General features: G+C 71.3%; 56 protein-coding genes, 1 tRNA gene and 1 riboswitch (1 of these 58 running past the window's edge). Of the genes, 36 read left to right on the forward strand and 21 right to left on the reverse strand.

Annotated features, from left to right (window positions below):
- Positions 1–530: 530 nt before the first annotated feature.
- Together ABEB03_RS03250 and dapE are read left to right on the forward strand one after the other, a co-directional pair.
- Positions 531–1991, forward strand: coding sequence for an amino acid permease (locus ABEB03_RS03250; RefSeq protein WP_345640874.1), 1461 nt, complete (start codon positions 531–533; stop codon positions 1989–1991).
- Positions 1988–3058 (forward strand): succinyl-diaminopimelate desuccinylase, encoded by a 1071-nt coding sequence (gene dapE / locus ABEB03_RS03255; protein WP_345640876.1) that lies wholly within the window; start codon positions 1988–1990, stop codon positions 3056–3058. The genes ABEB03_RS03250 and dapE overlap by 4 nt, the downstream gene beginning before the upstream one ends.
- Here the strand turns inward: dapE and ABEB03_RS03260 are convergent.
- On the reverse strand, positions 3030–4631 hold the full coding sequence (locus ABEB03_RS03260) for a PucR family transcriptional regulator (protein WP_345640879.1): 1602 nt from the start codon (positions 4629–4631) through the stop codon (positions 3030–3032). The two genes, dapE and ABEB03_RS03260, sit on opposite strands and share 29 nt — an antisense overlap.
- A gap of 105 nt (positions 4632–4736) precedes the next feature.
- Here ABEB03_RS03260 and ABEB03_RS03265 point away from each other — a divergent pair, with 105 nt between their 5' ends.
- Genes ABEB03_RS03265 through ABEB03_RS03275 form a run of 3 tightly spaced genes read left to right on the forward strand, consistent with a single transcriptional unit; the run spans position 4737 to position 7576 of the window.
- The gene (locus ABEB03_RS03265) at positions 4737–5654 is read left to right on the forward strand and encodes a chorismate synthase (protein ID WP_345640882.1); all 918 of its coding nucleotides are present in this window, start codon (positions 4737–4739) and stop codon (positions 5652–5654) included.
- Positions 5651–6772, forward strand: coding sequence for an o-succinylbenzoate synthase (gene menC, locus ABEB03_RS03270; RefSeq protein ID WP_345640885.1), 1122 nt, complete (start codon positions 5651–5653; stop codon positions 6770–6772). Before ABEB03_RS03265 ends, menC begins: the two co-directional genes overlap by 4 nt.
- 15 nt (positions 6773–6787) lie before the next feature.
- Positions 6788–7576, forward strand: a complete 789-nt coding sequence (locus tag ABEB03_RS03275; protein ID WP_345640887.1) for a S16 family serine protease — start codon at positions 6788–6790, stop codon at positions 7574–7576.
- Between the two features lie 95 nt (positions 7577–7671).
- Here ABEB03_RS03275 and ABEB03_RS03280 read toward each other — a convergent pair whose 3' ends face one another.
- The 7 genes from ABEB03_RS03280 to ABEB03_RS03310 form a co-directional block, all read right to left on the reverse strand.
- Positions 7672–7857, reverse strand: coding sequence for a hypothetical protein (locus tag ABEB03_RS03280; RefSeq protein WP_345640889.1), 186 nt, complete (start codon positions 7855–7857; stop codon positions 7672–7674).
- Positions 7858–7890: 33 nt separating this feature from the next.
- Positions 7891–8529, reverse strand: a complete 639-nt coding sequence (locus ABEB03_RS03285; RefSeq protein ID WP_425589171.1) for a helix-turn-helix domain-containing protein — start codon at positions 8527–8529, stop codon at positions 7891–7893.
- 87 nt (positions 8530–8616) lie between these two features.
- Entirely contained in the window at positions 8617–9579 is a 963-nt protein-coding gene (locus tag ABEB03_RS03290) for a glycine betaine ABC transporter substrate-binding protein (RefSeq protein ID WP_345640893.1), read from the reverse strand.
- Positions 9576–10445, reverse strand: coding sequence for an ABC transporter permease (locus ABEB03_RS03295; RefSeq protein WP_345640895.1), 870 nt, complete (start codon positions 10443–10445; stop codon positions 9576–9578). The genes ABEB03_RS03290 and ABEB03_RS03295 overlap by 4 nt, the downstream gene beginning before the upstream one ends.
- Entirely contained in the window at positions 10442–11755 is a 1314-nt protein-coding gene (locus tag ABEB03_RS03300) for a betaine/proline/choline family ABC transporter ATP-binding protein (protein ID WP_425589172.1), read from the reverse strand. The genes ABEB03_RS03295 and ABEB03_RS03300 overlap by 4 nt, the downstream gene beginning before the upstream one ends.
- On the reverse strand, positions 11748–12395 hold the full coding sequence (locus tag ABEB03_RS03305) for an ABC transporter permease (RefSeq protein ID WP_345640896.1): 648 nt from the start codon (positions 12393–12395) through the stop codon (positions 11748–11750). Before ABEB03_RS03305 ends, ABEB03_RS03300 begins: the two co-directional genes overlap by 8 nt.
- Positions 12396–12436: 41 nt before the next feature.
- The gene (locus ABEB03_RS03310; RefSeq protein ID WP_028804733.1) at positions 12437–12907 is read right to left on the reverse strand and encodes an Lrp/AsnC family transcriptional regulator; all 471 of its coding nucleotides are present in this window, start codon (positions 12905–12907) and stop codon (positions 12437–12439) included.
- A gap of 122 nt (positions 12908–13029) precedes the next feature.
- Here ABEB03_RS03310 and hppD point away from each other — a divergent pair, with 122 nt between their 5' ends.
- From hppD to nthA, 5 genes are all read left to right on the forward strand, one after another.
- A complete protein-coding gene (hppD, locus tag ABEB03_RS03315) occupies positions 13030–14175 on the forward strand; it encodes a 4-hydroxyphenylpyruvate dioxygenase (RefSeq protein WP_345640898.1) in 1146 nt (381 codons plus the stop codon).
- 88 nt (positions 14176–14263) lie between these two features.
- Positions 14264–15163: a phage baseplate protein gene (locus tag ABEB03_RS03320; RefSeq protein ID WP_345640900.1), complete on the forward strand. Its 900-nt coding sequence runs from the start codon at positions 14264–14266 to the stop codon at positions 15161–15163.
- A 21-nt stretch (positions 15164–15184) separates the two neighbouring features.
- Positions 15185–15547, forward strand: coding sequence for a hypothetical protein (locus ABEB03_RS03325; RefSeq protein WP_345640902.1), 363 nt, complete (start codon positions 15185–15187; stop codon positions 15545–15547).
- A complete protein-coding gene (locus ABEB03_RS03330) occupies positions 15540–15827 on the forward strand; it encodes an SH3-like domain-containing protein (RefSeq protein ID WP_095934640.1) in 288 nt (95 codons plus the stop codon). Before ABEB03_RS03325 ends, ABEB03_RS03330 begins: the two co-directional genes overlap by 8 nt.
- Positions 15817–16401 carry a nitrile hydratase subunit alpha gene (nthA, locus tag ABEB03_RS03335; protein WP_028804737.1) on the forward strand — a complete coding sequence of 195 codons (585 nt, stop codon included), beginning with the start codon at positions 15817–15819 and terminating at the stop codon, positions 16399–16401. Before ABEB03_RS03330 ends, nthA begins: the two co-directional genes overlap by 11 nt.
- A 29-nt stretch (positions 16402–16430) precedes the next feature.
- On the opposite strand, the gene ABEB03_RS03340 is transcribed toward nthA, so the two are convergent.
- A complete protein-coding gene (locus ABEB03_RS03340) occupies positions 16431–18104 on the reverse strand; it encodes a tetratricopeptide repeat protein (RefSeq protein ID WP_345640906.1) in 1674 nt (557 codons plus the stop codon).
- 92 nt (positions 18105–18196) lie between these two features.
- Here ABEB03_RS03340 and ABEB03_RS03345 point away from each other — a divergent pair, with 92 nt between their 5' ends.
- Entirely contained in the window at positions 18197–19612 is a 1416-nt protein-coding gene (locus tag ABEB03_RS03345; protein WP_345640908.1) for an FAD-binding oxidoreductase, read from the forward strand.
- Between the two features lie 19 nt (positions 19613–19631).
- On the opposite strand, the gene ABEB03_RS03350 is transcribed toward ABEB03_RS03345, so the two are convergent.
- Positions 19632–20105, reverse strand: coding sequence for an SsgA family sporulation/cell division regulator (locus tag ABEB03_RS03350; RefSeq protein WP_345640910.1), 474 nt, complete (start codon positions 20103–20105; stop codon positions 19632–19634).
- A gap of 244 nt (positions 20106–20349) precedes the next feature.
- Between ABEB03_RS03350 and ABEB03_RS03355 the strand changes: the two genes are divergently transcribed.
- Together ABEB03_RS03355 and ABEB03_RS03360 are read left to right on the forward strand one after the other, a co-directional pair.
- On the forward strand, positions 20350–21954 hold the full coding sequence (locus ABEB03_RS03355) for an RDD family protein (protein ID WP_345640912.1): 1605 nt from the start codon (positions 20350–20352) through the stop codon (positions 21952–21954).
- Positions 21955–22047: 93 nt separating this feature from the next.
- On the forward strand, positions 22048–22830 hold the full coding sequence (locus ABEB03_RS03360) for an RDD family protein (RefSeq protein WP_028804741.1): 783 nt from the start codon (positions 22048–22050) through the stop codon (positions 22828–22830).
- 58 nt (positions 22831–22888) lie between these two features.
- Here the strand turns inward: ABEB03_RS03360 and ABEB03_RS03365 are convergent, their stop codons facing one another.
- On the reverse strand, positions 22889–23173 hold the full coding sequence (locus ABEB03_RS03365) for a hypothetical protein (protein WP_179332442.1): 285 nt from the start codon (positions 23171–23173) through the stop codon (positions 22889–22891).
- A 441-nt stretch (positions 23174–23614) separates the two neighbouring features.
- On the opposite strand from ABEB03_RS03365, the gene ABEB03_RS03370 reads away from it, so the two are divergent.
- A complete protein-coding gene (locus tag ABEB03_RS03370) occupies positions 23615–25966 on the forward strand; it encodes an immune inhibitor A domain-containing protein (RefSeq protein ID WP_345640917.1) in 2352 nt (783 codons plus the stop codon).
- A gap of 121 nt (positions 25967–26087) precedes the next feature.
- Entirely contained in the window at positions 26088–26420 is a 333-nt protein-coding gene (locus ABEB03_RS03375; protein WP_345640918.1) for a hypothetical protein, read from the forward strand.
- Between the two features lie 108 nt (positions 26421–26528).
- Here ABEB03_RS03375 and ABEB03_RS03380 read toward each other — a convergent pair whose 3' ends face one another.
- On the reverse strand, positions 26529–27113 hold the full coding sequence (locus ABEB03_RS03380; RefSeq protein ID WP_095934632.1) for an isochorismatase family protein: 585 nt from the start codon (positions 27111–27113) through the stop codon (positions 26529–26531).
- Between the two features lie 197 nt (positions 27114–27310).
- Positions 27311–28639 (reverse strand): nicotinate phosphoribosyltransferase, encoded by a 1329-nt coding sequence (locus ABEB03_RS03385; protein WP_345640919.1) that lies wholly within the window; start codon positions 28637–28639, stop codon positions 27311–27313.
- Positions 28640–28732: 93 nt separating this feature from the next.
- On the opposite strand from ABEB03_RS03385, the gene clpS reads away from it, so the two are divergent.
- From clpS to ABEB03_RS03420, 7 genes are all read left to right on the forward strand, one after another.
- Positions 28733–29050, forward strand: a complete 318-nt coding sequence (gene clpS / locus ABEB03_RS03390; RefSeq protein WP_028804747.1) for an ATP-dependent Clp protease adapter ClpS — start codon at positions 28733–28735, stop codon at positions 29048–29050.
- Between the two features lie 12 nt (positions 29051–29062).
- A complete protein-coding gene (locus ABEB03_RS03395; RefSeq protein WP_345640921.1) occupies positions 29063–29668 on the forward strand; it encodes a DUF2017 domain-containing protein in 606 nt (201 codons plus the stop codon).
- A 330-nt stretch (positions 29669–29998) separates the two neighbouring features.
- Positions 29999–31450, forward strand: a complete 1452-nt coding sequence (locus ABEB03_RS03400; RefSeq protein ID WP_345640923.1) for an amino acid permease — start codon at positions 29999–30001, stop codon at positions 31448–31450.
- Between the two features lie 143 nt (positions 31451–31593).
- A complete protein-coding gene (locus ABEB03_RS03405) occupies positions 31594–32016 on the forward strand; it encodes a M67 family metallopeptidase (protein WP_095934628.1) in 423 nt (140 codons plus the stop codon).
- A 79-nt stretch (positions 32017–32095) separates the two neighbouring features.
- Complete coding sequence (locus tag ABEB03_RS03410) at positions 32096–32197, forward strand: putative leader peptide (RefSeq protein WP_323186695.1); 102 nt, start codon at positions 32096–32098, stop codon at positions 32195–32197.
- 145 nt (positions 32198–32342) lie between these two features.
- Entirely contained in the window at positions 32343–32621 is a 279-nt protein-coding gene (locus ABEB03_RS03415; protein WP_028804751.1) for a MoaD/ThiS family protein, read from the forward strand.
- Positions 32622–32638: 17 nt separating this feature from the next.
- Positions 32639–33589 carry a PLP-dependent cysteine synthase family protein gene (locus ABEB03_RS03420; protein WP_345640929.1) on the forward strand — a complete coding sequence of 317 codons (951 nt, stop codon included), beginning with the start codon at positions 32639–32641 and terminating at the stop codon, positions 33587–33589.
- A 473-nt stretch (positions 33590–34062) separates the two neighbouring features.
- Here ABEB03_RS03420 and ABEB03_RS03425 read toward each other — a convergent pair whose 3' ends face one another.
- On the reverse strand, positions 34063–34521 hold the full coding sequence (locus ABEB03_RS03425; protein WP_345640931.1) for a type II toxin-antitoxin system PemK/MazF family toxin: 459 nt from the start codon (positions 34519–34521) through the stop codon (positions 34063–34065).
- Positions 34522–34778: 257 nt separating this feature from the next.
- Here ABEB03_RS03425 and ABEB03_RS03430 point away from each other — a divergent pair, with 257 nt between their 5' ends.
- Complete coding sequence (locus ABEB03_RS03430; protein ID WP_345640934.1) at positions 34779–35531, forward strand: MBL fold metallo-hydrolase; 753 nt, start codon at positions 34779–34781, stop codon at positions 35529–35531.
- A 91-nt stretch (positions 35532–35622) separates the two neighbouring features.
- On the opposite strand, the gene ABEB03_RS03435 is transcribed toward ABEB03_RS03430, so the two are convergent.
- Both ABEB03_RS03435 and ABEB03_RS03440 read right to left on the reverse strand, forming a co-directional pair.
- Positions 35623–36888 (reverse strand): PTS transporter subunit EIIC, encoded by a 1266-nt coding sequence (locus ABEB03_RS03435; protein ID WP_345640936.1) that lies wholly within the window; start codon positions 36886–36888, stop codon positions 35623–35625.
- A 235-nt stretch (positions 36889–37123) separates the two neighbouring features.
- Entirely contained in the window at positions 37124–38413 is a 1290-nt protein-coding gene (locus ABEB03_RS03440; RefSeq protein WP_345640939.1) for a PTS transporter subunit EIIC, read from the reverse strand.
- 175 nt (positions 38414–38588) lie between these two features.
- On the opposite strand from ABEB03_RS03440, the gene ABEB03_RS03445 reads away from it, so the two are divergent.
- The 4 genes from ABEB03_RS03445 to rdgB all read left to right on the forward strand — a co-directional run bounded on the left by ABEB03_RS03445 (position 38589) and on the right by rdgB (position 40948).
- Positions 38589–38822 carry a glucose PTS transporter subunit EIIB gene (locus ABEB03_RS03445; protein ID WP_095934620.1) on the forward strand — a complete coding sequence of 78 codons (234 nt, stop codon included), beginning with the start codon at positions 38589–38591 and terminating at the stop codon, positions 38820–38822.
- A 78-nt stretch (positions 38823–38900) separates the two neighbouring features.
- Complete coding sequence (gene rph, locus ABEB03_RS03450; RefSeq protein WP_345640943.1) at positions 38901–39647, forward strand: ribonuclease PH; 747 nt, start codon at positions 38901–38903, stop codon at positions 39645–39647.
- Positions 39648–39788: 141 nt separating this feature from the next.
- Complete coding sequence (locus ABEB03_RS03455; protein WP_345640945.1) at positions 39789–40181, forward strand: hypothetical protein; 393 nt, start codon at positions 39789–39791, stop codon at positions 40179–40181.
- Between the two features lie 164 nt (positions 40182–40345).
- Positions 40346–40948 carry an RdgB/HAM1 family non-canonical purine NTP pyrophosphatase gene (gene rdgB / locus ABEB03_RS03460; protein ID WP_345640947.1) on the forward strand — a complete coding sequence of 201 codons (603 nt, stop codon included), beginning with the start codon at positions 40346–40348 and terminating at the stop codon, positions 40946–40948.
- 41 nt (positions 40949–40989) lie between these two features.
- On the opposite strand, the gene ABEB03_RS03465 is transcribed toward rdgB, so the two are convergent.
- The 3 genes from ABEB03_RS03465 to bcp form a co-directional block, all read right to left on the reverse strand.
- Positions 40990–41072, reverse strand: a tRNA-Leu gene (locus ABEB03_RS03465).
- Positions 41073–41125: 53 nt separating this feature from the next.
- A complete protein-coding gene (locus tag ABEB03_RS03470) occupies positions 41126–42151 on the reverse strand; it encodes an HNH endonuclease signature motif containing protein (protein WP_345640950.1) in 1026 nt (341 codons plus the stop codon).
- A gap of 203 nt (positions 42152–42354) precedes the next feature.
- Positions 42355–42822 (reverse strand): thioredoxin-dependent thiol peroxidase, encoded by a 468-nt coding sequence (gene bcp / locus ABEB03_RS03475; protein ID WP_345640953.1) that lies wholly within the window; start codon positions 42820–42822, stop codon positions 42355–42357.
- 138 nt (positions 42823–42960) lie between these two features.
- Here bcp and ABEB03_RS03480 point away from each other — a divergent pair, with 138 nt between their 5' ends.
- The 3 genes from ABEB03_RS03480 (at position 42961) to ABEB03_RS03490 (ending at position 44244) form a co-directional block, all read left to right on the forward strand.
- Complete coding sequence (locus tag ABEB03_RS03480) at positions 42961–43299, forward strand: DUF3618 domain-containing protein (RefSeq protein WP_345640956.1); 339 nt, start codon at positions 42961–42963, stop codon at positions 43297–43299.
- Positions 43300–43473: 174 nt separating this feature from the next.
- Positions 43474–43776: a GroES family chaperonin gene (locus tag ABEB03_RS03485; RefSeq protein WP_187285621.1), complete on the forward strand. Its 303-nt coding sequence runs from the start codon at positions 43474–43476 to the stop codon at positions 43774–43776.
- A 51-nt stretch (positions 43777–43827) separates the two neighbouring features.
- Positions 43828–43893: riboswitch (guanidine-III (ykkC-III) riboswitch) on the forward strand.
- Positions 43894–43923: 30 nt separating this feature from the next.
- Entirely contained in the window at positions 43924–44244 is a 321-nt protein-coding gene (locus tag ABEB03_RS03490; protein ID WP_095934614.1) for a DMT family transporter, read from the forward strand.
- An 85-nt stretch (positions 44245–44329) separates the two neighbouring features.
- Here ABEB03_RS03490 and ABEB03_RS03495 read toward each other — a convergent pair whose 3' ends face one another.
- Entirely contained in the window at positions 44330–46738 is a 2409-nt protein-coding gene (locus tag ABEB03_RS03495) for a transglycosylase domain-containing protein (RefSeq protein WP_345640961.1), read from the reverse strand.
- 224 nt (positions 46739–46962) lie between these two features.
- Here ABEB03_RS03495 and ABEB03_RS03500 point away from each other — a divergent pair, with 224 nt between their 5' ends.
- From ABEB03_RS03500 to ABEB03_RS03515, 4 genes are read left to right on the forward strand one after another with little or no spacing between them, the layout of a single operon-like run.
- Entirely contained in the window at positions 46963–47763 is an 801-nt protein-coding gene (locus ABEB03_RS03500) for an ABC transporter permease (RefSeq protein WP_345640964.1), read from the forward strand.
- 49 nt (positions 47764–47812) lie between these two features.
- Positions 47813–48646, forward strand: coding sequence for an ABC transporter permease (locus ABEB03_RS03505; protein ID WP_345644009.1), 834 nt, complete (start codon positions 47813–47815; stop codon positions 48644–48646).
- A 3-nt stretch (positions 48647–48649) separates the two neighbouring features.
- A complete protein-coding gene (locus tag ABEB03_RS03510; protein WP_345640967.1) occupies positions 48650–49624 on the forward strand; it encodes an ABC transporter ATP-binding protein in 975 nt (324 codons plus the stop codon).
- Between the two features lie 10 nt (positions 49625–49634).
- A complete protein-coding gene (locus ABEB03_RS03515) occupies positions 49635–50519 on the forward strand; it encodes a DUF1707 SHOCT-like domain-containing protein (RefSeq protein ID WP_345640970.1) in 885 nt (294 codons plus the stop codon).
- Between the two features lie 381 nt (positions 50520–50900).
- On the opposite strand, the gene ABEB03_RS03520 is transcribed toward ABEB03_RS03515, so the two are convergent.
- Positions 50901–52286 carry an SGNH/GDSL hydrolase family protein gene (locus ABEB03_RS03520; RefSeq protein WP_345640973.1) on the reverse strand — a complete coding sequence of 462 codons (1386 nt, stop codon included), beginning with the start codon at positions 52284–52286 and terminating at the stop codon, positions 50901–50903.
- A gap of 211 nt (positions 52287–52497) precedes the next feature.
- Between ABEB03_RS03520 and ABEB03_RS03525 the strand changes: the two genes are divergently transcribed.
- Complete coding sequence (locus ABEB03_RS03525; protein ID WP_425589173.1) at positions 52498–53877, forward strand: DUF445 domain-containing protein; 1380 nt, start codon at positions 52498–52500, stop codon at positions 53875–53877.
- A 391-nt stretch (positions 53878–54268) separates the two neighbouring features.
- Positions 54269–55035, forward strand: partial view of an MFS transporter gene (locus tag ABEB03_RS03530; RefSeq protein WP_345640974.1) — the 5' portion only. It continues 739 nt past the right edge of the window; the window shows 767 of its 1506 coding nt (coding positions 1–767); its start codon is at positions 54269–54271; its stop codon lies beyond the right edge, outside the window.

Here is a 55035-nt window from a genome sequence, read left to right on the forward strand (position 1 = left end):
CACGCCGAGCCCGGACGGCCCGGGGCAACCCCGTCCCCGGGCAACTCCGTTCCCGAGCCGAGCTCGGCCGACGCCGGGTGCGTACGTCGCCACGCCGAGCCCGGACGCCCCGGGGCAACCCCGTCCCCAAGCCGAGCCCGGCCGACGCCGGGTGCGTACGTCGCCACGCCGAGCCCGGACGGCCCGGGGCAACCCCGTCCCCGGGCAACCCCGTCCCCGGGCAACCCCGTCCCCGGGCAACCCCGTACCCGGGCAACCCCGTTCCCGCGCCGAGCCCGGACCGCACCGCGCACCCCCGCGCCCCGCGCGGAAACCGCACCCCCGCGCCCCGCGCGGAAACCGCACCCCGCGCCCCGCGCGGAAACCGGAGTCCCCGCCCGCCGGCCGCGCAGGCCCGCCGCGCTCCCTCCGCTTTGGCCGGGACGACAAACCCTTTCGCCTATCTCTGGCCGATGCTCCCACCGGCCGGAGCTGTGGCGTCCGCATCATCAGGGCACTGAAGCGGACGGTGCGGTGGAGGGAGCAGCACGGTGGAGACAGTGCGTACACGGCCGAAGGCCGGTCCGGGGAGCGGGTGGGCCGGCCGGCTGACGCGGCGGCAGGACGTCGGGGCGCTGGTCGCCGACGCCGCCGGGAGCCCGCTGAAGCGGACCATGGGGGTCGGGCAGCTCACGCTGCTCAGCGTGGGTGCGACCCTCGGGACGGGCATCTTCGTGGTCCTGGGGGAGGCCGTCCCCGAGGCGGGCCCCGCCATCGTCGTGTCGTTCGTGCTGGCCGGGGTGACCGCGCTGTTCTCGGCGCTGTCGTACGCCGAGCTGGCCGGCATGATCCCCGGCTCCGGCTCCTCCTACAGCTACGCCTACGCCACCCTCGGTGAACTCGTCGCCTGGGTCTGCGGCTGGTGCCTGATCCTGGAGTACGGGGTGTCGGTGGCCGCCGTGGCCGTGGGCTGGGGCCAGTACGTCAACGAACTGCTGGACCTGACCGTCGGGGTCACCCTGCCCGAGTGGCTCAGCGCACCGCCGGGCGACGGCGGCGTCCTGAACGTCCCGGCCGCCGCGATCGTCGTCCTGTCCATGGTCGTACTGCTGCGCGGGGCCCGGGAGAGCGCCGTCGCGAACACCGTGATGGTCGGTGTGAAGATCGCCGCCCTGGTCATGTTCTGCGCGGTGGCCTTCACGGCCTTCCACGCCGGGAACTTCAGCCCGCTGTTCCCGCTCGGCACGGCCGGGATGAGCGCGGGCGCCGCGTCGCTGTTCTTCTCCTACATCGGCTTCGACGCCGCCTCCACGGCGGGCGAGGAGGCGCGGAACCCGCAGCGCGACCTGCCCCGTGCGATCATCCTCTCCCTCGTCCTGGTCACCGCGCTGTACGTGCTCGTCGCGGTCGCCGCGCTCGGGGCGATGCCGTGGCAGCGGTTCGAGGGCACGGAGGCCACGCTCAGCCAGGTGCTCGTGCAGTCGGTGGGCGGCGGGAACCTGTGGCCGGTGCTGCTGTCGGTGGGCGCGGTCGTCGCGACCACCAGCGTCGTGCTGACCGTGCAGTACGGGCAGATCCGCATCCTGTTCGCGATGTCGCGGGACGGCCTGGTGCCGCCGCTGTTCTCCAAGGTGCACCCGAGGACCGGGGTGCCGCGGGCCAACACCGTCATCGTGTCGCTGTTCATCGCCGTGCTCGCCGCGCTCGTCCCGCTGGGCGCCCTCGCCGACGCCACCAGCATCGGCACGCTGTTCGCCTTCATGCTGGTGAACCTGGCGGTGGTGCTGCTGCGGCGGCGCAGCCCCGAGGCGCCGCGTTCGTTCCGGGTGCCCTTCTCGCCGGTCACGCCGATCCTGGGCGTGGGCTTCTGCGCGTACATGCTGTTCAGCCTGGGCACCGACACCTGGGTCGCGTTCGGCGCGTGGATGGCGGCCGGACTGGTGATCTACCGGCTGTACGGGATCAGGCACTCCAAGCTCGACCAGGCTCCGGAACGTGAGGAAGCGGCATGACCCGGCTCGATCTCTTCGCCGACGTCGTCGCCCTCACCCGCGCGCTCGTCGACATCCCCTCCGAGAGCGGCCACGAGGCCCGGCTCGCGGACGCCGTCGAGGCGGCGCTCGCCGCGCTGCCGCATCTCACCGTCGAGCGGATCGGCCACTCGGTGGTCGCCCGCACCGACCTCGGTCACCCCGAACGGGTCCTGATCGCGGGCCACTTGGACACCGTGCCCGCCGCGGGCAACCTCCCCTCCCGCCTCGACGGCGGCCTCCTGCACGGCCTGGGTGCCTGCGACATGAAGGGCGGTGTCGCCGTCGCCCTGCGCCTCGCGGCCACCGTCCCCGCGCCGGCCGCCCGTGACGTCACGTACGTCTTCTACGAGTGCGAGGAGGTGGAGGGCGACCGCAACGGGCTCGGGGTGATCGCAGCCGCGCGCCCGGAGTTGCTCGCCGCGGACCTCGCGATCCTCATGGAGCCGTCCGACGCCGGGGTCGAGGCCGGCTGCCAGGGCGTGCTGAGCGCCGACATCACGGTGCGCGGCGAGCGGGCGCACACCGCGCGGTCCTGGATGGGCGTGAACGCCGCCCACCGGGCCGCCGCCGTCCTCCAGCGGCTCGCCGACCACACGCCGCAGCGGGTCGTGATCGACGGGCTGGAGTACCGGGAGGGACTGAACGCCGTCGCCGTACGCGCCGGGGTCGCCGGGAACGTCGTCCCCGACGAGTGCGTGATCACCGTCAACTCCCGTTTCGCGCCCAGCCGTTCGGCCCAGGAGGCCGAGGCGTACGTACGGGACCTGTTCCCCGGTCACGACGTCGAGGTCACCGAGGTCGTGACCGGAGCGCTGCCCGGACTCGGCCAGGAGGCGGTGGCCTCGCTGGTCGCCGTCCTCGGCGTGGCGCCGCGCCCGAAGCTGGGCTGGACCGACGTCGCCCGGTTCGCCGCGCTCGGCGTCCCCGCGCTCAACTACGGCCCCGGCGACCCGGTGCTGGCGCACACGGCGGGGGAGTACGTTCCGGTGGCGCAGCTGCACGCGTGCGAGGAGCGGCTCAGGAGCTGGCTGTCGGCGTCCCCCTGAGCCCCGCGAGTGCCCTCAACTGGAGCCACAGCACCAGCCGTTCGTCGGGATCGTCGAGGTCGATGCCGAGCTGCTGCCGGGCCTGCCGCAGGCGGTAGCGGCAGGTGTTGGGGTGCACGGCGAGCAGCCGCGCCGCGCCCGCCATGTCGCAGCCCGCGTCCAGCCAGCAGACGAGGGTGTGGGCGTAGTCGGTGCCGTGCTCGGCGTCGTACGCGAGGACCGTGCGCCATGCCCCGGCGCTCAACTCCCGGCTTTCGCCGAGCACTTCGGTGAGCCGGAGCAGGGTGACCCGGGCCCGTACCTCCTCGACGGACGCCACGGGCAGCTCCGGTCCGAGGACGCGCAGCACCAGGTCCGCGTCGTCGCGGGAGGCCGTCACCTCGGCGAGCCCCGGCACGACCTCGCCGAGACCCGCCCGCACGGGCACCCGCAGCGCCTGCCCGGCCCGCCGCACGACGTCCTCCACGAGCTGCTTGTGCCGCGCCCCGCCGCGCTCGCCGATCGCGGGCAGCAGCGCGTAGACGACCCCGTCGGCGAGGACGCAGGCGTGCCGCCCGTAGCGCGCCTCGCACTGGAGGCGTACGAGGTCCAGCAGGCGCAGCGCGGTCTGTTCGACGTCGGCCGCCGCGGCGGCCGGACCGAGCACGAAGGCGGCCACCCGGACGGGGGCCGGGCCGCCGTCGGGACCGATGCCCAGGCCGAGCCGGTGGGCCGCGGCGGCCGGGTCGGCGGTGCCGTCGAGGAGCCGGCGCAGCAGGTCGCCGTTCTGGTGCCGGGCCAGTTCCTGCGCGGCCCGGGCCCGCAGCAGCAGCATCGCCGCGGTGGACGCGCCCTGCGCGAGGGCCGCTTCGGCGTCCGGCGCGAGATTCCCGTCGTCGACCACCCACAGCGAGCCGAGGGTCTCGCCGCCGGCGCGCACCGCGACGGCGAGACGGGGCAGCAGGTCGGCTCCGGTGCCGGTGCCGAGCGCGGGCAGCCGTACCGGCCCGCCGGCCGCGAACAGCACCCGGTACTGATCGGAGTTCTCCGGGCTCGTCGGCACCTGGAGGCCGAGGATGCCCTGCCTGCGGTCCTCGTCGACGGACTGCCCCGGCACGGTCGAGTACGCGAGGATCCGCTGGCGCGGGTCCTCGATGGCGGTGGCGCCGCCGACGGCCGCCGCGACGGCGTCGGCGAGCGCGAACAGGTCGCCGAGGGCCGCGCCGCTGCCGAGGGCCGAGGGGGCGGCCCCGATCGCCGAGGCGAGCAGCAGGTGCACGTGGTGCCAGGCGGCGTCCTCGTCGACGGACAGCAGGGCCACACCCGCCGCCTCGGCCTCCGCGAGCGGTCCGTCCGGGCCGCGTACGACGAGCCCGCTCATCCCGGCCCGTGCCGCCGCCCGCGCGAACGGCGCCGCCGCGGACGCGCGGACGCCGACGGCGAGCAGCAGCGCCCCGGGGGCGTTCGGCAGTGGTGTGTGGGCGTCGTGGAGCAGGGCCTCCGTCACGGGCACGGTGAGCCCGTGGGGCGCGGTGTGCAGCCGGACCGGGCCGCCGACGACGTCCAGCAGGTCGCCGAGGGTGCAGGCGTCCACGGGACCTCCCTCCAGGCAGTGGCTTGGCCGATCTCATCAGGAACGTACGTGCTCGTTGTCCTGATGCACAACGCGAGGGCGGCGGTGAGCTCGGAGACTCGACCCATGACAGGAGATTCCACGGCAGTCGCCCCCAGGGCGGCGGGTGCCACGGCAGGGGTTCCCGGGGTGGCGGAGAGCGCGGCGGCCGGGGTGCCGGCGGAGGCGCGGGAGGTCGCGCGGGCCGCGGCCCGTGCCGCCGGCGTCGAGGTCCGCACGGTGCACGACGTCGCCGGCATCGCCGCCGTGACCGACTTCTTCAGCGACGTCTGGCAGACCCCGCGCAGCACTCCGCCGTACCCGGCCGAGGTGCTGCACAGCCTCGTCCACGCGGGCGGCGCGGTGCACGCCGCCTTCGACGGCGGGCGGCCCGCCGGCGCCTCGGTCGCCGTCTTCGGCCCGCCCTGCGGGGCGGACGTGTACTCCTTCGTGGCCGCGGCCCGTGCCTCCGACCGGGGTGTCGGGTACGCCGTGAAGCAGGCCCAGCGCCTCTGGGCCCTGGAGCGCGGCGCCAGGTCGATGCGCTGGACCTTCGACCCGCTGGTCGGCCGCAACGCCCGCTTCAACCTGGTCAAGCTCGGCGCCGTCGGCACGGAGTACCTCGTCGACTTCTACGGGCCCATGGCGGACGGGGTCAACGACGGGGACGAGAGCGACCGGCTCACGGTGACCTGGGACCTGGTCCGTCCCACCCCGTCGCGCCCGGTGCCCGACGCCGCGGCCCGCGACGCCGCGCCCGCCACACGTCGCGCCCCCGACGGCGGTCCGCTCGCCCGCCGGGACCCCGGTGGCCGCCACGTGTGGTGCCGTGTGCCGCACGACGCCGTCGCGCTGCGGGCCGCGGACCCGGTCCTGGCGCTGCGCTGGCGGCACGCCGTCCGGGAGGTCTTCACGGAGGCCTTCGCCGAGGGGTTCACCGCGACGGGGATGTCCCGCGACGGCTGGTACACGCTCACCCGCAGCCCCGAGGAGGGCACCGCATGAAGCTCGAACGCGTCGAGGTCGTCCACATCGCCCTCCCGCTGGTCACGCCCTTCCGGACGTCCTTCGGCACCATGACGACGAAGGACACCTTCCTGCTGCACGTCGTCACGGACGCGGCCGAGGGCTGGTCGGAGTTCGCCGCCGACCCCGAGCCGCTGTACTGCTCGGAGTTCGTGACGGGCGCGGAGATCGTGCTGCGGGACTTCCTGCTGCCGCGCGTGGCGGCCCTCCCCGACCTCACGGCCGCCGCCGTCGCACCCGCCCTGGCGAAGGTCAAGGGACACGAGCTGGCCAAGGCGGCGCTGGAGACCGCCGTGCTCGACGCCGAACTGCGTGCGCACGGCATGTCGCTCGCCACCTACCTCGGCGCGGTGCGCGACCGGGTGCCCGCGGGCGTCTCGGTCGGCATCAAGGACTCCGTCCCGGCCCTCCTCGACGACGTCGAGCGCTACCTCTCCGAGGGGTACGTCCGCATCAAGCTGAAGATCGAACCCGGCTGGGACCTGCATCCCGTGCGCGCCGTGCGCGAACGCTTCGGGGACGCGCTGCCGCTCCAGGTGGACGCCAACACGGCGTACACCCTCGCCGACGCCGAGCTTCTGCGCGGCCTCGACGCGTACGGGCTGCTGCTGATCGAGGAGCCCCTGGAGGAGAACAACCTCCACCAGCACGCGCTGCTGCAGAGCCGTATCGCCACCCCCGTCTGCCTGGACGAGTCGCTGCACAGCGCCCGCGACACCGCGTCCGCGATCGCCATGGACGCGTGCCGGGTCGTCAACGTGAAGCCCGCCCGCGTCGGCGGTTATCTGGAGGCCCGCCGCATCCACGACGTCGCGCACGCGCACGGCGTCCCCGCCTGGTGCGGCGGCATGCTGGAGACCGGCATCGGCCGCGCCCCCAACCTGGCGCTCGCCGCCCTGCCCGGATTCACCCTCCCCGGCGACACGTCGGCGTCGAGCCGCTACTTCGCCGAGGACATCACCGAACCCTTCGTCCTGCAGGACGGGCATCTGCCGGTGCCGCGCACCCCGGGGATCGGGACCGAACCGCTTCCTGAGGCGCTGCGCCGCTTCACGACCGCGCGGCGGGACCTGTACGGGGGGCACGCCGGGCGGTGACGTTAGATTGATCCCGTGCTCTCACGCCTCACACGTCCCAAGGCCGTCGCCGTCTGCGCCGTTCCCGTCGTGGCACTGCTCGCCACGGCGGTGTTCGCGCCGCTGCCGTTCTCCGTGGCGCAGCCCGGCCTGACGGCGAACGTCCTCGGCGAGAACAAGGGCGTCCCCGTGATCACGATCAGCGGCGCGCCCGTCCGTGACACCAGCGGTCAGCTGCGGATGACCACGATCGAGGCGACGGGCCCCGACGCGAACGTCTCGCTCGGCGACGTGCTCGGCGGCTGGTTCGCCACGGACCGCGCCGTGATGCCGCGCGACTCGGTCTACCCGAGCGGGAACAGCGTCGAGGAGATCGAGCGGCACAACGCGGACGAGATGAAGAAGTCCCAGGACACGGCCACCGAGGCGGCGCTGTCGTACCTCCACGAGAAGGACGACGTGAAGGTGACGCTGAAGCTCGCCGACGTCGGCGGGCCCAGTGCCGGACTGCTCTTCTCGCTCGGCATCGTCGACAAGCTGGACGGCGACGGCAGCGGCGGCGACCTCACGGGCGGCCGGAACATCGCCGGTACGGGGACGATCGACGCCGACGGGAAGGTCGGCGCGGTCGGGGGTGTGTCGCTGAAGACCCAGGCGGCCCGGCGGGACGGCGCGACGGTCTTCCTGGTGCCGAAGGCGGAGTGTTCGGAGGCGAAGGCGGAACTCCCGGAGGGACTCCGCCTGATCCCGGTGACCAGCCTGGCGGGTGCGGTGGACGCCCTGGTGGCCCTGGACGCGGGCAAGGGCGGGGTCCCCGGCTGCTAGGCCCCGTCCGACCGTTCCCGCCTGCCCGGCGACGCCATGCACGCACGCTCGCCGCACCGGACACCTGGAGGGCGTCCCCCGAAGAGACGGCCGGATCAGTGCGCCACGGCCGCCCCGGGCGTGGCGGCCAGCCGCAGGCCCACCTCCACGAGGGTCCAGCCGAGGCGGGTGCGCAGCTCGCGCGGGGGCCGGGCCGAGGCCGCGAGCCGGTGGGCGTCCGCCCGGGCGCGCAGGTCGGCGGCGCGGGCGTGGTGCAGTCCAAGAGCGTTGTCCGGGTGCATCGGGGCGACCTTTCTGCGGCCTGATCGGGCCGGTCAGTCGGAGACGTGCGGGAACGCGTGCGTGTGGATGCGGACCTGTTCCGCCGTGGGGTCGTCCGCGGGGGCCTCGCGGGCGCTGTAGCTCTCGATCAGTTCGTGCATCTTCTCGACGAGTTCACGGGCACTTCCCGGTGTCAGGCGCAGGGTGAAGTCGCTCATGTCGCCGGCGTGGGACCATTCCTCGGACCAGTCGCCGCGCGTGGCCAGCCACGTCGACAGTTCACGGCCGTGGCTCGTCGCCACCTCGTGCAGGAACAGGTCGGCGGCCCCGCGCACCGCCGGGTCGGGGTGGTCGAGCAGCTCCTCGTCGAAGCCCACGCCCCGGTCGACGGCCCGCCACCAGCGCTCCCGTCCCTTGTTCTGCTCCGGGGCGTCCTCGACGAAGCCGTGCGCGGCGAGCTGGCGGAGGTGGTAGCTGGTCGCTCCGCTGGACTCGCCCAGTCGCTCGGCGAGCATCGACGCGGTGGCCGGACCGCGTTGCCGCAGCATGCTCAGCAGTTCCATGCGGAGCGGATGGGCGATTCCGCGCAGTGAACGTGCATCGAGGCGTCGGGGCGGTGGGGGAGGCGGCGGTGGAGCGGGGGGCGCGGGTGGTGGCGGGGGCGAGGGTGGCCGAGGGGGCTGCTCCGTCATGGGTACAAAGATAGTCTTGCAAAGAAACCCTTGCAACGGTTTCTTTGCAACTCGCCGGCGCGGCGGGCGAGGCGCCTCGCCCGCCCCTCACTTCACCAGCCCCTCCGACTTCATCCAGTCCAGGGCCACCTGGTGCGGATCCTCGCCGTCGACGTCGACCCTCGCGTTCAGGTCCTGGGCCACCGTGTTGTTCAGCTTCTTCGTCACCGGCTCGATGACCTGGGCGATCGCCGGATACTTCTTCAGTGCCTCGGTGTTGATCACAGGTGCGGCGTTGTAGTTGGGGAAGAACTTCTTGTCGTCCTGCATCACCACCAGGTTCATCGACTTGATGCGCCCGTCGGTGGTGAACACCTCCCCGTAGGTGCAACTGCCCTTCGCGACCTGGGTGTAGATGATCCCGGTGTCCATCTGCGTGATGTTCTTCGCGGGCACGCTCATCCCGTAGGCCTTCTCCATGCCCGGCAGCCCGTCGGCCCGGTTGGCGAACTCGCTCTCCACGCACAGGGTCACCGCGCCCGGGTCCGACTTGGAGAGCGCGGCCACCTCGGAGAGCGTCCTGGTCCGGTACTTCTTGAAGCCGGCCTGGTTCATGGCGAGCGCGTACGTGTTGTTGAGGGCGGACGGCGGCAGCCAGGTCACCCCGTTCTTCAGGTCCGCGTCGCGCACCGCCCGCCACTGCTCCTGCGGGTCGGGGATCGGCTTGCTGTTGCCGAGATAGGTGATCCAGGCGGTGCCCGTGTACTCGTACATCGCGTCCGCGTCGCCGTTCTTGAGGGCCTCGCGGGCGCCGATCGACCCCTGGATGCCCGTGCGGTCGAGGACGTCCGCGCCGGCCGCCTGGAAGGCGATGCCCATGATCGCTCCCAGGATCAGCTGCTCGGTGAACTCCTTGGACGTCACCGTCAGATGCGCGCCCTTGAGCGGTTCGCCCTGCCCGATGGAGCCGGGTCCGACGTCGTCGGTCATGGGGGAGCCGCTGGTCAGCCCACACCCGGCGGCCAGGACGAGGACGCCGGCCAGTGCTGGGCAGGCACGCGGACGCCTCATGTCCCCACCTCCAGCCCGCGGGGCCGCAGGAACAGTTCGGCCAGTGAGGCGAGCCAGTCGACGAGCAGGGCGAGCGCCACGGTGAGGACCGAGCCGAGCACCAGGACCGGCATGCGCTGGTTGGTGATCCCGGTGGTGATGAGGACGCCGAGGCCGCCTCCGCCGCCGAAGGTGGCGAGGGTCGCCGTGCCCACGTTCAGGACGAGCGCCGTCCGCACGCCGGCGAGGATCAGCGGCACGGCCAGCGGGAGTTCGATGCGGGTCAGGACGCCCAGCGGCGACATGCCGATGCCGCGCGCCGCCTCCAGGACCGTCGGGTCGTTGGCCTTCAGGCCGGCGATCGTGTTGGACAGCACCGGCAGGACGGCGTAGACGATGATGCCGATCAGGGCCGCCTTCGTGCCCGTTCCGAGCCAGATGACCAGGAGCGCCAGCAGACCGATCGCCGGGGTGGCCTGCCCCATGTTGGCGATGGTCATCGCGAGCGGCGTCGCCTTCCGGAACGCCTTGCGGGTGAGCAGGATGCCCAGCGGGATGGCGATGACGAGCACGAAGAAGGTCGAGATCACGCTCAGTTCGATGTGCTGCCACAGCGCCTTCGACACCTGGCCGTTCGACAGGGCGTTGCGGGAGATCTCGTCGAGGTCCGCCTGCTGGAACCAGAGCCAGGTGGCGAGCAGCAGCGCCACCAGCGTGGCCGGCAGGAAGGTGAGCTTCTGCCAGGTGATCCGCCGCTTCGGCGCGGTGGGGGGCGGCGGCGGGGCCTCCCGCTCGCCCTCGCCCGAGCCGTCGCTGTCGTCGCGGAAGGCGAGCCCCTCGACCTCGTGCTCGCCCTCGGGCCGCCGATCCGTGGGCGGTGTGCTCACGCCTTCGCCTCCCCGGTGTCGACACCTTCCTGTTCGAAGTGGGTCTGCTGCGCGCGGGTCTCCTCCAGCTCGTGCTGGTGCTCCATCGCGTCCAGCCGGTCGGCCTCCAGGAGCTCGTGCACGGAGTTCATCAGCGTCTCCATGTCGACGACGCCGATGTACTCCCCGCGCCGCCCGGTGACCGCGACCCGGCCCGCGTTGTCCGTGAGGACCGCCTCCAGCGCGTCCCGCAGCGTCGCGTCCAGGGTCACCGTGTCGTGCACCAGCGTGCCCGCCCGCGCCAGCGAGCCCCTGGCCCGCATCAGGTCGCCGCGCCGCAGCCACTTGTAGGGGCGGCCCCGCTTGTCGAGCAGCAGGATCTCGTTCGTCCCGCTGGAGCGGAGCCTGTTGAAGATCTCCTGGAGCGGGTCGTCGACGGTGACCGTCGGATACTCGGTGACCTCCACGTCCCGTACGCGGGTGAGGTTGAGCCGCTTCAGCGCCGCGCCCGCGCCCACGAACCCGGACACGAAGTCGTCGGCCGGGTTGGTGAGGATCGCCTCCGGGGTGTCGAACTGCGCGATGTGCGAGCGTTCCCGCAGTACCGCGATCCGGTCGCCGAGCTTGATCGCCTCGTCGAAGTCGTGGGTGACGAAGACGATCGTCTTGTGCAGCTCGTGCTGGAGCCGGATCAGCTCGTCCTGGAGGTGGTCCCGGGTGATCGGGTCCACGGCCCCGAACGGCTCGTCCATCAGCAGCACCGGCGGATCGGCCGCCAACGCCCGCGCCACCCCGACACGCTGCTGCTGGCCGCCGGAGAGCTGGCGCGGATAGCGGCCGTGGAACTCGCCGGGGTCGAGCCCGACGAGGTCGAGCATCTCCTCGACCCGCGTCTTGATCCGGCCCTTCGGCCAGCCGGTCATCCTCGGTACCAGCGCGATGTTCTGGGCGACCGTCATGTGCGGGAAGAGCCCGGACGACTGGATCGCGTAGCCGATCTTGCGGCGCAGCTTCACCGGGTCCATGTGGGTGACGTCCTCGCCCCCGATGCGGATGCGGCCACCGGTCGGCTCGATCAGCCGGTTGATCATCTTCAGGGTGGTGGACTTCCCGCATCCGGACGGGCCCACGAACACGACGATCTCGCCCGCCCTGATCTCCATGTTGACGTTGTCCACGGCGGCGTCACGGCTGCCCGGGTACCGCTTGGTGAGGTGCTCCAGCTCGATGGTGGCGCCGGTCGTGGACGCGTGCCCGCTCCCGGCCGCCCGCTCCTCGGGGGTGTTCCCTGCGGGCGACGCGGCCGTCGTGTCGGACGCGGGTTCAGGCACGGATCCCCCTCGGAATGGTCAACCGTCCGATGAGCACGTACGCGGCGTCGAACAGCAGCGACAGGATGATGATCCCGAGCGTCCCCGCGAGCACCTGGTTGAGCGCGTTCTTGCTGCCCAGGGAGCCGATGCCGCGGAAGATCTCATTGCCGAGGCCGGGTCCGGAGGCGTACGCGGCGATGGCCGCGATGCCCATCATCATCTGGGTGGCGACACGGATGCCGACGAGGATCGGCGGCCAGGCCAGCGGCAGTTCGACCCTGACGAGCCGGGCCGGCCGCGACATGCCGATGCCCTTCGCCGCGTCCACCAGCGACGCGTCGACGCCGCGCAGGCCGACGATCGAGTTGCGCACGACCGGCAGCAGCCCGTACAGCGTCAGCGCGATCACCGTGGGCGGCACGCCGAGCCCCACGACGGGGATCAGCAGACCGATCATGGCGAGCGACGGAATGGTCAGGAACGTGGCCGTGGTGGTCGTCGCGACGTTGCCCGCCCACTGGCTGCGGTAGGTGGCGATGCCGATCAGCACGCCGATGGCCGTCGCCACGACCATGCACTGGAAGACGGCGCTCGCGTGCTGGTAGGCGTCCGTGAACAGTTGCTGGTGGCGGCTGCCCAGGTACTCCCAGAAGTTCACGGCACCGGCCCTCACCTCGACGGCGCCCGGGGCCACGGGCGTCAGGTGTCTCCCGACGCCTGTTCCACGAGCGGGATGATCCGCAGCGGAACGGGGTTCTCCATGACGATCGCCGTGGAGGCCCGGACGATGCCATCAAAACCGACAACCCGGTCGATCACACGTTGGAGATCCGCGTTCGAGCGGGCCACGAGACGGCACAGCATGTCCCCGCTGCCGGTCGTGGTGTGCAGTTCCAGCATCTCCGGCACGGTCGCCAAGTGCGCTCGCACGTCGGGGCCTTGCCCCTGCCGGATCTGGAGCGTCGCGAACGCGGTCACGGGGTAGCCGAGGGCGGCCGGATCGACCTGCGGGCCGAAGCCCCGGATGACGCCATTCGACTGAAGCCGGTCGAGCCGCGCCTGCACGGTGCCGCGCGCGACCCCGAGCCGCCGGGACATCTCCAGCACCCCGATGCGCGGTTCCTCGGCCAGCAGCACGATGAGCCGGCCGTCCAGATGATCGATCGCCATGCGGACCTCCGAGATGGTCATCATGTACAGAAAGCCCGACGAGGCAGCCCTCTGGTTGAGCATATTGTCCAGTGAATACGCGAACTATTGCGCACCTTGTGGAACAGAGGGAGTCTGCGCGCATGACGCAGACCACACACCACACTCCCGACACCGCCCGGCAGGCCGACCCCTTCCCGGTCAAGGGAATGGACGCGGTCGTCTTCGCCGTCGGCAACGCCAAGCAGGCCGCGCACTACTACTCCACCGCCTTCGGCATGCGGCTCGTGGCCTACTCCGGACCGGAGAACGGCAGCCGCGAGACGGCGTCGTACGTCCTCGAGAACGGCTCGGCGCGCTTCGTCTTCACCTCCGTCATCAAGGCCACCACGGACTGGGGCCGCTTCCTCGGCGAGCACGTGGCCGAGCACGGCGACGGCGTCGTCGACCTGGCCATCGAGGTGCCGGACGCGCGCGCCGCGTACGCCTACGCCATCGAGCACGGTGCCCGCTCGGTCGCCGAGCCGTACGAGATCAAGGACGAGCACGGCACCGTCGTCCTCGCCGCGATCGCCACCTACGGCAAGACCCGCCACACGCTCGTCGACCGCTCCGGCTACGACGGCCCCTACCTCCCCGGCTTCGTCGCCGCCGAGCCGATCGTCGAGCCGCCCGCCCACCGCACCTTCCAGGCCATCGACCACTGCGTCGGCAACGTCGAACTCGGCCGCATGAACGAGTGGGTCGGCTTCTACAACGAGGTCATGGGCTTCACGAACATGAAGGAGTTCGTGGGCGACGACATCGCGACCGAGTACAGCGCGCTGATGTCCAAGGTCGTCGCCGACGGCACGCTCAAGGTCAAGTTCCCGATCAACGAGCCCGCCATCGCCAAGAAGAAGTCCCAGATCGACGAGTACCTGGAGTTCTACGGCGGCGCCGGCGTCCAGCACATCGCGCTGAACACGAACGACATCGTGGAGACCGTACGCACCATGCGCGCGGCCGGCGTCCGGTTCCTCGACACCCCGGACTCCTACTACGACACCCTCGGCGAGTGGGTGGGCGACACCCGGGTGCCCGTCGACACGCTCCGCGAGCTGAAGATCCTGGCCGACCGCGACGAGGACGGCTACCTCCTGCAGATCTTCACCAAGCCGGTCCAGGACCGTCCGACCGTCTTCTTCGAGATCATCGAGCGGCACGGCTCGATGGGCTTCGGCAAGGGCAACTTCAAGGCCCTGTTCGAGGCGATCGAGCGCGAGCAGGAGAAGCGCGGCAACCTGTAGAACCCGCAACCGGCGGGGCCGGGAGGGGACTCTCAAGTCCTGTGGGCGCCACGGGGGCGCCCACGGGACGCGGGAGGGACGAGGCCGCATGGGTGATCCGCGGTCCGACAGGACCACCGTCGACGAACCGGTCGACCTGACCACACCGTCCGAGCGCTGGCTGTGGAAGAAGGACACGCTCCGCGAGCCGACGATCCTCCAGTCGTTCGCCTTCGACGAGGTGAACGGCCACCTCTACGCGCTCCAGGTCACCGAGGGCGGCGGTGAGGCCGGCGACCTGTGCCTGACCCGGCTCGACGAGGCCGGCGACCGGCTCGGCCACATGTACCTGCCCGGCTTCGGCCACGGCGTGTCCATGGGCGTGCAGAACGCCTCCGACGGCACCGTGTGGATCTGGACCGAGGCCGACGCGGTGGACGGCTACGGGCAGGGCGTGACCCGCTTCCGCTTCGTCGACGGAGCCACCCGCACCCGCGCCCAGGTCCACGTCCGCCGACCGGTACCGGGTTCGACCGGCAACCAGCCCGCCGTCTGCATGGCCACCCGCCGCATCGCCGTACGCCACCGCGTCGACGGCGTGCCGCGCTATCGCGTCTGGGACCTCGACGCGTTCGTCGCCGGCGACTACACCGCGCACCTCGCCGACTTCCCGCAGACCGGCGCCCACCCGGACCCCGCGGTCCCGTTCCAGGGGTACGCGCTGCACGGCGACCACCTCTACCAGCTCGCGGGCGCGGCGTACGACGAGACCGCCGACCCGCCCTCCGGGCACGGCAACACGTACGTCTCCCGCCTCGACGTCCGCACCGGCGCGCTGATGCAGCGGGCGCGCACGGAGGCGGGGTACTCGCTCGACCACCGTGAACCCGAGGGCCTCGCCGTGCGCCGCGCCGGCGGGCTGCGGCTGTGTATCGGGCTCGCCTCGGGCGAGCGGGGGGCCCGCAGGTTCTCCGTCTACTGCAAGCCGTTCGCGCCCCCTGAGCCGTAGCCCCGGACATAGGCTGACTGCATGGCCAGGATCAACGACGTGGGCGGCATGCAGGGGTTCGGCGCCGTCGACACCACCGACGACACCGAACCCTTCCACGCCGACTGGGAGGCCCGGGTCGTCGGCCTCTTCAACGCCCTGCGCGCGCAGGGGCTGTTCAACACGAACGAGTTCCGGGACGCCATCGAGTCCATCCCGCCCGCGCGGTACCTCACGACGTCGTACTACGAGCGGTGGTTCATCGCGATCTGCGTCCTGCTGGAACGCAAGGGCGTCCTCGCACCGGGTGAACTGGACGGTGCGGTCGGCGCGGACGGGCCGGACGGCCTCGCGCGGCCCGGCGGTTCCGCCGGACCCGGGCAGCCGGGCGGACCCGATGCCTGACCGTTTCGCGCCCGGCGACCTCGTGCGCACCTACCTCCACGACCCGCCGCACCACACCCGCCTGCCCCGCTACGCGCGCGGCAAGCGCGGCGTGGTCGTCGAGGCGGAGGGCGGCGCGCAGCTCGCCGACGTCAGCGCCCAGGGACGCGACGACGCCCCCGTCGAGCAGGTCTACGCGGTCCGGTTCGCGGCCCGTGACCTGTGGGGTGAGGGCGACCACCACGTCGTACTGGACCTGTGGGAAAGCTATCTGGAAGAGGACCCCGAAGATGAGCGGTGACCATCACGACGACGCCCTGATCTCCCGGCGGGTGCGCCGCCTGGAGACCCTCCTGGAGGAGAAGGGGGTGCTCTCGGGCGGCGCGCTGGACGAGGTGATCGACGCCTTCCTGTCGGGCGCGTCCCCCGCCAACGGCGCCAGGGTGGTGGCCCGGGCCTGGACCGACCCGGCCTTCAGGTCCCGTCTGCTCGCCGACGGCACCGCGGCCGTGCGTGAACTCGGCTTCATGGACGGCTCGTACCAGCGGCTGCGGGTCGTCGAGAACACGGAGACCCTCCACAACGTCATCGTCTGCACGCTGTGCTCCTGCTACCCGCTCCGGCTCCTCGGCCCCTCCCCGAGCTGGTACAAGTCCGAGTCCTACCGCTCCCGCGTCGTCCGCGAACCCCGCGCGGTGCTCGCCGAGTTCGGGCTCGGCCTGCCGGCGGACACCGAGATCTCCGTCTGGGACTCCAGTGCCGAGACCCGCTACATGGTCCTGCCGCGCCGCCCGGCCGGCACGGAGTCCCTCGACGAGACGGAACTGGCCGCCCTGGTCACCCGCAACGCGCTGATCGGCACCGCCGCCGTCTGAACCGCCGGGCCCGTCCGGCGCGCGGCCGCTCAGTGCGTCGCCGGGTGACGCGCCGTCGATCCCGCCGTGGGCCCGGCCGAGGGCTGGGCCGGAGCGGCGGGGGAGGTGGCGGCCGGGGTGCGGGTGGCGCCCCCGGACGGGGTCCTGCCCGTGCCGGCGGTCGGCGCCGCGCCCGTGCCCGGCGCCGGGGCCGGGGCCGGGGCCGGAGCGCCGGCCGCCCCCACGGCCGGTGCCTCCTCCTCCGGCTCCTCCGCCTCCAGCTCTTCCGGCCCCACCGCCGGGGGCTCGCCCAGGTCCGCCAGGGCCTGCCGGGCCTGCGGCACCAGCAGCGGGGAGAAGTGCGGATTGAGCAGCAGCGCCTCGGAGAGATGGCGGCGGGCCGAGCCGGTGCGGTCCAGGGACAGTTCGATCTGACCCAGGTGGTACATGTACAGCGCGCTGCGCACCCCGCCGCCGTGCTCCTTGTCCGTGATCCGGTTGGCGAACTTGATCGCCTCCTCGTCCTCCCCGGCCCGGTGCAGCGCCCAGCCCAGCGCGTCCGCGACGGGCATGCTGGGGTGCCGCTCCCATGCCTCGCGCAGCCGCCACACCGCCTCCAGCGGGTCGCCGTGGTCCGCCTCGAAGATCCCGAGGACCAGTTCGTCGTCCACGCCCTCCGCGCTCTCCTGCCGCACCCGCTGCCGCAGCAGGTCGTACTGGGTGCGCGCGTCGGCGTCCATGCCGAGCTTCTCGTACAGCTCGCCCAGCTCCAGCGCGTACCGGGGCGTGGGCCGCTTGGCGATCGCCGCCCGGTAGGCGCGCACGGCCTCCGAGCTGCGCCCCAGCGCCGCCAGCGCGCGCCCCTGTCCGGCGAGTGCCCCGTGCTCGTCGGGATCGGCGCGCACCGCGGCCCGGTAGTAGCGCAGCGACTCCTCCGGTTCGCCGCGCTCCCACGCCAGCTCACCGGCCTGCTCCATGAGGACCGCCTGCTCGGCGGGGCTCCCCGCGCCCGCCGCCGCGTCCGTGATCACGGCCACCGCGTCCTCGCGCCAGCCGCGGTCCCAGTACACCCGTGAGGCCTGCGCCTGCACGGTCGGCCCGGTGTGCAGCGCCGTCAGCTTGTCGAGCGCCTTGCGGCCCGCCTTGAAGTCCCCGAGACCCCGGTACGCGTCGATGAGCAGCGGATACGTCGTCCACCGCTTCGGCGCCAGCTCCACCGCGGCCTCGCCCCACTTCTTCGCCTCGCGGAAGTCGCCGCGGGCGTCGGCGAGCGCGGCCAGGCCGTCCAGCGCCTCCACGTTCCCCTGCGTCCTGACCCGCAGCGAGGTGCGCAGCGCCTGCTCGGCCTTCGGGTAGTACGCGGGCAGCGCGGTCCGCCGGGCCTGCTCCAGGTACGCGCTGCCGAGCACCGCCCACGACTGGCCGTCCCGGGGATGGGCCCGCACATGCGCCTCGCGATCCCCGATGAGCGCCTTCAGATCGGGCAGCGCGACCGGAACCCCGGCCCCCACCGCCGTCATCGCCCGCGCCACCGAACCCGGCGCGGGCCGCGGTGCCGTGGCGGGCCGCAGCACGGGCAGCAGCACCAGCACACCGGCGAGGACGCCGCCGCCCGCGGTCACGCCGATCAGCACGCGCCTGACCGTGCGGGGGCGCCGCCGCGGAGCGGCCGGCCCGTGCGGCTGAAGCCCGGTGAGGACCGGCTGTCGCTCTTCGTTCTCCATGCGGCTCACTGTGCGTCAATACGAAGACCACATCGCGGTACGGCAAGGCTCGCGCGGATGGGGTTCACACCGATGGCCGCGGGTGCGAACCTGTGATCATGAGCCGTATCGAAGCCCCGCACGACGAAGCCACGGCGGCGACCGGCGACCTCGTGGACCGCCTGCGCGGCGGCCTGCCGGCCGAATCCGTCCTCGTCGACCCGGACGTCACCGCCTCGTACGCCAACGACATGGCGAGCTTCTGCGAGGCGGGCACGCCCGCCGTCGTCGTCCTCCCGCGCACCGTCGAGCAGGTCCAGCACGTCATGCGGACCGCCAGCGACCTGCGCGTACCCGTCGTCCCGCAGGGCGCCCGCACCGGCCTGTCCGGCGCCGCCAACGCCTCCGAGGGCTGCATCGTGCTGTCCCTCACCAAGATGGACCGCATCCTGGAGATCAACCCGGTCGACCGGATCGCCGTCGTCGAACCCGGCGTCGTCAACGCCACGCTCTCCCGCGCGGTCAACGAACACGGGCTCTACTACCCGCCGGACCCCTCCAGCTGGGAGATGTGCACGATCGGCGGCAACATCGGCACGGCCTCCGGCGGCCTGTGCTGCGTCAAGTACGGAGTGACGGCCGAGTACGTCCTCGGCCTGGACGTCGTCCTCGCCGACGGACGGCTGATGAGCACCGGCCGCCGCACGGCGAAGGGCGTCGCCGGATACGACCTCACGCGCCTGTTCGTCGGCTCCGAGGGCTCCCTCGGCATCGTCGTCCGGGCCGTCCTCGCGCTCCGGCCGCAGCCCCCCGCGCAACTGGTGCTGGCCGCCGAGTTCGGGTCGGCGCGCGCCGCCTGCGACGCGGTGTGCCGGATCATGGAGGGCGGCCACGTCCCGTCCCTGCTCGAACTCATGGACCGTACGACGGTGAAGGCCGTCAACGACCTCGCGCACATGGGACTCCCGGAGACCACCGAAGCGCTGCTCCTCGCGGCCTTCGACACCCACGACCCGGCGGCCGACCTCGCCGCCGTGGGGGCGCTGTGCGAGGCCGCGGGCGCCACCCAGGTGGTGCCGGCGGAGGACGCGGCCGAGTCCGAACTCCTGCTCCAGGCCAGGCGGTTGTCCCTCACCGCGCTCGAAGCGGTCAAGGGCACCACGATGATCGACGACGTGTGCGTGCCGCGCTCCCGACTCGGCGACATGCTCGAAGGCATCGAACGCGTCGCGGAGAAGTACGCCCTGACCATCGGGGTGTGCGCGCACGCGGGTGACGGCAACACGCATCCCACGGTCTGCTTCGACGCCGCCGACCCCGACGAGTCCCGGCGCGCCCGCGAGTCCTTCGACGAGATCATGGCCCTCGGTCTGGAGCTCGGCGGCACGATCACCGGCGAGCACGGCGTGGGCGTCCTGAAGAAGGAGTGGCTGGCGCGTGAGATCGGCCCGGTGGGGGTGGAGATGCAGCGGGCGGTCAAGGAGGTCTTCGACCCGCTGGGCATCCTGAACCCGGGCAAGCTGTTCTGATCCGTCCGCGCGCCGCGCGTCACTCCCCGTCCCCGGACTCGTCCGAGGGCCATGGGTCGCCCATCCACAGGTCGTCGGCCGGGGTCGGCGCCAGCAGCTCGGCGAGACCGTCGTCGATGTCGAGCTCCTCGGCCTCGGTGCCCGGCGGGACCGCCCGCAGGGTGCGCTCCAGCCAGGCCGACACCTGCGCGGCGGGCGCTTCGAGCAGCGCGTCCCCGTCCGGCGAGCTGAGTGCCATCAGGACGACGCTGCGCCCGGCGACCTTCGTCGGCCACACCCGCACGTCGCCGTGACCGCACGGCCGGAACACCCCCTCGACGAGCAGCTCGCGGGCGAAGGTCCAGTGGACCGGGTGGTCGGAGCCGATGTGGAAGGTGATGTGGACGGCGTACGGGTCGTCGGCGCGGTAGGTGAGCCGTGCCGGGACGGGGATGCTGCGTTCGGGCGACAGGACGAGCCTCAGCTCGAGTTCGCGTTCCACGACGGTGTTCATGCCGGTGCGCTTCCTTTCGTCGTACAGGGCCGCCGGGCGGTCCCTGTACGAGTGGAGAGCGCGTCGCCGCGGAACCATTACGCGGGTTCCGCGGATTTCTTCCGGACCGGTTCCGGATCACGGCCGTACGTGGCGGATCCGCGCCCGAAAGGAGTGGGTACGGCGGGAGCGGCCGTGGCGGGAGCGCCGGTCTGATAGATGTGGAGCCCCCAAGTGACCACCGAGCAGATACGGGACGACGGACATGAGCGCCCCAACCCCGGCCCCCGGCGACGACAGGCCCCGCGAAGGGTATTACCCGGACCCCTCCATCCCCGGCTACGTCCGGTACTGGAACGGCGCTGCGTGGGTGCCGGGCACGAGCCGTCCGGCGCCGTCCGAGGGCGAACGGCTCGCGCCTCCGCCGGGTGCGGCCCCCGCCCATGTGCCCGCCCCGGCACCTTCTCCCGAGTACCCGGTCCCGCACGGGACGTCGCGCGAACCGGCGGGCACTCCCACGACGGAGGAGACGGGGCCGCACTTCTTCGACGAGGACCCGCAGCCCGCCGATCCGTCCCCGCGGGTGTCCCCGGCCGAGGCGCAGCACGGCAGCCGGCCCGAACCCGCCAGCGCGTGGGGCGCCGACCGGTCCCGGCAGACCGGCTTCGGCGGTGAGCAGGACCGGCGGGTCTCCTGGGGCGCGCCGCACGGTGTCGACCCCCGCCTGCCGAGCGCCGCGCAGCCCGCCGAACCGGCCGTGCAGCCCGACGGCGTGTCCGCCCGCACGGACGGCACGGCGACGATCCCGCCCGCGGACTCCGCCGGCGGCGCCCAGCCTCCCGCGTCCGGCGGCACCGTCGTCTTCCGCCGGCCCACGGGTCCGGTGCGGCCCGCGGGCCAGGAGGGCGGCCAGGGTTCCGGCGGCGCGGAGGGAGCCGGGAACGCCGGCTCCGCCGCACCCGGCTCCCAGGGCTCCCAGGACTCCCCTCCCGCCGAGGGCACCATGGCCTTCCGCGCGCTCTCCCCGCGCACGGACCGGCAGGGCGGGGCGCAGAAGGGGAGCACGGCCCCGGCCGCGGGCGCGTCCGGTGCTCCCGCCACGTCCGGCGCGGCTGCCCCGCCGGCAGGCGGCTTCGGCGCCGGGCAGGCAGCGCAGGCCGCCGCCGCGGCGCGGAACGCCGCCGCACCGTCGGCTCCGGCTCCGGCCGTCCCCCAGCAGTCCGGCGGCTCCACTCCGGTGACCTCCGGTCCCGGTGGCGGACAGCCCTCCTGGGCACAGCAGGTGCACCGGCTCGCGGGTGCCCCGGCCGAGGAGGGCCGGCCGGTCGCGCCGTGGAAGCCGCCGGTCGACGACGTGTTCCAGGCCGCGGCGCGACGGCAGGCGGCGGCGCGGCCCGCGGGCCTCGGCAAGCGGCTCGCCGCTCGGCTCGTGGACACCGTCGTCCTCGCCGGCGTGACCGCCGTGGTTGCCGTGCCGCTGGGCACCAGGGCGATCGACCACGTGAACGAGAAGATCGACGCGGCCAAGCTGTCCGGTGAGAAGGTGACGGTCTGGCTGCTCGACGGCACGACCGGCAGCAGTCTCGGCATCGTCCTCGCCGTCCTGCTCGTCTTCGGCGTCCTGTACGACGCGCTGCCCACCGCCAAGTGGGGCCGCACCCTGGGCAAGAAGCTGTTCGGCCTGGAGGTGCGCGACATCGAGGGTCACGAACCGCCGAGCTTCGGCCTGGCGTTGCGCCGCTGGCTGGTCTACAGCGTCCCGGGGATCCTGGTCGTCGGTGTGGTCGGGGTGCTGTGGTGCCTGTTCGACAAGCCGTGGCGCCAGTGCTGGCACGACAAGGCGGCCCACACCTTCGTGGCGTCCTCCTAGCCCCCGGCCCCCAGCGGGGGCGCCGGGACCGGTGGTCCCCCGTACGGCCGCTCGCCGGATGCGGCGGGGGAGGGTTCACGGTCGACTCGGGCCATGAGCAGCGAACCGCCGCCCCCCGGGTCCGGCCAGCCACCGGACGACGACCCGTTCAAGAAGCAGCCCCCGCCCGCCGAGGGCGGCGGTTCGCCGTACGACAGTCCGGCGTCCCCGAGCGGCGGCTCGCAGCCTCCCGGCTGGGGCACTCCGCCCCCGGGCGACGGCACTCCGCCCCCGGGCGGCCCCCCGCCTCCCGGCGGCGGCTCACCGTACGACACCCCCTACGGCAGCCAGCCGCCCCCCTACGGCGGCGGAGAGCCGCCTCCGTACGGCGGGGGCGGCGGCGATCCCTACGGCCCTGGAGGCCCCTACGGCGGCGACCCGCTGGCCGGCATGCCCCCGCTCGCCGACAGCGGCAAGCGGGTGCTGGCGAGGATCATCGACATGATCCTGGTGGGCATCGTGGTGTGGCTGGTGTCGCTGGCCTTCGGCTTCCGCCAGTACACCGTGGACACGGACAAGATGCAGTTCGCCGATTCCTTCGGGAAGGAGGTGATCGCCGCCGTCCTCTACGTCGCCTACGACACGATCATGATGAGCAGGACGGGCCAGACCCTCGGCAAGAAGCTGTTCAAGCTGCGGGTGGCCGACCTCGACAACGGCGCCACGCCCTCCGTGCAGACCATGCTGATCCGATCGCTGGTCCTGTGGCTGCCGTTCGCGTTCTGCTGCGCGTGCATCTGGACGGCGATCGCCGGTGGCTGGAGCTTCTTCGACAAGCCCTACAAGCAGGGCCTGCACGACAAGGCGGCCAAGACGGTGGTGGTCAGCGCGGGCTGAGGCGGGGCAGAGGCAACGGATCGGCGGGCCCGTGATCCACGGGCCCGCCGTCGTGTCGTCAGGAGGCCGTCGGCTCCCGCACCGGGTCGACCCCGGCGGAGACGGGCTCCCGCTGCACGGGCACGCGCCGGGGCTCGGGCCGGGCCGCCGGAGCCGCGGCCGGTGGCGCGGTCCTCGGCAACGGCACCGTCATGGCGACGAGCAGACCGAGAGCGAGTGCCGAGACGGTGATCAGCGCGATCCCCAGGCCCGAACTCGTCTGAGACAGCAACAGCATGGCGAGGGTGGAGAAGATCACGGTGCAGGAACCGTAGGCGAGCTGTGCGGCGGTCGGACGAGGCATGGCAATCGTGTCCTCGGATGGGGGTACTCCCCCCGTGCCTCTCGCGATGGGGGAGGGTGCGGATAAGAATCGGGGGTGAGACAACGGTGTCGACTTGGCTTTCCGCCGACTTCCGACGCTCCGCCAATCGACTCTATTCGCCTGCATGCCCGAGTGGAACGACCGGTAAGCGTGACCTTACCCACGGTGCCGGTGCACAGGGGGCGCACGGAGTCATTACGTCCATCAAGTGGACATGAGGACGCGCCTGTTGGGGTGCTTTACGGGCGTTCGGATACCGAACGCCCACTCCGTATAGTGTACTTGCCAGGTTCAAGTCAAGGTCTGGTTTTTCTGTGTCAACTCCGGTCGAATGTCGTCACTTGAATCGCGTATACGCGCGCGGACACTCCTGAGACCGGGACCCCCCTCCGCGTGAGCGGACGCGGGGGAGGACATCAAGTGACCAGCAGACCATGGACGTTCAGAGCGACCGCGGTGGGCGTCGCCCTCGCGGCGGCCACCGCCACGTTCTCGACGTTCGCCGTGGCCCAGGCCGACGACGCGCCGTCGGTGCGTGCGGACCGCCACGACCCGATGCCGGCCAAGAACACGGTCGACCACGACCTCGACGGGCCGCTCAGCAAGACGCAGGACGCACAGCGCCAGGAGGCCTTGAACCAGGTCATATCCGGCGACGCCAAGGTGCAGAACCGCAACGGTTCGCAGGTCGTCCAGCTGAAGAGCAAGAAGGGCGACAGCAAGTACGTCGAGCTGGGTCGAGAGAAGACCGACAAGATCTTCACGATCCTGGTCGAGTTCGGCGACAAGACGGACCCGAAGTACGGGGGCAGCGCCGGACCGCTGCACAACAAGATCGCCGCGCCGGACCGCAAGAAGGACAACAGCACGGCCTGGCAGGCGGACTACAACCAGAAGCACTTCCAGGACCTCTACTTCGGCACCGGCAAGAAGACCGAGTCGATGAAGAAGTTCTACGAGAAGCAGTCCTCGGGCCGCTACTCGGTCGACGGCGAGGTGGCGGACTGGGTCAAGGTCCCCTACAACGAGGCCCGTTACGGCAACAACGCCTGCGGCTCCACCAACTGCCCGAGCGTGTGGAACGTCGTCAGCGACGGCGTCACCTCCTGGGTCGCCCAGCAGAAGGCGGCCGGCAAGTCCGACGCGGCCATCAAGGCGGACCTCGCACGGTTCGACCAGTGGGACCGCTACGACTACGACGGCGACGGCAACTTCAACGAGCCCGACGGCTACATCGACCACTTCCAGATCGTGCACGCCGGTGAGGACGAGTCCGCGGGCGGCGGCGTCGAGGGCACCGACGCGATCTGGGCCCACCGCTGGTACGCCTTCGGCACCGACGCCGGCGCCACCGGCCCCGCGAACAACAAGCTGGGCGGCGCGCAGATCGGCTCCAGCGGCATCTGGGTCGGCGACTACACCATCCAGCCGGAGAACGGCGGACTCGGCGTCTTCGCCCACGAGTACGGCCACGACCTCGGTCTGCCGGACCACTACGACACCGCCGGCGGCGACAACTCCACCGGTTTCTGGACCCTGATGTCCTCCGGTTCGTGGCTCGGCACCGGCAAGGAGTCCATCGGCGACCTGCCGGGCGACTTCAACGCCTGGGACAAGCTCCAGCTGGGCTGGCTGAACTACGACACGGCCAAGGCCGGCAAGCAGTCCACGCACAAGCTGGGCGTCGCCGAGTACAACACCTGGAACAAGCAGGCGCTCGTCGTCTCGCTGCCCGACAAGGCGGTCACGACCACGGTCGTGAACCCCGCGCAGGGCTCGACCCAGTGGTGGAGCGGCAGCGGCGACAACCTCAAGAACACGCTGACCCGTTCCGTGGACCTCACGGGCAAGTCGGCGGCGAAGCTGACCCTCGACGGCTGGTACGACATCGAGGCGAACTACGACTACCTCTACACCGAGGTCTCGACCGACGGCGGCGCCAACTGGACCGCTCTCGACGGCACGGTGGACGGCGCCGCCATCCCGCGCGACGGCAGTGACAAGCCCGCCCTGACCGGCACGGTCGACAGCTACAAGAAGCTGTCGTACTCGCTCGACGCCTACGCCGGCAAGAAGATCGACCTCCGCTTCCGCTACCAGACCGACGGCGGCGTGGCGCAGAAGGGCTTCGCGGCCGACGAGATCTCCGTGACCGCGGACGGTTCGCCGCTCTTCTCGGACAACGCCGAGTCGGCGGACGCCGCCTGGACCGCGGCGGGCTTCTCCCGCATCGGCGCCTCGTTCACCAAGGACTACGCGCAGTACTACCTCGCGGAGAACCGCCAGTACGTCTCGTACGACAAGACCCTCAAGGTCGGCCCGTACAACTTCGGCTTCTCGACGACCCGTCCGGACTGGGTGGAGCACTACCCGTACCAGAACGGCCTGTTGATCTGGAAGTGGGACACCTCGCAGGCGGACAACAACACCAGCCAGCACCCGGGTGTCGGTCTCGCGCTGCCCGTCGACTCGCACCCGAAGGCCCTGTGGTGGGACAACGGGACGCTGATGCGCAACCGCATCCAGGCCTACGACTCGACGTTCAGCCTGTACCGCACGGACGGCATCACGCTGCACAGCGCGGACGTCGCGACGAAGATCCCGTCGTCGAAGGGTGTGTCGGTCTTCAACGACCACACCAGCGACTACTACGACAACCGGAACCCCACCGGTGGTGTCAAGATCACTGACACCAACACCAAGATCACGATCGTCAAGGAGGCCAAGGACGGCTCGACGATCTCGCTCCGGGTGGACCCCGCGGTGAAGTAAACCGCGTTTACGCAGGTCAGAAGGCGATCGGCGGCAACCCCCTGGCGGGTTGCCGCCGATCGTGTTTAGGTGCGTGCTGTGGTTTTCTTATTGACACCGGTGCGCACGGGGGTGTGACTGCATGGCCGCAGGAGGTTTCTGCAAGCTGCCGAACGGCAGCGTGGTGGTGGCGCTGAACCTGCCCAGTCCGGCGGGCTCGGCGGGCGGCTGCGTGCGCTTCCTGGTGCTCGCCCAGAACCGGGCCCGCGCCCTGACCCGGCTGCGGAACCTGGGGCTGCGGGCGGTCTACCTCCGCGGCAACGCGGCCCCGCCCACTCCGGACGAGGTCACCGCGGTCCTGCACCATCCCGACGGCCTCATATGGCGGACCGCGCCCGACAACGGTGTCGAGCTCTCGCAGGAGCTGTGGCATCCCATCAGGGCCCTGCTCAGACGTCCGACACCTCAGGTGTGACCATCCGTGATCGCTTATGGCCACCCGTGAGCGGTCGGCCGCGGGTAGACGCCGCCGGTGCGCGAGCGGCACGCCCGGACGACGTGGCCGGACGACGCGGTCGCGTGCCTAGACGACGGGCTTGCCGGTGAGCTCCACGCCGGCCGCGCGCAGCTCCTCCAGCGCCCGCTCGGTCGTCTCCTCGGCCACCCCGGCCGTGAGGTCGAGCAGCACCTGTGTGCGGAAGCCCGCGCGGGCGGCGTCCAGCGCGGTCGCCCGTACGCAGTGGTCGGTCGCGATGCCCACCACGTCGACCTCGTCGATCTCGCGGGCCCGCAGCCAGTCGGCCAGCGGGACGCCGTTCTCGTCGGCGCCCTCGAAGCCGCTGTAGGCCGCCGCGTACGCGCCCTTGTCGAAGACGGCGTCGATCGCGCCGGAGGCGACGGCCGGGGCGAAGTTCGGGTGGAATCCCACGCCCTCCGTGCCGGCCACGCAGTGCGCGGGCCAGGAGTGCACGTAGTCGGGGTTGTCGGCGAAGTGGCCGCCGGGGGCGACATGGAGGTCACGGGTGGCGACGACATGCCGGTAGCCGGCGGGCGCCTGCCCGATCAGCTCCGTGATGGCGGCGGCCACGTCGGCGCCCCCGGCCACCGCGAGGCTGCCTCCCTCGCAGAAGTCGTTCTGCACGTCTACGACGATCAAGGCGCGGCGCATGGTCGGTGTCCTTCGACGGTGGGATGCGACGGGAGGGTGCGGGCCCGGCCGTTGAACTACCGAGCGTAGAGACTTCGGGTGCGGTGCGGGAGGGGGCAAACGGTTTCCGCGAGGTGCGCAGGCACGCTGCCGTTGCATTCCCGCTCACCGGAGGTTCATGCGCCGGGCCCCTCCCGCCGCAGCCGGCTCCCGGTGTCTCAGAGGTACTCCGTGGGGAGGACCGGTTCGCCGCGCGAGAGCTGGGTCGCCGACAGCGGGAGGCCGGCACGGGCGCTGGAGTGCCGGTCGCGTACGACGTCCAGGGGCTCGCGAGCGAGGACCTGGCCACCCTTGACCAGCTCGACCAGGAGCAGCCGGTCGACCAGCTCGTCGGGTACCGGCCCGGTGCCGATCACCTCGGCCTCCGCGGCCCCGCGGTCGTCGAGGCGCCGCGCGGCCCACTTGCGGCCGCCGATGGACGTCTTCCCGCCCCTCGATCGCTTGGCGACCGGCTCCAGCGGGGCCCTCGCGTCCGTCGACCCGGCGCGGGCGACCAGCTTGTAGACCATCGAGCAGGTGGGGTGGCCGGACCCCGTGACCAGCTGGGTGCCGACGCCGTACGCGTCCACCGGCGCCGCCGCCAGCGAGGCGATCGCGTACTCGTCCAGGTCCGAGGTCACGACGATCTTCGTCCTGGTCGCGCCCAGCTCGTCCAGCTGCTGCCGCACCCGGTGGGCGACGAGCAGCAGGTCGCCGGAGTCGATGCGCACGGCACCGAGGTCGGTCCCGGCGACCTCGACGGCCGTGCGGACCGCCTCGGCGACGTCGTAGGTGTCCACGAGGAGGGTGGTGCCCCGGCCGAGCGAGTCCACCTGCGCCTGGAAGGCGTCGCGCTCCCGGTCGTGCAGCAGGGTGAAGGCGTGCGCGGACGTGCCCACCGTGGGGATCCCGTAGCGGAACCCGGCGGCCAGGTCGGAGGTGGTCGCGAACCCGCCGATGTACGCGGCCCGCGAGGCGGCCACGGCGGCGAGCTCGTGGGTGCGCCGGGCGCCCATCTCGATCAGCGGCCGGTCGCCGGCGGCGGAGGCCATCCGGGAGGCGGCCGCAGCGATCGCCGAGTCGTGGTTGAGGATCGAGAGGATCACCGTCTCCAGGAGCACGCACTCCGCGAAGGAGCCCTCGACGCGCAGGATCGGCGAGCCCGGGAAGTACACCTCGCCCTCGGGGTAGCCCCAGACGTCCCCGCTGAAGCGGTAGGAGGCGAGCCACTCCAGGGTCGGCTCGTCGACGATCCCGCGCTCGCGCAGGAAGCCGAGGACGTCCGCGTCGAAGCGGAAGTTCTCGACGGCGTCGAGGACGCGTCCGGTGCCCGCCACCACTCCGTACCGGCGCCCTTCGGGCAGCCGGCGCGTGAAGACCTCGAAGACCGACCGGCGCTCGGCCGTCCCCGCCGCGAGCGCGGCCTGCAGCATCGTCAACTCGTACTGGTCCGTGAAGAGCGCCGTCGAGGGGACATTCACCGGCAGCCCGAGGTCCGCTGTGTTCATGGACGGGATCGTACCCCCATTTCGTCACTCTGACGATTTAGGGCCCCCGTTTAGAGGGGCCCGTTTGTGCGGGCCCCCCTCTCTGGTGGCAGCATGGGCGATGTGACGGCTCCCGCACCCCTAGAGATCGAAAAGACCGAATCGGCCGAGGAGGTCTTCGCCGTACCCGAGCCGGACGTCCCCTGGGTCACGATCGTCCACAACGACCCGGTCAACCTGATGAGCTATGTGACGTATGTCTTCCAGACGTACTTCGGCTACACGAAGGACAAGGCCACCAAGCTCATGCTCGACGTCCATCACAAGGGTCGTGCCGTCGTCTCCAGCGGCACGCGCGAGGAGATGGAACGCGACGTTCAGGCCATGCACGGCTACGGTCTGTGGGCCACCCTTCAGCAGGACCGGAAGTAGCGAACTCACTCCATGCCTGGACACTTCGAACCGCTCCCCGGCGGCGGCGCGGCCGTCGCACTCGACGAGGTCGAGATCTCCATCATCCGCTCCCTCGCCGTGCAGCTCCTGGAGCTCATCGGTCCGGGCCCCGCGGAGAACGCCCCCGACGACCCGCTCGCCGAGCTGTTCGCGGAGGGCCCCAGCGAGCCGCCCAGCGATCCCGTGCTGCAGCGCCTGTTCCCCGACGCCTACAGCGGCCCCGGCGTCGAGGCGGCCACGCCCGAGGAGGCCGAGGAGCAGCGCGCCCACTCCGCGGAGTTCCGCCGCTTCACCGAGAACGACCTGCGCGCGGCCAAGCGGGAGAACGCCCTCACGGTGATCCGTTCCCTGGACGCGCTCACCCCCGGCGGCGACGGCGCCGCCGTCCTCGAGCTGTCCTTGGACGAGTCCCAGTCGTGGCTGCGCGCCCTGAACGACCTGCGCCTCGCGATCGGCTCCCGGCTCGACGTCACCGATGAGGAGGACACCGATCACCTCTACCGGCTCCCGGACGAGGACCCGCGCAAGCCGATGGTGATGGCCTACCTCTGGCTGGGCGGCCTCCAGGAAACCCTGGTGACCACCCTTATGCCCTGAACTGTCAGGACAAATTACCCTCCGACGTTCGCTCAACGGACGCTCAAATCCGAATAACGATCGCGTCACCGCTCCGGCCCGCAATGCGGACCGGAGTACTTATTTGTCCGGTTCTTCCTGTGGCGTGCCGCACACCGGCCGCCGCCGATCACTGTTGCGGCCGTGATAGATCTTCACGACCGCCCGGCGGACACCACCCATGTCCCGCCGGGTGCGCCACCGAGCCGGCGGATCGCCGGCCAGGCACAAAGCTCCACCATCCGGGGGGATCGGGACCCGATCCGAAGCCAAGGGACTGGCTCGGTTCGGCATGGAGAAAGGCGCACCAACATGACCTCATCGCAGGTCGACAAGCAGTACGACGGCAGTGAGGCCGTGGGCGGCGACACCCCCGAAGAGGGGTACGAGCGCGGGCTCGGCAGCCGTCAGGTCCAGATGATCGCGATCGGCGGCGCCATCGGCGTCGGTCTGTTCCTGAACGCCGGGGCGAACATCGCCAAGGCGGGACCCAGCCTCATCCTGATGTACGCCCTCGCCGGCGTCATCATCTTCTTCATCATGCGGGCGCTCGGCGAGCTCCTGCTCTACCGCCCGGTGTCGGGCTCCTTCGCGGAGTACTCCCGCGAGTTCCTCGGCCCGTTCTTCGGCTATTTCACGGCCTGGACCTACTGGCTGATGTGGGTGGTCACCGGCATGGCGGAGCTGACCGCCGCCGCCATCTACATCCACTACTGGTTCCCGTCGATCCCCCAATGGGTGTCGGCGCTGGTCTTCCTGGTGGTCCTCTTCGTGGCCAACCTGATCTCGGTGAAGGTCTTCGGAGAGATCGAGTTCTGGGCCTCGATGATCAAGGTCACCGCCCTCGTCGGCATGATCGTGATCGGCCTCGGCGTGCTCACCTTCGGCTTCAGCGCCGCCGGTGACACCGCTTCCGTCACCAACCTCTGGCAGTTCGACGGCTTCTTCCCCAAGGGCATCGGCTCCTCCCTGATGACCCTCCAGGGCGTCATGTTCGCCTACCTCGCCGTCGAGCTGGTCGGCGTCACCGCGGGTGAGTCCGAGAACCCCGAGAAGACGCTCCCGAAGGCCATCAACACCCTGCCCTGGCGCATCGCCCTCTTCTACGTCGGTGCCCTCACGGTCATCCTCTGCGTCGTGAAGTGGACCGAGTTCGCACCAGGTGTGAGCCCCTTCGTGAAGGCGTTCGCCATGATCGGCATCCCCGCCGGCGCCGGCATCGTCAACTTCGTGGTGCTCACCGCGGCCCTGTCCTCCTGCAACTCGGGCATGTACTCCACGGGCCGCATGCTGCGCACCCTCGCGGACAACGGCGAGGCCCCGAAGGTCTTCAACAAGCTCTCCTCGACGAAGACCCCGGCGATCGGCATCACCGTCTCGGTGCTCTTCATGGGCATCGGCGTGGTCCTGAACTACGTCGTCCCGGAGAAGGCCTTCGGCTACGTCACCTCCGTCGCCACCGCGGCCGGCATCTGGACCTGGCTGATGATCCTGATCAGCCACATCCTGTACCGCCGGGCGGTCGACGCCGGCCGCCTGCCCGCGTCCTCCTTCCCCGCCCCCGGCGGCGCGAAGTGCAGCTGGGTCGCGGTCGTGTTCCTGCTCTTCGTCACCGGACTGATCGCGTACGACGCCGACTCCCGCGTCTGCCTCTACGTGATGGCCGGCTGGGCCGTCGCCCTCGGCATCGGCTGGGCGATCCTCAAGGCGCGGAACCCGGAGGTCACCGAGCGCCGCGAGCCGGAGCTCGAGAAGGTCGGCTGAGCCGGCACCCCGGGCCCTGAGGGCCGCGCAGGCGGACCCGGCAGGGCCGCGCGGCCAGGCCCTCCAGGCCTGAGCGCTCACCATGTGGGCCGTCCCGTACCACCCTTCGGTACGGGACGGCCCTTCTGCTTATCCTGACCAGCATGCTGACCATCACCCAGGCCCTCGTCGACCAGATCGTCGCGCACGCGCGGCAGGACCACCCGGACGAGGCGTGCGGCGTCGTCGCCGGCCCGGCGGGCACCGGCCGCCCCGAGCGGTTCATCCCGATGCTCAACGCCGCCCGCTCGCCCACCTTCTACGAGTTCGACTCCGGCGACCTGCTGAAGCTCTACCGCGAGATGGACGACCGCGACGAGGAACCGGTCGTCATCTACCACTCGCACACGGCCACCGAGGCCTATCCGTCCCGCACGGACATCTCGTACGCGAACGAGCCCGGAGCCCACTACGTGCTCGTCTCGACCGCCGACGCGGACGACGCCGGACCCTTCCAGTTCCGCTCCTACCGGATCGTGGAGGGCGAGGTGACGGAGGAGGAGGTCACCGTCGTGGAGTCCTACTGATCTCACCTGGCGGCCGAAAAGCGTCCGGAATATGAGATCACATTCCGGGACCCGGACCGGGAATCGATACGATGAGCCCATGGTTTCCCCTGACGTGAGCGACAAGACGCCGGGCATGCTGCTCGTGGCGCGGCTGCACGTCGACCTGTGCAGGCTGCAGAGCGCCATCTGTACGCGCTGACCTGCCGCCGTACGGCCGTGAGCCGCGGCTCCGCACGCCACGTGCCCCTTGCTTCGCCCCCGTAGCGCGCCTTCCCCCGAGCTCCCGGCCTCGCCGGAGCAGGGGGCGCCCCGACCCTGACTACTTCCGACAGGAGCCCGCAACCATGGCCATCGAGGTCCGCATCCCCACCATCCTCCGCACCTACACCGACGGCCAGAAGGCCGTCGAGGGGACCGGGGACACCCTCGCCGAGCTGTTCGCCGACCTCGAGACCCGGCACACGGGCATCCAGGCCCGCATCGTCGACGAGGGCAAGCTGCGCCGCTTCGTCAACGTCTACCTGAACGACGAGGACGTCCGCTTCCTCGACAGCATCAACACCAAGCTGTCCGACGGCGACACCGTGACGATCCTGCCGGCCGTCGCCGGCGGCATGGCCTGATAGGCCGCTGATCCCTCATGCGCTACGACTCCCCGCTCGCCGCGGTGGGCAACACCCCTCTGGTGCGCCTGCCGCGGCTGTCGCCGTCCGCGGACGTCCGGATCTGGGCCAAGCTGGAGGACCGCAACCCGACCGGCTCGGTCAAGGACCGCCCCGCGCTGCACATGATCGAACAGGCGGAGAAGGACGGCCGGTTGACTCCCGGCTGCACGATCCTGGAGCCGACGAGCGGCAACACCGGCATCTCTCTGGCCATGGCGGCCAAGCTCAAGGGCTACCGCATGGTGTGCGTCATGCCCGAGAACACCTCCCAGGAGCGCCGTGACCTGCTCGGCATGTGGGGCGCGGAGATCATCTCCAGCCCGGCCGCCGGGGGCTCCAACACCGCCGTCCGCGTCGCCAAGGAGCTGTCGGCCGAGCACCCCGACTGGGTGATGCTCTACCAGTACGGCAACCCGGACAACGCGGGGGCGCACTACGCGACGACCGGTCCGGAGATCCTCGCGGACCTCCCCTCCATCACGCACTTCGTGGCGGGCCTCGGCACCACCGGCACCCTGATGGGCGTCGGGCGTTACCTGCGCGAGCACAAGCCCGACGTCAGGATCGTCGCCGCGGAACCCCGCTACGACGACCTGGTCTACGGCCTGCGCAACCTCGACGAGGGCTTCGTGCCCGAGCTGTACGACGCCTCGGTCCTGACGAGCCGCTTCTCCGTCGGCTCGGCGGACGCGGTCACCCGCACCCGGGAACTGCTCCAGCAGGAGGGCATCTTCGCGGGCGTCTCCACCGGCGCGGCACTGCACGCCGCGATCGGCGTCGGCAACAAGGCGCTGAAGGCGGGCGAGTCCGCCGACATCGCCTTCGTCGTGGCCGACGGCGGCTGGAAGTACCTCTCCACGGGCGTCTATACGGCGGCCACCACGGAGGAAGCGATCGAAACGCTCCAGGGCCAGCTCTGGGCGTGACGCGCCCACCGGACGGGTCCACGGACCCGTCCGGTCCGCCCACACACACGACTGCGGGCCCGTCCGGTCCGCCCGCGCGACTGCCGGGCTGGCCCGGTCCGCCCGTGCGACCGCCGGCCCGTCCGGTCCGCCCACGCGGGTGAGCGGCGGCCCCTCCGGTCCGGCGACACGGGCGACGAGCGCCCGCCCTCGTCCCACGACAGCCACGTCGGGACGGCCCCGCCTCTGACGCCGGACACCTCGCATCTCGGCCCGCGGCGCGCGGGGAGCCGTTGACTCGGGCCGCGATGCGCGGGTGACCGCAGCCTCGGCCCGCGACACGGGGGTGACGAGCCTCGGGCCGCGGTGCGCGGGCCCTCACCGTCTCGGTTCGCCGCGCGTGGCCAACCACCGCCTTGGGCCGCCGTGCGCGGGCAGCGCCCGCGTGCCGGATACCCCACTCCGGGTCCCGCCGCGCGCGGGCGACCGTCGGGTCAGCCCGCCAGGTAGCGGACCTGGTCCCACAGCACCGGGTCCATGACGCCCACCTTCCGGCGGAAGTCCCACACCGGCACGTCCCGCAGCTCGTCCGTCTCCAGGAAGCTCGGCCGTCCATGGGCGTCGCCCACGGCGCCCGGCGGCAACGGGATCACTCCGGCCCGCTCGTCGTGGTACTTGCTGGTGATCTTCGCGACGACGGCCCGGTCCCCGCGCACGACCAGCACCAGGCACGGCCGGTCCTTCGCCCCCGGTGTGTCCTCGTAGGGGACGTTCGCCCACCAGATCTCCGCCGGCCGGGGCCGCGGCGCTCCGCGCCTGCGGCCCGGGGGACGCCCGGGCGGGCGCGTACGCCCGGCCGGCCGGCGCCCGCGGCGCCCCCAGCCGTCCACCAGCGTCGCGACCAGCGCGAGCAGCACCACGGCCGCGAGCGCGAGCCACCAGGACGTGTCCATAGCAACGAAGGTACCGGCGCGCATCCCAGCGCGCTCCTCGCCGCGAACACTTGACGTCGCACGCTCGTCCCGACGTCCACCGAAACGGTGACACCACAGGTGAGTTCGCCCACAACGGCCCCTGGCGGAGGAGCGACCGGCCCTTTTGCGCCTTACGCTCGACGGACCGCACGACCCCCGTTCCCGTACCCGCTCCGAGTATCTGCATATCGCATCTACTCTCTGCACTTCCTGCCAGCGCGGAGGTTCCAGCTCTTATGAAGCTCACCGTCGTCGGCTGCTCGGGGTCGTTCCCGTCCGCGGAATCGGCCTGTTCGAGCTACCTCGTCGAGGCCGACGGCTTCAGGCTGCTTCTCGACATGGGCAATGGTGCCCTCGGCGAGCTGCAGCGCCACTGCGGTCTCTACGACCTCGACGCGATCTTCCTCAGCCATCTGCACGCCGACCACTGCATCGACATGTGCGCGTACTTCGTCGCACGCTACTACCGCCACGACGGCGGTCGCTGCGAGCCCATCCCGGTCTACGGCCCCGAGGGCACGGAGCAGCGGCTCACCACGGCCTACGCCGACACGCCGTCCGCCTCCTCGATGAGCGAGGTCTTCGACTTCCACACGGTCAAGCCGGGCACGTTCGACGTCGGCCCGTTCACCGTGCACACCGAGCGGGTCCGCCACCCCGTGGAGGCCTACGGCATCCGCGTGGAGCACGGCGGAAAGTCACTGACGTACTCCGGGGACACCGGGGTGACCGAGGCACTGGACGAACTGGCCCGCGACACGGACCTGTTCCTGTGCGAGGCCGCGTTCACCCACGGCAAGGAGGACATCCCCGACCTCCACCTCAACGGCCGCGAGGCGGGCGAGACCGCGACCCGCGCCGGCGCCCGCCGCCTCGTCCTCACGCACATCCCGCCGTGGACGGACCCGCGGACCAACCTCGCGGACGCCCGCGCCGTCTACGCGGGCCCGGTGGACCTGGCGGCGCCCCGGGTGTCGTACGAGATCTAGCGCCCGGACGCGGCAGCCCGCGGCCCCCACGCACGACAAGGCCCCCGGAACCGAACGGTTCCGGGGGCCTCCTCGTGCGCGGGCGGTGCCGTTACTTGGCCTCGGCCTTCTGGAGCTCCGCGAGCTCCTCGTCGGACTCGCGGCCCGGCGTCGGCAGGTTGAACTTGGTGATCGCGAAGCGGAAGACGACGTAGTAGACCGCGGCGAAGCACAGGCCCACCAGGACCAGGCCCCACGGGTTGGTCGCGATGCCGAGGTTCAGGCCGAAGTCGACCGCGCCGGCCGAGAAGCCGAAGCCGTCCTTCATGCCGAGCGCCCAGGTCAGCGCCATCGAGACACCGGTGAGGACCGCGTGGATCGCGTACAGGACCGGCGCGATGAACATGAACGTGAACTCGATGGGCTCGGTGACACCCGTGACGAAGGAGGTCAGGGCGAGCGAGAACATCATGCCGCCGACGACCTTGCGGCGCTCGGGACGGGCGCAGTGCACGATCGCGAGGCAGGCGGCCGGGAGCGCGAACATCATGATCGGGAAGAAGCCGGTCATGAACTGTCCGGCGGTCGGGTCACCGGCCAGGAAGCGCCCGATGTCACCGCTCTTGCCGTGGTACTCGCCCGCCTGGAACCACGGGAACGAGTTCAGCAGATGGTGCATGCCGATCGGGATGAGCGCGCGGTTGGCGACACCGAAGATGCCCGCGCCGACGGCGCCCGAACCGACCAGCCACTCACCGAAGTTGTGCAGCCCCGTGCCGAGGACCGGCCAGATGTAGCCGAAGACGATGCCGATGAGCAGGCCCGCGAAGGCGGAGAGGATCGGCACCAGTCGGCGGCCGCCGAAGAAGCCCGCCCAGTCGGGCAGCTTCGTGCGGTAGAAGCGCTGGTAGAGCAGGGCGACGACGATGCCCATCACCACACCGCCGAGGACCTTGGCGTCCACCGGTGCGTCGACCATGACCACCTTGCCGTCGACAGCCGTGGCCACCTTCGGCAGGTTCTTGTCGGAGAACGTCGCCAGCACGTTCTTGAAGACCAGGTAGCCGACCACGGCCGCGAGCGCCGTCGAGCCGTCCGACTTCTTCGCGAAGCCGATCGCGATGCCCACGGCGAACAGCAGCGCCATGTTGTCGAGGATCGCGTTGCCACCGGCCGTCATGAACCCGGCGATCTTGGTGAGGAACGTGGGGAACGACTCGCGTCCCAGCATGTCGGCGTTGCCGAGGCGCACCAGCAGCGCGGCGGCGGGCAGGGTGGCGACCGGCAGCATCAGGCTTCGGCCGATGCGCTGCAGAACAGCCATCGCGCCGGAGCCCTTCTTCTTCGCGGCCGCGGGAGCGGCGCTGGCCGTGGACACAGGTTCCTCCAGTGAACATGGCGCCGCCCGGGGGACAAGGGGGTGGGGACGGCGTGGTCTACACCACTCAGTGGTGTAGACCTGTTGTAGCACGGTGAAGGCTGGATAAGGAACCCGCGGATTTTGTGGGCTGGGCCATAGTCGGAAGAAGTGGCCGCACGGGGTTGCAGACGTGACGAAGGGCCCCCGGACCACACGGTCCGAAGGCCCCTGACGGGTACGGGAAAGACCTTACTTACGGCTTGGTCGTGTCCACCACCTCGTCCTCCGGCTCCCGCCCCGGAGTCCTGAGGTCGAACCTGGTGATCGCGAAGCGGAAGATCGCGTAATACACGACCGCGAAGCACAGCCCGATCGGGATGATCAGCCACGGCTTGGTCGCCAGATGCCAGTTGAGGGCGTAGTCGATCAGACCCGCCGAGAAACTGAATCCGTCGTGCACCCCGAGCCCCCACGTCACCGCCATCGACACACCCGTCAGGATCGCGTGGATCACATAGAGCAGCGGGGCGATGAACAGGAAGGAGTACTCGATCGGCTCGGTGATGCCCGTGACGAACGACGTCAGCGCGACCGAGAGCATCATCCCGCCGATCTCCTTGCGGCGATGCGGCTTCGCGCAGTGGGTCATGGCCAGCGCGGCGGCCGGCAGCGCGAACATCATGATCGGGAAGAACCCCGAGGTGAACTGGCCCGCGTCCGGGTCACCGTGCAGGAACATGTTGATGTCTCCGTGCACCACCTCCCCGCTCGGCGTGGTGAAGCTGCCGAACTGGAACCAGATGGGCACGTTCAGGAACTGGTGCAGACCGATGACGAGCAGCGCCCGGTTCGCCACGCCGAACACACCCGCGCCCCACGCGCCCAGGCTCACCAGCCAGTCGCTGAAGCTCTCCAGGCCGTCGCCGATCGGCGGCCAGATCCACAGGCACAGCCCCGCGAACACGATGGCCACGAACGACATGACGATCGGCACCAGCCGGCGCCCGTTGAAGAAGCCGAGCCAGTCCACCAGCTTGGTGCGGTGATACCGCTGCCAGAAGTACGCGGTCATCAGGCCCATGATGATCCCGCCGAAGACCCCCGGATTCTGGTACGTGAACGCCGTCACGGAGAAGTCGGGCGCCTGGCAGCCGATGTCCTTGATGACCTTCGCCTGCTGAGCACACGTCTCCGGGAACTGGTGCAGCACGCCCAGATACACGAGGAACCCCGCGACCGCGGCGAGCGCGGTGGAACCGTCCGCCTTCTTCGCCATGCCGATGGCCACCCCGACGCAGAACAGCAGCGGCAGACCCAGCTCACCGTCCAGCAGAGCGGTGCCCGCCCCCTTCATCACCTTCGAGACGCCGTCCCAGCCGAGCCCGTCCGCCCCGAACACGTCCGGCTGGCCCAGCCGGGTCAGGATGCCCGCCGCCGGCAGCACCGCGATGGGGAGCTGAAGGCTCCGCCCCATCTTCTGCATCCCCTGGAACAGACCGTTCCAACGGTCGCGCGCAGTGGGAGCGGTGCTGTCGGCAGTCATGGGCGTCCTCCGGGCGGGGCCGGGTTTGGCGCCCGCCCGTCCACTGGTGTAGACCAGTTGATGACCGGTCGCTCTGTCGTGACCGCCATCATTCGGCACGAACGACATGACCGCTCGCAAAGATGGGCCAATTGTGGGTTACTGCGACAAAGCGGTTCGGATCAGGGAGTAGGACATGGCCAGCAAGGCTGAGAAGATCGTCGCCGGACTCGGCGGCATCGACAACATCGAAGAGGTCGAAGGCTGCATCACCCGCCTGCGCACCGAGGTCAACGACCCCTCGCTGGTCGACGAAGCCGCCCTGAAGGCCGCCGGCGCCCACGGCGTCGTCAAGATGGGCACCGCGATCCAGGTCGTCATCGGCACCGACGCCGACCCCATCGCCGGAGAGATCGAAGACATGATGTGAGCCACCCCGCTCACCCCCGAGGGGCTGCATCCATCACCGGACGCAGCCCCTCACCCGTATACGACTAGGCTCGTCGCCATGTCTCGCATCGACGGCCGCACCCCCGAACAACTGCGCCCCATCACCATCCAGCGCGGCTGGAGCAAGCACGCAGAAGGCTCCGTGCTCGTCTCCTTCGGCGACACCAAAGTCTTCTGCACCGCCTCCGTCACCGAAGGCGTCCCGCGCTGGCGCAAAGGCAGCGGCGAAGGCTGGGTCACCGCCGAATACTCCATGCTCCCGCGCGCCACCAACACCCGCGGCGACCGGGAATCCGTACGCGGCAAGATCGGCGGCCGCACCCACGAGATCAGCCGCCTCATCGGCCGCTCCCTGCGCGCCGTCATCGACTACAAAGCCCTCGGCGAGAACACCATCGTCCTCGACTGCGACGTCCTCCAGGCCGACGGCGGCACCCGCACCGCCGCCATCACCGGCGCCTACGTTGCCCTCGCCGACGCCGTCACCTGGGCCCAGGGCAAGAAACTCGTCAAGGCCGGCCGCAAACCCCTCACCGGCACCGTCAGCGCCGTCTCCGTCGGCATCGTCGACGGCATCCCCCTCCTCGACCTCCGCTACGAAGAGGACGTCAAGGCCGACACCGACATGAACGTCGTCTGCACCGGCGACGGCCGCTTCGTCGAAGTCCAGGGCACCGCCGAAGCCGAACCCTTCGACCGCAAGGAACTCAACGCCCTCCTCGACCTCGCCGTCGCCGGCTGCGACGAACTCGCCGCCATCCAGCGCGCCGCTCTCGAAACGACCCTCGAGGCAACCGGACGATAACCCTTCGCGTTCTAAGAGGTACGGGCGTACGGTCCAGCCGAGCGCCCACCGACCGCACCGCGGGCCGAGCCGACCCACCACCGGCCGGACCGGCCCGCGACGGCCGGGGACCACATCACGCCCACGGGGAGGGACCGTTCCATGGCCGCGCGCCATCGCCGCCGCACCGCCACCATCGCCGTCGTCGCCGCACTCGTCGCCCTGCCGACGACCATCGGATGCGACGCGGTCGACAAGGCCCTGGACTGCGTCCAGACCGCCGACTCCATAGCCGACAGCGTCACCGACCTCCAACAGGCCGTCGAGAACGCGGCGAACGACCCCACACAGACCGACGCATCCCTCAACTCCATCGAGAACAACCTCGACAAGATCGGCGACAAGACCGACAACGCCGACATCAACAAAGCCGTCGACGACCTCGACAAAGCCGTCGGCAACGTCCGCACCGCCATCAAGAACGGCGACAACACCCCCGACGTCAGCCCCGTCACCGACGCCGCCGGCGAACTCACCAAGGTCTGCACGCCATAACACCCGCCCGCCCCTCGCGCCGGGCCGCCCGCCACACCCGCACCACACACCGCCGGCCGGCCCGACGCGAAAAGGCCACGGGCTCCGGGCCGCCCACCGGCACCGGAGATGCCGCTGACCGGTACCGGAGATGCCGCCCACCGGCACCGGAGATACTGACACCCATGACCCGCCTGATCCTCGCCACCCGCAACGCCGGAAAGATCACCGAACTCCGGGCGATCCTCGCCGACGCAGGCCTGCCCCACGAACTCGTCGGCGCGGACGCCTACCCCGACATCCCCGACGTCAAGGAAACCGGCGTCACCTTCGCCGAGAACGCCCTGCTCAAGGCCCACGCCCTCGCCCAGGCCACCGGCCTGCCCGCCGTGGCCGACGACTCGGGCCTGTGCGTCGACGTCCTCAACGGCGCACCCGGCATCTTCTCCGCCCGCTGGGCGGGCCGCCACGGCGACGACCAGGCCAACCTCGACCTGCTGCTGGCCCAGCTCTCCGACATCGACGCACCCCACCGCGCCGCCCACTTCGCCTGCGCGGCGGCCCTCGCCCTGCCCGACGGCACCGAACGCGTCGTCGAGGGACAACTCCGTGGCATCCTCCGCCACACCCCCGCCGGCACCAACGGCTTCGGCTACGACCCGATCCTCCAGCCGGACGGCGAGACCCGCACCTGCGCCGAACTCTCCCCCGCCGAGAAGAACGCCATCAGCCACCGCGGCAAGGCGTTCCGGGCCCTGGTACCGGTGGTGGGGGAATTGCTGGGCTGAGCATGCGAGAGGGCCGCCGGGTCCGGCGGCCCTCTCCTGCGTGCGGCCGATGGGATTCGAACCCACATGGGCAAACGCCCAGAGGCACCTAAAACCTCCGCTTATACCATTCAGCAACGGCCGCTCAAAACGGTCATCACGCCCGACCGGCGGCACTCAGTGTACGAGGGCCGCGGCTCAGCTGGCGAGAGGGACCACTTTCGCCTTCTGCCGGCACCACGTCGCCGTCAGCGAATGGCAGTTGGGGCACAGATACCGCAGGTTCTCCCGGCGATTGTCGCGCCAGTCCCCATTGATGTGGTCGATCTGCAAGGTGATCGGACGGCCTCGCCATTCACCGGTGTTGCCGCATTCCGCGCACGCGTACGGCTCCCCGACCTCGGCCAGCGCCCGATGGAGCTGGGCCCTTCTGGGGCGTCCCGCCTGCTCCGGCAGGACGACCAGCACGCGGCAGGCGGTCGGTGCGGGCGCCGGTCGCTCAGGTCGCGCCCAGGTCCGGCGCTTGAAGTGGCCGGTGTCGAGTCCGAGGCGCGAGGCGGCCCGACGCACCCGCCGATGATTGGTGTCGTCGACCTCCATGCCGAGAGCGCGCATGACATCGGCGAAACTCGTGCAGCGCGGCACGACGCTCCGTAGTGCCTCCACGGGAATCGCCGCGCGCCGATGGGTGAAGTGACTGACGTCGATGCGGTGCTCGGCGAGCATGCGGCCCAGCGCCGCCCGTGACCGGCCGTCGTCGGGGACCCCGAGAGCGCGGGCGACGCCACGCACGCTGGTGGCCTCGGCCGCCGCTGTCCGCAGCTCTTCACGGGTGAGGGGCAGGTCGACATTCCGACGCCCGATACCGGGGAAGTGACCGATGTCGATCCCCATCGCGTCGATACGGCGCCGGAGGTGGGAGAGCGTTCCCGTGGCCGGGACGGCTCCGAGCTTCAGGGCCACCTCCCGCAAGGAGGCGGCCGATGCGGCGGCTTCGGCGACAGCGGCGTCCGGATACGTGCGCCATGGACTGCTCTTGACGAAGTGGCCGGTATCGAGGCCGTATCGAGCCACTCTTTCCTGGAGCACCCGGCGACGGCCCCCGCTCGGCTTCAGGCCGAGGCGCCGCATGAGGTCCGCCCAGCTGCGCGCTGCGGCCACCTCGTGTTCCAACGTCTCCCTGCGATAGAGGTCCGAGCGTTCGGACGTCCTTCGTGCTGTCATGCGTCCCCCGTCCCTGTGCCGCTCCCGTACGGCCTGTCGGGCACGGGACCGCTCGTCTCGCAGTGGGTCCAGTCCCCACGTCGTTCGCTCGGATGTCGCACCCTCGTACGGAGTAACGAACCCACGCCCGTCCCGTCACGCGGGAAACGCGGAGCGGCTCGCGCCGACGGGGCGGGGCGAGCCGCTGCGGGAGGGGTGGGGGCTCAGATGTCGAGGTCCTTGATGATCTTCGCCACGTGGCCCGTCGCCTTCACGTTGTACAGGGCCCGCTCGACCTTGCCCTCCTCGTCGACGATCACGGTGGAGCGGATGACGCCGACGACCGTCTTGCCGTACAGCTTCTTCTCGCCGAAGGCGCCGTAGGCCTCCAGGACGGTCTTGTCGGGGTCGCCGACCAGGGTGACCTTCAGGGACTCCTTCTCGCGGAACTTGGCGAGCTTCTCGGGCTTGTCGGGGGAGACGCCGATGACGTCGTATCCGGCGCCCGCCAGCAGGTCGAGGTTGTCCGTGAAGTCGCAGGCCTGCTTGGTGCAGCCGGGGGTCAGGGCGGCCGGGTAGAAGTACACGATGACCTTGCGGCCCTTGTGGGCGGAGAGGGAGACCTCGTTGCCGTCGGCGTCGGGCAGGCTGAAGTCGGGGGCGGTGTCGCCGGGCTGGAGTCGCTCGCTCATCGGTACCTCACGTGGCCGGGAGATGGTTTACGGACCTATGGGTGACGAGCGTAATGGGGGTGCCGAGGGGTGCGCGGCTGCCCGAGCTGACAGACTGTCGAAAGCAGGGAGTCAGAACACGACCACGGAGGCAGTGCGGTGTCGGATACGTCGAGAACGTCGGATACCAGGACTCCGGCGGAGATCGAGGCGGACATCAAGCGCCGCCGCGAAACGCTCGCCGAGACCCTCGACGAGATCGGCGTGCGCGTGCACCCGAAGACGATCGTGGGTGACGCGAAGGCCAAGGTCGCCTCGCACATCGACCACACGCTCGGCCGCGCCTACGTCGGCGTCAATCGCGTCGTCAGCGATGTGAAGGGCCAGCTGGTCACCGAGGAGGGCGCGCCCCGCCTGGAGCGCATCGTGCCGGTGGCCCTGGTCGTGGTCGGTGTCGTCGGGCTGCTCGCCGTCGGTTCCCGGCGCCGCAAGCGCTGATCCGCCGGGGTCCGGGGGCGGGGCGGGCGCGGCCCGCCCCGGGGGCCGCCGGGTGGTTTCCGCGGGACGAGGATCGACCCACTCGCGTGCGGAAGCGGCCGGGGCAGGTAGGTTCGGGTCGTGAGCGCCAATCGGGATAAGCACAGCACCCATCACGACAAGTTGCCCATCCGCATGCTGCACGACCGTGTGCTGGTGCGGCAGGACGCCGCGGAGGGTGAGCGCCGCTCCGGCGGCGGCATCCTGATCCCCGCGACGGCGGCGGTCGGCCGCCGTCTGGCCTGGGCCGAGGTCGTCGCCGTCGGGCAGAACGTCCGGACGGTCGAGCCGGGCGACCGCGTTCTGTACGACCCGGAGGACCGTGCCGAGGTCGAGGTGCGCGGGATTGCCTACGTGCTGATGCGCGAGCGGGATCTGCACGCCGTCGCCGCGGACCGCTTCGAGGGCTCCGAGGACTCGACCGGCTTGTACTTGTAGGCGTACGTCTGCCGAAAGGGCTGGTGACCATGGTCACCAGCCCTTTTTGCCTGGGTTTTGCTACCGTGGAGGAACCCGACGAGACGCGCCGTACCGGGATCGCAAAGACGACGCACCCCCTGTCGTCCGATTCTCGGAGGTGCCGTCATGGCCTGGGTTCTGCTCGTCGTCGCCGGTCTGCTGGAGGTGGGCTGGTCGATCGGCATGAAGTACACCGACGGTTTCACCCGGCTGTGGCCGAGCCTGGCCACGGGTGCCGGGATCGTCGCGAGCATGCTTCTTCTCTCGTACGCCGCGAGGTCCTTGCCCATCGGTACCGCCTACGGAGTCTGGGTCGGGATCGGCGCCGCCGGGGCGGCGGTGCTCGGCATGGTGGTGCTCGGCGAGCCGGTGACCGCCGCCCGGATCTTCTTCGTGTGTCTGCTGCTGGTCGCCGTGGTGGGTCTCAAGGCGACCTCGGGCCACTGACGGGTCCGGTCGGCGGCCCGGCCTCCGGCCCGGCCGCTGACCCACCCGGCCATCGACCGGCCCGGTCACCGGCCGGGCCGAGGTACTAGGAGCGGCGGTGCGGGGCCCGGCCGAAGGGGTTGGTGCCGGCGATCGTCCCGGTCGTGCCGCCGTCGGTCGTGCCACCGTCCGTCGCCCCTCCGGTGCCGGTGCCGTCGGTGGTCCCCCCGTCGGTGGTGCCGCCGTCGGTGGTCCCGCCGTCCGTGGTGCCGCCGTCGATCGTGCCGCCGTCCGTGGTGCCGCCGTCCGTCTGGCCCTCGATCTGCCCCTGGCTCTGGCCCTGGTCCTGGCCCTCCGTCCCGCCCTCGGTCCGGCCCTCGACCTGTCCTTGGCTCTGGCCCTGGTCCTGGCCCTGGATGTCCTGGCCGTCCGACGTGCCGCCGTCGTCGTCCTGGCCGCCGATGGTGTCCGGCGTGCTGGGTTCGGTCGTCGGGGTCTGCGTCTGCTCGGCGCCCGGCTGGAGCTGGAGGTCGAAGTCCGACACCGGGGTGCCGCGGAGCGCGGTCCGGGTGAACTGCGCCCAGATCCGGGCCGGGTAGGCGCCGCCGTTGATGCGGTTCTCGCCGAGGGCGCCGTACAGCGGCTTGTGAGCGCCGGTGTCGGGGTCCTGGCCCATCACGGACACCACGGTGGCGAGGTCCGGGGTGTAGCCCGCGAACCAGGCGGCCTGGTCCTCCTCGGCGGTGCCGGTCTTGCCGGCCGCGGGGCGGCCCGCGGCCTGTGCGGCCGTGCCGGTGCCGCCCTGGACGACGCTGCGCAGGACGGAGGTGGTGGTGTCCGCCGCTTCGCGGCTCACCGCCTGGTGAGTGTCGTGGCTCGGCAGGTCCACGACCTCCGCGCCGTCCTTGGTGATCTTCTCGACGAGCGTGTACGTGCCGCGCCTGCCGTGGTTGGCGAGGGTGGCGTAGGCCTCCGCCATGTCGAGGACGCTGGCGGTGGCCGGGCCGAGTGCGATGGAGGGGGAGGCGGTCAGGTCGGGGGTGTTCGAGGGGACGCCGAGGGACACGGCCGTCTTCTCGACCTCGTCCGGGCCGACGTCGACGGCCATCTGCGCGTACACCGAGTTCACGGACCGGTCCGTGGCGGTGCGCACGGTGATGTCGCCGTACGAGTAGCCGTCCTCGTTCTCGGGGGCGTAGGCGGCGCCGCTCCAGCCCCGTACGGAGCGCTTGTTGGTGCCGTCGTAGACGGTGTTCGGGTTGATCATGCGGCCGTCGCGGGTCGTCGAGTGGTTCTCGACGGCGGAGGTGAACACGAACGGCTTGAAGGTGGAGCCGACCTGGTAGTCGCGGCGGGTCGCGTTGTTCACGTACTGCTTGGTGTAGTCGATGCCGCCGTACATGGCGACGACCTTGCCGTTGGCGGGGTCGATGGCGACGCCGCCCGCGCGGACGTAGGTGTCGGTCTTGCGGTTCTTCTTGTCGAGCTTGTCCATCACCTGGTCGTCGACGGCCTTCACGAAGGCGTCCTGCTTGGGCTTCTGCAGTGTGGTGGTGATCCGGTAGCCGCCGGCGGCGAGGGTGTCCTCGTCGATGATCTCGTTGCTCGTGAGGTACTCCTTGACGGCCTGCACGAGATAGCCGCGCTGGCCGGACATGCCGGCCGAGCCCTTGGCCTGCTTGGGCGCGGGGAACTTCACGCCGGTGCGTTCCGCGGGGGTGAGCCACTTCTTGGCGACCATGCCGTCGAGGACGTAGTTCCAGCGGGCGAGGGCGGCGGGCTTGTTCTCGGGGTGCGCGATCACGTCGTACTCGCTGGGCGCGTTGAGGAGGGCGGCGAGGTAGGCGCCCTGGCCGACCGTCAGTTCGTCCGCGTCGACGCCGTAGTAGGCCTGGGCGGCGGCCTGGATCCCGTAAGCGTTGCGGCCGTAGTAGCTGGTGTTGAGGTAGCCCTCCAGGATGTCGTCCTTGCTCTTCTCCCGGTCCAGCTTGATGGAGATGAAGAACTCCTTCGCCTTCCGCGTGACGGTCTGCTCCTGGCCCAGGTAGTAGTTCTTCACGTACTGCTGGGTGATCGTCGAGCCGGACTGCCTGCCCTTGCCGGTGGCGGTGTTCCAGGCGGCGCGGAGCATCGCCTGCGGGTCGACGGCCGACTCGCTGTAGAAGTCCCGGTCCTCGGCCGCGAGCGTGGCGTGCTGGGCGTCCTTGGAGATCTTCGCGAGTGAGACGTTCTCGCGGTTGACCTCGCCGTCCCGGGCGAGCTGGCTGCCGTCGGCGTACAGGTAGACGTTGCTCTGCTTGGTCGCCGCGGCGTTCGCGGGCGGGATCTTCACCAGGTAGTAGCCGAGCGCGAAGAAGCCGATCAGGAGCAGCATCGCGACGAGGAACGTGCCGAACACCATCCGCCAGGTCGGCACGAGCCGGCGCCAGCCGGTGCGCCCCCGCTTCTGCTTCTTGCCGGGCTCGCCCGGTGCTCCTTCCTGCGGACCCGCTCCGTGCTGCGGCTCGTCACTCATCTGTTCGCCGGACTCCCGTTTCGCTTCGTACGTCGCCGTACGACCTCGTACGCCTTGTGCGCCCCCACTTGAAGACTTTCGCACCCGTCATTCCGTTCCCGGTTCCCGGCACGCGTCCCGCCCGGAAAATGCATGGCGGGTGTCTCGGCCCCGCGGTTAGGCTCCGGACCTTTGGCCTCGGCGCGGCTGCCGGCGGGCTCGGGCACACCAGAGAGGATCTCCTCGTGGGCACAGGGCGGTTGTACGCCGCCGTCGCGGTCGGCGGGTTCCGGCGCTACGCCACGTACCGGACCGCCACGGCGGCGGGGGTGTTCACCAACACCGTCTTCGGGCTGATCCTGGCGTACATCTTCATCGCGTTGTGGGACGACAGACCGCATCTCGGCGGCTACGACCAGGCGCAGGCGCTCAGTTACGTGTGGCTGGGCCAGGCACTGCTGATGGTCGTCGCGGTGATGGGCGGCGGCTTCGAGGACGAGCTGATCGAGAGAATCCGTACGGGTGACATCGCGATCGACCTGTACCGGCCCGCCGACCTCCAGTTGTGGTGGCTGGCCCAGGACGCGGGCCGTGCCCTGTTCCATCTGCTGGGCCGCGGTGTCGTCCCGCTCGCGTTCGGCGCGCTCTTCTTCGACCTGGCGCTGCCCGCCGACCCGCTGGCCTGGATCGCGTTCCTGGTGGCGGTGGCGCTCGGTGTGGTCGTCAGCTTCGCCCTGCGCTTCCTGGTGGCGCTCTGCGCGTTCTGGCTCCTCGACGGGGCCGGGGTGGCCCAACTCGCGTGGATCGCGGGCATCTTCTGTTCGGGGATGCTGCTGCCGCTGAACGTGTTCCCGGGTGTCCTCGGCGAGGTGGTGCGCGCCCTGCCCTGGTCGTCGCTGATCCAGGCGCCCGTGGACGTCCTGCTCGGCACGGCCGACCTGCCGCGCACCTACCTCTTCCAGGCGGCCTGGGCCGCCGCGCTGCTCGCGGCCGGGCGGCTCGTCCAGTCCGCGGCGACACGACGGGTGGTGGTGCAGGGTGGTTAGCCCCGCGCGCGACGGCACACGCCCCGCGGAGCGGGGTCCGGCGGACGTCGTGTGGGCCCCGCAGGGCAGGTACGAGCAGGTCCGCGAGGGACTGCGGGCCTACCGGATGATCGCCGCCATGTGGATCCGTTCCACGATGGCCTACCGTGCCTCCTTCGCGATGACCACCTTCGGCAACTTCGCGGCGACCGCTCTCGACTTCGCCGCGATCCTGCTGATGTTCTCGCAGGTCGACCGGCTCGGCGGCTACTCGCTGCCCGAGGTGGCCTTCCTGTACGGGGTGGCGGGCACCGCCTTCGGGTTCGCCGACCTGGCGTTCGGCTCGATGGACCGGCTCGGCCGGCGGGTGCGCGACGGCACTCTCGACACCCTCCTGGTGCGTCCCGCGCCCGTGCTCGCGCAGGTCGCCGCGGACCGCTTCGCGCTGCGCCGCCTCGGCCGCATCACCCAGGGACTGCTGGTCCTCGGGTACGCCGTCGCCGTGCTCGACGTGTCCTGGACGCCGCTCAAGGTCCTCATGGTCCCGCTGATGCTGCTCAGCGGCGGAGTGATCTTCGCCGCGGTGTTCGTGGGCGGCGCGGCGTTCCAGTTCGTCGCCCAGGACGCCTCCGAGGTGCAGAACTCCTTCACCTACGGCGGCAGCACGCTCCTTCAGTACCCGCCCACCGTCTTCGCCACGGAGCTGCTGCGCGGGGTGACCTTCGTGTTCCCGATCGCGTTCGTCAACTGGCTGCCCGCGCTGTACGTGCTGGGGCGGCCCTATCCGCTCGACCTGCCGACGTGGGTCGCCTTCGCACCGCCGCTGGTCGCGGCGGTCTGCTGCGTGCCGGCGGGTCTCGCCTGGCGCGCGGGCCTTCGGTCGTACCGCAGCACAGGGAGCTGACCCATGGACAACGAGGACGCCGACCTCATCCTTCTCGACCGTGTGGAGAAGGTCTTCGAGGTGCGCAGAAGGACCGGCTTCCTGCGCGCCGAACGGAGGCAGGTGCGCGCCGTGGACTCGCTGTCGTTCGCCGTGCGGCGCGGTGAGATGGTCGGCTACATCGGGCCGAACGGCGCGGGTAAGTCGACCACCGTCAAGATGCTCACCGGCATCCTGACACCGAGTGGCGGCCGGCTGCGGGTCGCGGGCATCGACCCGTCCCGCGAGCGCACCCGTCTCGCGCGGCGCATCGGGGTGGTGTTCGGGCAGCGTACGACCCTGTGGTGGGACCTCCCGCTGATCGACTCCTACCGGCTGATGCACCGCATGTACCGCATCCCGGACGGCCGCTACCGCGAGAACCTCGACCGCTGCGTCGAACTCCTCGACCTCGGTGACCTGTTGGACGTGCCGGTACGGCAGCTCTCCCTGGGGCAGCGGATGCGCGGTGACATCGCTGCCGCGCTGCTGCACGACCCCGAGGTGCTCTACCTCGACGAGCCGACCATCGGCCTGGACGTGATCAGCAAGGCGCGGGTGCGGGAGTTCCTGCGCGACCTGAACGCCGAACGCGGCACGACCGTGCTGCTGACCACCCACGACCTCACCGACATCGAGCAGTTGTGCCGGCGGGTGATGGTCATCGACCACGGCCGGCTGGTGTACGACGGCTCGCCGGCCGGGCTGCACGAGGTGGGGGAGAGCGAGCGGACGCTGGTCGTGGACCTGGAGCGGGAGCTTCCGCCGATCGAGGCGGAGCCGGCGCGGGTGGTGAAGGTGGAGGGGCCGCGCCAGTGGCTGGCCTTCCCCGCCTCCGAGTCGGCCGCTCCGCTCGTGGCCAGGATCGCGGCACGCTACCCGCTCGTCGACCTCTCGGTGCGCGAGCCGGACATCGAGGCGGTCATCAGCCGCATGTACGCGGGCAAGGCAGTCTCGTAGGCTGACCTCCATGACCGACGATGTGCCGGAACTGCGAGCCTCCGACGCCGACCGTGAACGAGTCGCCGAGCAGCTGAGGGACGCCCTCGCGGAAGGCCGTCTCGACATGGAGGAGTTCGAGGAGCGGCTGGAGGCGACCTACCAGGCCCGTACGTACGGGGAGCTGGCGCCGATCACCCGCGACCTTCCGGGCTCGGCGGTCGCGGCCCCGGTCTCCATGGTCAAGGAGCCTGTGGGGGAGGGCAGTTGGGCTGGGCGGATCGTAGGCGGCGAGGGGTCGTCCTCGTGGGGCGTCGCGATCCTGTCGGGCTTCGAGCGCAGGGGCCGCTGGACGGTCCCCAGGCGCTTCAACTCCTTCGCGTTCATGGGCGGCGGCGAGATCGACCTGCGCGAGGCGAACTTCGCGGACCGTGACGTGGTCATCAACTGTGTGGCGGTCATGGGCGGTGTCAATGTCATCGTGCCGCCCGGTGTCGAGGTGGTCGTCCGCGGCATCGGCATCATGGGCGGGTTCGACCACCGCGAGGAGGGACGGCCCGGGGAGCCCGGGGCGCCCAGGGTGATCGTCACGGGCTTCGCGTTCTGGGGCGGTGTCGGCGTCGAACGCAAGCTGACCCGCGCCGAGCGGCAGCGTCTGAAGGCGGAGCGCCGGCAGGAGAAGCTGGACCGCAAGGCGGCCCGCGCCGAGCTGGAGGGAGCGGAGGCCGGGGGGTCCCGGCGGGAGGCTCTCGGCGACATGTTCGACGCGCTCGACGAGGCCCGCGATCTGATCCGCGAGCGCCACGAGGAGCGCTGGGCGCGCCACGAGGAGCGCCGTGAGCGGCACTGGGCCCGGCAGGAGGAGCGCCGCGAGCGCCACCGGGAGCGGCGCGAGCACCGCGACCGGGACTACTGACCGCACCGGTCGCCGACCGCCCCGCCCGGGCCGCCGACCGCCCCGCCCGGGCCGCCGACCGCCCCGTGCGGGCCCCCGACGGTCCGCGACCGGTACCGCGACGGGGACTACTGACCGCACCGGTCGCCGGCTGCCCGCCTGGGCCGTGCGGGCCTCGGACGGTCCGGGAGCCGGGCCGCTGCCGGGTCCTGCGGTGCTGCCGCGCCCCGTGCTGTTGCCGGCGCCCTGTGGTGCTGCCTGAGCCCTTGAGGCGCCTCCGGCCCGGGTTCGGTTCTTCAGGCCCCTTCAGGCTCCGGGGGCCGGTGTCCGTCCGGCCCGCACCTTCCTCCGGCCCCGGGGCATGGTCCCCCAGGGAGCGCCTCGCCGGCACGTGGGGAAGCCTTACAGCTCTGCCGGGGCCGAGCCCTTCAGGTCGTCCAGGTCGAAGACCTCGGCCATCTTCCGGTACCCCTTGTCGCTCGGGTGCAGGTGGTCGCCCGAGTCGTAGTCGGACCGCAGCCGCCGCGGGTTGTACGGGTCGCGCAGCGCGGCGTCGAAGTCGACGACGTCGTCGTACACCTTCCCCGACCGGATCTCCGCGTTGACGGCCTGCCGCACGGCCTCGCGCGCGGCGGTGTAGCCGCGGTGCCCCTGAAACGGCATCAGGGTGGCGCCGACGACCCGCAGTCCGCGGGCGTGCGCCTGACGCACCAGCTTCCGCAGGCCGTCGGTGACGGTGACCGGGTCGACCTGGTTCGGGTTGCGCAGGATGTCGTTGACGCCGAGGTCGATCACGACGGCCCTGACATTGGTGCGGTCGAGGACGTCACGCCCGAACCGCGACAGCCCGCTCGGGTTGTCCGCCGGCCGGCCGAGCCCCGCCGCGAGCACCTGGTTGCCGCTGATTCCCTGGTTGACGACGCTGTAGCGGGGCGTGTCGCCCGACCCGGCCGCGGCCCGCAGCCGGTCCGAAAGGACGTCGGTCCAGCGGTGGTTGGCGCCGACCGTCGACGTGATGCCGTCGGTCAGTGAGTCGCCGAGGACGACGACGGTGCCCGCCGCCTCGTCGCTCAGCACGTCCAGCGCCGTCAAGTACCGCCAGTAATCGCTCTGTTCGGTGTACGCAGTGCTGGTCACGTCCTCCGTGCGGTCGCCGTCCGCGACGTACGAGACCTGCCGCGCGTGCGGGTGGTAGGTGACCGGGCCGGACTCGGTCGGCGCGTAGGTGGTCACGAGGACGTCCGCGCCGTGCGGGATCCGCACGCGCACCGCGTCGCTCATCACCTGCCCGCCCGCCGGGATGACGACCGTGGGGCTGCCGCCGAAGGTGAGGCGGCGCATGGTGTCGGCCGCCGCGGCGGCGTTGTTCGGCGTCGCGGCGACGGCGAGCGAGACGTGCGTGAGGGTCAGCGGCTGCTGCCCGTAAAGATTGGAAAGCGTGATGCGGGCACTCGTACCACCGGCGCTCGCGTGCACGACGTTGCGTATGGAGCGGCCCGCCATGCCGTGCGTCTCGGTGCCGGGCTCGGCCCCCACGGGGGAGGCCGACCATGCGCCGACCCAGGTGCCCGTGGAGGCGGGCGCCGCCGAGTTGTGCGGTGCACGGCCCGCGGCGAGGTTGTTGTGGTCGCCGCTCCCGTCGTCGGCCGAGACACCGATGTAGATGCCGGCGGAAAGGACCACGACCAGGGCGATGATCGCGGCCAACAGGGCGCCGTGTCTCACGGGGACTGCGGACGTCTGTGGGTCCACAGCGTGCCCCGCACCCCCGACGTGACGCTTGGTCATGCGGTGCGTGTCTCCTCGGACGATGGGAGCCCGAGGCTCCGATGTGATCACCCCATGATGCGTCATGGGGCGGAAGAACACCGACAGCGCCCCCTACGGGACCCCTTGGTCGATTCCCCCTCCGAACAGACGCCGGGAACTCCTGGTCCGTTCCAGGAGTCGGTCAGGAAGGAGCCCAGGAAGGGACAATGTGTACGGGCACTGAGAACGGATGGAGTGGATGGAACGCACGAAATCAGGTGAAACAAGCGATCCAGAGCAGCCTGCCCGGTCCGCCGCCGCCGTGAACACCGCGACGACGGCGACCGCCGGGCGGCCGGGCCGGGCGATGACCACCTTCAGCCCCGCCGACGAGGAGCGCCGCCGCGGAGTGCGCCGTATGAAGGCGACGGCGACGGGTCTGCTGCTGCTCGTCGCGCTCGTCTACGTCCTCGCCAAGTGGGCGTCCCACGAGGGCGCCGGCGCCTGGGCCGGGTATGTGGCGGCGGCGGCCGAAGCGGGCATGGTCGGCGCCCTCGCCGACTGGTTCGCGGTCACGGCCCTGTTCCGTCATCCGCTCGGCCTGCCCATCCCGCACACCGCGATCATCCCCACCAAGAAGGACCAGCTCGGGGTCTCTCTCGGCGAGTTCGTCGGCGAGAACTTCCTGTCGGAGGAGGTCGTGCGCCAGCGGCTGCGGGCCGTCGGCATCGGCAGCAGGCTCGGCTCCTGGCTCGCCGAACCGGAACACGCCGACCGGGTGACGGCCGAACTGGCGACCGCGCTGCGCGGCGCGCTGGCCGTCCTGCGGGACTCCGACGTGCAGGCCGTGGTCGGCGAGGCCATCACGCGCCGCGCCGATGCCCAGGAGATCGCCCCCGGCATTGGCAAGCTGCTGGAGCGGATCGTCGCGGACGGCGGCCACAGACGCGTCGTGGACCTGATCTGTGTCCGCGCCCACGACTGGCTGGTGCTGCACGACGAGCAGGTCCTGGACGCCGTGCAGGGCGGGGCCCCCGGCTGGACCCCCCGGTTCGTCGACAAGCGGGTCGGCGAACGGGTCTACAAGGAGCTGCTCCGCTTCGTCACCGAGATGCGCGACGCCCCCTCGCACCCGGCGCGCGGCGCACTCGACCGCTTCCTCACCGACTTCGCCTCCGACCTCCAGTCCGACACCGACACCCGCGCGCGCGTGGAGCGGCTCAAGGGCGAGGTCCTGGGCCGCGGGGAGGTCCAGGACCTCATCGCCTCCGCCTGGACCGCCGTACGCTCCATGATCGTGTCCGCCGCCGAGGACGAGCGGAGCGAGCTGCGGCTGCGCGTGCGGGCCTCGCTGCTGTCGCTGGGCGCCCGCATGGCCACCGAGCCCAAGATCCAGGCGAAGGTCGACTCCTGGGTGGAGGACGCGGCGGTGTACGTGGTGACGACGTACCGCACGGAGATCACCTCGCTGATCACCGACACCGTCGCGAGCTGGGACGCCGAGCACACCACCCGGAAGATCGAGGCGCACATCGGACGCGACCTCCAGTTCATCCGGATCAACGGCACGGTGGTGGGCTCGCTGGCGGGTCTGCTGATCTACGTGGTGTCGCGGGCGCTGGGGGCCTGAGCGGCGAACGCCGGCCGTCGGCCCGAGCGGCCGTCGTCGGCCCGAACGGCCGTCGTCGGCCCTGGCCGGGGTCGTCGGCCCGAGCGCCGGCCGGTGGCGGGCCTGTGGGCCTGTGCTGCCGGGCGCGGGTGCGGGGGGCCGGATGCGGGCCCCTGCTGCCGGGTGCGAGTGCAGGGCGTGCGGTGCAGGCTGGAGGGATGGAGGCCCTTCCCCCGCGGCTGCCGGGTGCAGGCATGGTGGACCCCTCCCGCCGGTGCCGCGTACAGGGCTGGAGGTCCCTCCCGCCGATGCCGCGTGCAGGCCCGCACGTCCGCCCGGCCGGCGCCGTGCGCAGGCGTGAAGGCCGGAGGCAGGGGCACCCGGACGTGGTTCGCTCAGGAAAGAGGGAGCCATGACCGCACCAGCCCCGGGCGCCTCCGGACCCGCCCCCACCGGCACCGTCACCACGGACGTGCCCGCCCGCCTCGACCGGCTACCCTGGTCCCGCTGGCACTGGATGATCGTGATCGGCCTGGGAACCGTGTGGATCCTGGACGGTCTGGAGGTCACCACCGTAGGCAACATCGCCGGACGGCTCTCCGAGGAGGGCAGCGGCCTCGCCATCACCTCCGCCCAGGTCACCGGCACCGCCGCGGCCCTGTACGTGGCGGGCGCCTGCGCGGGCGCCCTCTTCTTCGGCCGGCTCACCGACCGCTACGGCCGCAAGAAGCTCTTCATGGTCACCCTCGCCGTCTACCTCTCGGCGACCGCGCTGACCGCGCTCTCCGTCGACGCCTGGTGGTTCTTCGCCTTCCGCTTCCTCACCGGCTTCGGCATCGGCGGCGAGTACGCCGCCATCAACTCCGCGATCGACGAACTCATCCCCGCCAAGTACCGGGGCCGGGTCGACCTGATCATCAACGGCAGCTACTGGCTCGGCGCGATCGGCGGCGCACTGCTGTCCATCGTCATGCTGAACACGGACATCTTCCCCGCGAACATCGGCTGGCGGCTCACCTTCGGCCTCGGTGTGGTCCTCGGACTGGTGATCCTGCTGGTCAGGCGGCATGTGCCGGAGAGCCCGCGGTGGCAGTTCATCCACGGCCGGGGCGAGGAGGCCGAGGAACTGGTCGCCTCCGTCGAACGGGACGTGGAGCGGGAGAAGGGCGCACCGCTGCC

It is taken from the genome of Streptomyces siamensis (genome assembly GCF_039543605.1).
Classification (GTDB): Bacteria; Actinomycetota; Actinomycetes; order Streptomycetales; family Streptomycetaceae; genus Streptomyces; species Streptomyces siamensis.

What these genes read in the sequence shown, in the direction of transcription:
- dapE (WP_345640876.1), top strand. Translation starts at nt 1,988, where the DNA reads ATGACCCGGCTCGATCTCTTCGCCGACGTCGTCGCCCTCACCCGCGCG.
- ABEB03_RS03265 (WP_345640882.1), top strand. Translation starts at nt 4,737, where the DNA reads ATGACAGGAGATTCCACGGCAGTCGCCCCCAGGGCGGCGGGTGCCACG.
- menC (WP_345640885.1), top strand. Translation starts at nt 5,651, where the DNA reads ATGAAGCTCGAACGCGTCGAGGTCGTCCACATCGCCCTCCCGCTGGTC.
- ABEB03_RS03280 (WP_345640889.1), bottom strand. Translation starts at nt 7,857, where the DNA reads ATGCACCCGGACAACGCTCTTGGACTGCACCACGCCCGCGCCGCCGAC.
- ABEB03_RS03285 (WP_425589171.1), bottom strand. Translation starts at nt 8,529, where the DNA reads ATGACGGAGCAGCCCCCTCGGCCACCCTCGCCCCCGCCACCACCCGCG.
- ABEB03_RS03290 (WP_345640893.1), bottom strand. Translation starts at nt 9,579, where the DNA reads ATGAGGCGTCCGCGTGCCTGCCCAGCACTGGCCGGCGTCCTCGTCCTG.
- ABEB03_RS03310 (WP_028804733.1), bottom strand. Translation starts at nt 12,907, where the DNA reads ATGGCGATCGATCATCTGGACGGCCGGCTCATCGTGCTGCTGGCCGAG.
- hppD (WP_345640898.1), top strand. Translation starts at nt 13,030, where the DNA reads ATGACGCAGACCACACACCACACTCCCGACACCGCCCGGCAGGCCGAC.
- ABEB03_RS03320 (WP_345640900.1), top strand. Translation starts at nt 14,264, where the DNA reads ATGGGTGATCCGCGGTCCGACAGGACCACCGTCGACGAACCGGTCGAC.
- ABEB03_RS03325 (WP_345640902.1), top strand. Translation starts at nt 15,185, where the DNA reads ATGGCCAGGATCAACGACGTGGGCGGCATGCAGGGGTTCGGCGCCGTC.
- ABEB03_RS03330 (WP_095934640.1), top strand. Translation starts at nt 15,540, where the DNA reads ATGCCTGACCGTTTCGCGCCCGGCGACCTCGTGCGCACCTACCTCCAC.
- nthA (WP_028804737.1), top strand. Translation starts at nt 15,817, where the DNA reads ATGAGCGGTGACCATCACGACGACGCCCTGATCTCCCGGCGGGTGCGC.
- ABEB03_RS03340 (WP_345640906.1), bottom strand. Translation starts at nt 18,104, where the DNA reads ATGGAGAACGAAGAGCGACAGCCGGTCCTCACCGGGCTTCAGCCGCAC.
- ABEB03_RS03350 (WP_345640910.1), bottom strand. Translation starts at nt 20,105, where the DNA reads ATGAACACCGTCGTGGAACGCGAACTCGAGCTGAGGCTCGTCCTGTCG.
- ABEB03_RS03355 (WP_345640912.1), top strand. Translation starts at nt 20,350, where the DNA reads ATGAGCGCCCCAACCCCGGCCCCCGGCGACGACAGGCCCCGCGAAGGG.
- ABEB03_RS03360 (WP_028804741.1), top strand. Translation starts at nt 22,048, where the DNA reads ATGAGCAGCGAACCGCCGCCCCCCGGGTCCGGCCAGCCACCGGACGAC.
- ABEB03_RS03365 (WP_179332442.1), bottom strand. Translation starts at nt 23,173, where the DNA reads ATGCCTCGTCCGACCGCCGCACAGCTCGCCTACGGTTCCTGCACCGTG.
- ABEB03_RS03375 (WP_345640918.1), top strand. Translation starts at nt 26,088, where the DNA reads ATGGCCGCAGGAGGTTTCTGCAAGCTGCCGAACGGCAGCGTGGTGGTG.
- ABEB03_RS03380 (WP_095934632.1), bottom strand. Translation starts at nt 27,113, where the DNA reads ATGCGCCGCGCCTTGATCGTCGTAGACGTGCAGAACGACTTCTGCGAG.
- ABEB03_RS03385 (WP_345640919.1), bottom strand. Translation starts at nt 28,639, where the DNA reads ATGAACACAGCGGACCTCGGGCTGCCGGTGAATGTCCCCTCGACGGCG.
- clpS (WP_028804747.1), top strand. Translation starts at nt 28,733, where the DNA reads ATGGGCGATGTGACGGCTCCCGCACCCCTAGAGATCGAAAAGACCGAA.
- ABEB03_RS03395 (WP_345640921.1), top strand. Translation starts at nt 29,063, where the DNA reads ATGCCTGGACACTTCGAACCGCTCCCCGGCGGCGGCGCGGCCGTCGCA.
- ABEB03_RS03400 (WP_345640923.1), top strand. Translation starts at nt 29,999, where the DNA reads ATGACCTCATCGCAGGTCGACAAGCAGTACGACGGCAGTGAGGCCGTG.
- ABEB03_RS03405 (WP_095934628.1), top strand. Translation starts at nt 31,594, where the DNA reads ATGCTGACCATCACCCAGGCCCTCGTCGACCAGATCGTCGCGCACGCG.
- ABEB03_RS03410 (WP_323186695.1), top strand. Translation starts at nt 32,096, where the DNA reads ATGGTTTCCCCTGACGTGAGCGACAAGACGCCGGGCATGCTGCTCGTG.
- ABEB03_RS03415 (WP_028804751.1), top strand. Translation starts at nt 32,343, where the DNA reads ATGGCCATCGAGGTCCGCATCCCCACCATCCTCCGCACCTACACCGAC.
- ABEB03_RS03420 (WP_345640929.1), top strand. Translation starts at nt 32,639, where the DNA reads ATGCGCTACGACTCCCCGCTCGCCGCGGTGGGCAACACCCCTCTGGTG.
- ABEB03_RS03425 (WP_345640931.1), bottom strand. Translation starts at nt 34,521, where the DNA reads ATGGACACGTCCTGGTGGCTCGCGCTCGCGGCCGTGGTGCTGCTCGCG.
- ABEB03_RS03430 (WP_345640934.1), top strand. Translation starts at nt 34,779, where the DNA reads ATGAAGCTCACCGTCGTCGGCTGCTCGGGGTCGTTCCCGTCCGCGGAA.
- ABEB03_RS03440 (WP_345640939.1), bottom strand. Translation starts at nt 38,413, where the DNA reads ATGACTGCCGACAGCACCGCTCCCACTGCGCGCGACCGTTGGAACGGT.
- ABEB03_RS03445 (WP_095934620.1), top strand. Translation starts at nt 38,589, where the DNA reads ATGGCCAGCAAGGCTGAGAAGATCGTCGCCGGACTCGGCGGCATCGAC.
- rph (WP_345640943.1), top strand. Translation starts at nt 38,901, where the DNA reads ATGTCTCGCATCGACGGCCGCACCCCCGAACAACTGCGCCCCATCACC.
- ABEB03_RS03455 (WP_345640945.1), top strand. Translation starts at nt 39,789, where the DNA reads ATGGCCGCGCGCCATCGCCGCCGCACCGCCACCATCGCCGTCGTCGCC.
- rdgB (WP_345640947.1), top strand. Translation starts at nt 40,346, where the DNA reads ATGACCCGCCTGATCCTCGCCACCCGCAACGCCGGAAAGATCACCGAA.
- ABEB03_RS03470 (WP_345640950.1), bottom strand. Translation starts at nt 42,151, where the DNA reads ATGACAGCACGAAGGACGTCCGAACGCTCGGACCTCTATCGCAGGGAG.
- bcp (WP_345640953.1), bottom strand. Translation starts at nt 42,822, where the DNA reads ATGAGCGAGCGACTCCAGCCCGGCGACACCGCCCCCGACTTCAGCCTG.
- ABEB03_RS03485 (WP_187285621.1), top strand. Translation starts at nt 43,474, where the DNA reads ATGCTGCACGACCGTGTGCTGGTGCGGCAGGACGCCGCGGAGGGTGAG.
- ABEB03_RS03490 (WP_095934614.1), top strand. Translation starts at nt 43,924, where the DNA reads ATGGCCTGGGTTCTGCTCGTCGTCGCCGGTCTGCTGGAGGTGGGCTGG.
- ABEB03_RS03495 (WP_345640961.1), bottom strand. Translation starts at nt 46,738, where the DNA reads ATGAGTGACGAGCCGCAGCACGGAGCGGGTCCGCAGGAAGGAGCACCG.
- ABEB03_RS03510 (WP_345640967.1), top strand. Translation starts at nt 48,650, where the DNA reads ATGGACAACGAGGACGCCGACCTCATCCTTCTCGACCGTGTGGAGAAG.
- ABEB03_RS03515 (WP_345640970.1), top strand. Translation starts at nt 49,635, where the DNA reads ATGACCGACGATGTGCCGGAACTGCGAGCCTCCGACGCCGACCGTGAA.
- ABEB03_RS03520 (WP_345640973.1), bottom strand. Translation starts at nt 52,286, where the DNA reads ATGACCAAGCGTCACGTCGGGGGTGCGGGGCACGCTGTGGACCCACAG.
- ABEB03_RS03525 (WP_425589173.1), top strand. Translation starts at nt 52,498, where the DNA reads ATGGAGTGGATGGAACGCACGAAATCAGGTGAAACAAGCGATCCAGAG.